This window comes from Burkholderia cenocepacia (genome assembly GCF_014211915.1).
In the GTDB taxonomy this organism is placed as follows: Bacteria; Pseudomonadota; Gammaproteobacteria; order Burkholderiales; family Burkholderiaceae; genus Burkholderia; species Burkholderia orbicola.
In genome coordinates this window covers 1,831,734-1,885,806 of sequence record NZ_CP060039.1, presented here as the reverse complement: position 1 = coordinate 1,885,806, position 54,073 = coordinate 1,831,734, and the positions used below count along the sequence as shown (strand labels likewise).

The 54,073-nt window shown below is 66.1% G+C and carries 66 protein-coding genes (2 of these 66 only partly in view); 20 read left to right on the top strand and 46 right to left on the bottom strand.

The window, feature by feature from the left end; translation table 11 throughout:
* On the top strand, positions 1–417 hold the 3' portion of the coding sequence (locus SY91_RS08990) for an MFS transporter (protein WP_023477717.1). It extends 789 nt beyond the left edge of the window; 417 of the gene's 1,206 nt are visible here — the last part of the coding sequence; its start codon lies off the left edge, out of view; the stop codon is at positions 415–417.
* A gap of 102 nt (positions 418–519) precedes the next feature.
* Here the strand turns inward: SY91_RS08990 and SY91_RS08985 are convergent, their stop codons facing one another.
* From SY91_RS08985 to SY91_RS08975, 3 genes are read right to left on the bottom strand one after another with little or no spacing between them, the layout of a single operon-like run.
* On the bottom strand, positions 520–1,542 hold the full coding sequence (locus SY91_RS08985; RefSeq protein WP_043888543.1) for a histone deacetylase family protein: 1,023 nt from the start codon (positions 1,540–1,542) through the stop codon (positions 520–522).
* Positions 1,543–1,566: 24 nt separating this feature from the next.
* The gene (locus SY91_RS08980; protein WP_043888544.1) at positions 1,567–2,838 is read right to left on the bottom strand and encodes a Zn-dependent hydrolase; all 1,272 of its coding nucleotides are present in this window, start codon (positions 2,836–2,838) and stop codon (positions 1,567–1,569) included.
* 31 nt (positions 2,839–2,869) lie between these two features.
* Positions 2,870–4,180 (bottom strand): MFS transporter, encoded by a 1,311-nt coding sequence (locus SY91_RS08975; RefSeq protein WP_023477718.1) that lies wholly within the window; start codon positions 4,178–4,180, stop codon positions 2,870–2,872.
* A gap of 188 nt (positions 4,181–4,368) precedes the next feature.
* On the opposite strand from SY91_RS08975, the gene SY91_RS08970 reads away from it, so the two are divergent.
* Entirely contained in the window at positions 4,369–5,325 is a 957-nt protein-coding gene (locus tag SY91_RS08970) for a LysR family transcriptional regulator (protein ID WP_006476381.1), read from the top strand.
* Between the two features lie 67 nt (positions 5,326–5,392).
* On the opposite strand, the gene SY91_RS08965 is transcribed toward SY91_RS08970, so the two are convergent.
* The 4 genes from SY91_RS08965 to speB form a co-directional block, all read right to left on the bottom strand.
* Positions 5,393–6,463, bottom strand: coding sequence for a porin (locus SY91_RS08965; protein ID WP_011545046.1), 1,071 nt, complete (start codon positions 6,461–6,463; stop codon positions 5,393–5,395).
* Positions 6,464–6,621: 158 nt separating this feature from the next.
* Entirely contained in the window at positions 6,622–8,052 is a 1,431-nt protein-coding gene (locus SY91_RS08960) for a purine-cytosine permease family protein (protein WP_023477719.1), read from the bottom strand.
* Positions 8,053–8,509: 457 nt separating this feature from the next.
* Entirely contained in the window at positions 8,510–8,974 is a 465-nt protein-coding gene (locus tag SY91_RS08955; RefSeq protein WP_023477720.1) for a GNAT family N-acetyltransferase, read from the bottom strand.
* Positions 8,967–9,935, bottom strand: a complete 969-nt coding sequence (gene speB, locus SY91_RS08950; protein ID WP_023477721.1) for an agmatinase — start codon at positions 9,933–9,935, stop codon at positions 8,967–8,969. Before speB ends, SY91_RS08955 begins: the two co-directional genes overlap by 8 nt.
* Positions 9,936–10,063: 128 nt before the next feature.
* Between speB and SY91_RS08945 the strand changes: the two genes are divergently transcribed.
* Positions 10,064–10,981, top strand: a complete 918-nt coding sequence (locus SY91_RS08945; protein ID WP_043888546.1) for a LysR family transcriptional regulator — start codon at positions 10,064–10,066, stop codon at positions 10,979–10,981.
* A 27-nt stretch (positions 10,982–11,008) separates the two neighbouring features.
* Here the strand turns inward: SY91_RS08945 and SY91_RS08940 are convergent, their stop codons facing one another.
* From SY91_RS08940 to SY91_RS08750, 39 genes are all read right to left on the bottom strand, one after another.
* On the bottom strand, positions 11,009–11,638 hold the full coding sequence (locus tag SY91_RS08940; RefSeq protein ID WP_023477723.1) for an NAD(P)H-binding protein: 630 nt from the start codon (positions 11,636–11,638) through the stop codon (positions 11,009–11,011).
* A 345-nt stretch (positions 11,639–11,983) separates the two neighbouring features.
* Positions 11,984–13,375: a dihydrolipoyl dehydrogenase gene (gene lpdA, locus SY91_RS08935; RefSeq protein ID WP_023477724.1), complete on the bottom strand. Its 1,392-nt coding sequence runs from the start codon at positions 13,373–13,375 to the stop codon at positions 11,984–11,986.
* A gap of 4 nt (positions 13,376–13,379) precedes the next feature.
* Entirely contained in the window at positions 13,380–14,693 is a 1,314-nt protein-coding gene (locus tag SY91_RS08930) for a dihydrolipoamide acetyltransferase family protein (RefSeq protein ID WP_185920861.1), read from the bottom strand.
* Between the two features lies 1 nt (position 14,694).
* On the bottom strand, positions 14,695–15,735 hold the full coding sequence (locus tag SY91_RS08925) for an alpha-ketoacid dehydrogenase subunit beta (RefSeq protein ID WP_027807525.1): 1,041 nt from the start codon (positions 15,733–15,735) through the stop codon (positions 14,695–14,697).
* Between the two features lie 2 nt (positions 15,736–15,737).
* The gene (locus SY91_RS08920) at positions 15,738–16,970 is read right to left on the bottom strand and encodes a 3-methyl-2-oxobutanoate dehydrogenase (2-methylpropanoyl-transferring) subunit alpha (protein WP_023478099.1); all 1,233 of its coding nucleotides are present in this window, start codon (positions 16,968–16,970) and stop codon (positions 15,738–15,740) included.
* 417 nt (positions 16,971–17,387) lie between these two features.
* Positions 17,388–18,014 (bottom strand): flavin reductase family protein, encoded by a 627-nt coding sequence (locus SY91_RS08915; protein ID WP_023478098.1) that lies wholly within the window; start codon positions 18,012–18,014, stop codon positions 17,388–17,390.
* Between the two features lie 378 nt (positions 18,015–18,392).
* Entirely contained in the window at positions 18,393–18,869 is a 477-nt protein-coding gene (locus SY91_RS08910) for a DUF2514 family protein (protein ID WP_185920860.1), read from the bottom strand.
* Complete coding sequence (locus tag SY91_RS08905) at positions 18,866–19,360, bottom strand: glycoside hydrolase family protein (protein ID WP_185920859.1); 495 nt, start codon at positions 19,358–19,360, stop codon at positions 18,866–18,868. The genes SY91_RS08910 and SY91_RS08905 overlap by 4 nt, the downstream gene beginning before the upstream one ends.
* Positions 19,347–19,622 carry a holin gene (locus tag SY91_RS08900; protein WP_260632399.1) on the bottom strand — a complete coding sequence of 92 codons (276 nt, stop codon included), beginning with the start codon at positions 19,620–19,622 and terminating at the stop codon, positions 19,347–19,349. The genes SY91_RS08905 and SY91_RS08900 overlap by 14 nt, the downstream gene beginning before the upstream one ends.
* Positions 19,622–19,957, bottom strand: coding sequence for a holin (locus tag SY91_RS08895; protein ID WP_124609602.1), 336 nt, complete (start codon positions 19,955–19,957; stop codon positions 19,622–19,624). The genes SY91_RS08900 and SY91_RS08895 overlap by 1 nt, the downstream gene beginning before the upstream one ends.
* 207 nt (positions 19,958–20,164) lie before the next feature.
* Complete coding sequence (locus tag SY91_RS08890; RefSeq protein WP_185920857.1) at positions 20,165–21,121, bottom strand: hypothetical protein; 957 nt, start codon at positions 21,119–21,121, stop codon at positions 20,165–20,167.
* A gap of 77 nt (positions 21,122–21,198) precedes the next feature.
* Positions 21,199–22,335, bottom strand: a complete 1,137-nt coding sequence (locus tag SY91_RS08885; protein WP_185920856.1) for a hypothetical protein — start codon at positions 22,333–22,335, stop codon at positions 21,199–21,201.
* A 61-nt stretch (positions 22,336–22,396) separates the two neighbouring features.
* Positions 22,397–24,040 (bottom strand): phage terminase large subunit, encoded by a 1,644-nt coding sequence (gene terL, locus SY91_RS08880; protein WP_185920855.1) that lies wholly within the window; start codon positions 24,038–24,040, stop codon positions 22,397–22,399.
* Positions 24,027–24,413: a hypothetical protein gene (locus SY91_RS08875; RefSeq protein ID WP_185920854.1), complete on the bottom strand. Its 387-nt coding sequence runs from the start codon at positions 24,411–24,413 to the stop codon at positions 24,027–24,029. Before SY91_RS08875 ends, terL begins: the two co-directional genes overlap by 14 nt.
* Positions 24,373–27,009 carry a hypothetical protein gene (locus SY91_RS08870; RefSeq protein WP_185920853.1) on the bottom strand — a complete coding sequence of 879 codons (2,637 nt, stop codon included), beginning with the start codon at positions 27,007–27,009 and terminating at the stop codon, positions 24,373–24,375. Before SY91_RS08870 ends, SY91_RS08875 begins: the two co-directional genes overlap by 41 nt.
* Positions 27,010–27,012: 3 nt before the next feature.
* On the bottom strand, positions 27,013–29,334 hold the full coding sequence (locus tag SY91_RS08865; protein WP_185920852.1) for a lytic transglycosylase domain-containing protein: 2,322 nt from the start codon (positions 29,332–29,334) through the stop codon (positions 27,013–27,015).
* Between the two features lies 1 nt (position 29,335).
* Positions 29,336–31,432, bottom strand: coding sequence for a hypothetical protein (locus tag SY91_RS08860; protein WP_185920851.1), 2,097 nt, complete (start codon positions 31,430–31,432; stop codon positions 29,336–29,338).
* 12 nt (positions 31,433–31,444) lie between these two features.
* Positions 31,445–31,915: a hypothetical protein gene (locus SY91_RS08855; RefSeq protein ID WP_185920850.1), complete on the bottom strand. Its 471-nt coding sequence runs from the start codon at positions 31,913–31,915 to the stop codon at positions 31,445–31,447.
* Positions 31,908–32,333 (bottom strand): GNAT family N-acetyltransferase, encoded by a 426-nt coding sequence (locus SY91_RS08850; RefSeq protein ID WP_185920849.1) that lies wholly within the window; start codon positions 32,331–32,333, stop codon positions 31,908–31,910. Before SY91_RS08850 ends, SY91_RS08855 begins: the two co-directional genes overlap by 8 nt.
* A gap of 29 nt (positions 32,334–32,362) precedes the next feature.
* Positions 32,363–34,762: a hypothetical protein gene (locus SY91_RS34985; protein ID WP_260632397.1), complete on the bottom strand. Its 2,400-nt coding sequence runs from the start codon at positions 34,760–34,762 to the stop codon at positions 32,363–32,365.
* Between the two features lie 3 nt (positions 34,763–34,765).
* Positions 34,766–35,368 carry a hypothetical protein gene (locus SY91_RS08840; protein WP_185920848.1) on the bottom strand — a complete coding sequence of 201 codons (603 nt, stop codon included), beginning with the start codon at positions 35,366–35,368 and terminating at the stop codon, positions 34,766–34,768.
* 76 nt (positions 35,369–35,444) lie between these two features.
* Positions 35,445–35,903 (bottom strand): hypothetical protein, encoded by a 459-nt coding sequence (locus tag SY91_RS08835; RefSeq protein WP_260632396.1) that lies wholly within the window; start codon positions 35,901–35,903, stop codon positions 35,445–35,447.
* A 66-nt stretch (positions 35,904–35,969) separates the two neighbouring features.
* On the bottom strand, positions 35,970–36,857 hold the full coding sequence (locus SY91_RS08830; RefSeq protein ID WP_185920847.1) for a phage capsid protein: 888 nt from the start codon (positions 36,855–36,857) through the stop codon (positions 35,970–35,972).
* Between the two features lie 239 nt (positions 36,858–37,096).
* Positions 37,097–37,768 (bottom strand): hypothetical protein, encoded by a 672-nt coding sequence (locus SY91_RS08825; RefSeq protein WP_185920846.1) that lies wholly within the window; start codon positions 37,766–37,768, stop codon positions 37,097–37,099.
* Entirely contained in the window at positions 37,765–37,983 is a 219-nt protein-coding gene (locus tag SY91_RS08820; RefSeq protein ID WP_185920845.1) for a hypothetical protein, read from the bottom strand. Before SY91_RS08820 ends, SY91_RS08825 begins: the two co-directional genes overlap by 4 nt.
* A gap of 38 nt (positions 37,984–38,021) precedes the next feature.
* The gene (locus SY91_RS34980) at positions 38,022–38,447 is read right to left on the bottom strand and encodes a hypothetical protein (RefSeq protein WP_260632395.1); all 426 of its coding nucleotides are present in this window, start codon (positions 38,445–38,447) and stop codon (positions 38,022–38,024) included.
* Between the two features lies 1 nt (position 38,448).
* The gene (locus tag SY91_RS08810) at positions 38,449–38,700 is read right to left on the bottom strand and encodes a hypothetical protein (protein ID WP_260632394.1); all 252 of its coding nucleotides are present in this window, start codon (positions 38,698–38,700) and stop codon (positions 38,449–38,451) included.
* Positions 38,697–40,316: a portal protein gene (locus SY91_RS08805; protein ID WP_185920844.1), complete on the bottom strand. Its 1,620-nt coding sequence runs from the start codon at positions 40,314–40,316 to the stop codon at positions 38,697–38,699. The genes SY91_RS08810 and SY91_RS08805 overlap by 4 nt, the downstream gene beginning before the upstream one ends.
* A gap of 3 nt (positions 40,317–40,319) precedes the next feature.
* Positions 40,320–40,580: a hypothetical protein gene (locus tag SY91_RS08800; protein ID WP_185920843.1), complete on the bottom strand. Its 261-nt coding sequence runs from the start codon at positions 40,578–40,580 to the stop codon at positions 40,320–40,322.
* Between the two features lie 12 nt (positions 40,581–40,592).
* Positions 40,593–41,093, bottom strand: coding sequence for a hypothetical protein (locus tag SY91_RS08795; RefSeq protein WP_185920842.1), 501 nt, complete (start codon positions 41,091–41,093; stop codon positions 40,593–40,595).
* Positions 41,094–41,153: 60 nt separating this feature from the next.
* Complete coding sequence (locus SY91_RS08790; RefSeq protein ID WP_185921161.1) at positions 41,154–41,417, bottom strand: hypothetical protein; 264 nt, start codon at positions 41,415–41,417, stop codon at positions 41,154–41,156.
* A 3-nt stretch (positions 41,418–41,420) separates the two neighbouring features.
* Positions 41,421–42,143, bottom strand: coding sequence for a hypothetical protein (locus SY91_RS08785; protein ID WP_185920841.1), 723 nt, complete (start codon positions 42,141–42,143; stop codon positions 41,421–41,423).
* Positions 42,140–42,391 (bottom strand): hypothetical protein, encoded by a 252-nt coding sequence (locus SY91_RS08780; RefSeq protein WP_185920840.1) that lies wholly within the window; start codon positions 42,389–42,391, stop codon positions 42,140–42,142. Before SY91_RS08780 ends, SY91_RS08785 begins: the two co-directional genes overlap by 4 nt.
* Positions 42,392–42,399: 8 nt before the next feature.
* A complete protein-coding gene (locus tag SY91_RS08775; RefSeq protein WP_185920839.1) occupies positions 42,400–42,891 on the bottom strand; it encodes a hypothetical protein in 492 nt (163 codons plus the stop codon).
* Positions 42,892–42,937: 46 nt separating this feature from the next.
* Entirely contained in the window at positions 42,938–43,891 is a 954-nt protein-coding gene (locus tag SY91_RS08770) for an AAA family ATPase (protein ID WP_313771529.1), read from the bottom strand.
* Complete coding sequence (locus SY91_RS08765; protein ID WP_260632393.1) at positions 43,888–44,379, bottom strand: histidine ammonia-lyase; 492 nt, start codon at positions 44,377–44,379, stop codon at positions 43,888–43,890. Before SY91_RS08765 ends, SY91_RS08770 begins: the two co-directional genes overlap by 4 nt.
* 5 nt (positions 44,380–44,384) lie before the next feature.
* Positions 44,385–45,215, bottom strand: coding sequence for a hypothetical protein (locus SY91_RS08760; protein ID WP_185920836.1), 831 nt, complete (start codon positions 45,213–45,215; stop codon positions 44,385–44,387).
* Between the two features lie 39 nt (positions 45,216–45,254).
* Positions 45,255–45,584, bottom strand: coding sequence for a MarR family transcriptional regulator (locus SY91_RS08755; protein ID WP_185920835.1), 330 nt, complete (start codon positions 45,582–45,584; stop codon positions 45,255–45,257).
* Positions 45,581–45,835 (bottom strand): YdaS family helix-turn-helix protein, encoded by a 255-nt coding sequence (locus SY91_RS08750; RefSeq protein ID WP_185920834.1) that lies wholly within the window; start codon positions 45,833–45,835, stop codon positions 45,581–45,583. The genes SY91_RS08755 and SY91_RS08750 overlap by 4 nt, the downstream gene beginning before the upstream one ends.
* A 77-nt stretch (positions 45,836–45,912) precedes the next feature.
* On the opposite strand from SY91_RS08750, the gene SY91_RS08745 reads away from it, so the two are divergent.
* The 17 genes from SY91_RS08745 to SY91_RS08670 all read left to right on the top strand — a co-directional run.
* Positions 45,913–46,176, top strand: a complete 264-nt coding sequence (locus SY91_RS08745; RefSeq protein ID WP_185920833.1) for a helix-turn-helix domain-containing protein — start codon at positions 45,913–45,915, stop codon at positions 46,174–46,176.
* Positions 46,167–46,565: a LexA family transcriptional regulator gene (locus tag SY91_RS08740; RefSeq protein WP_185920832.1), complete on the top strand. Its 399-nt coding sequence runs from the start codon at positions 46,167–46,169 to the stop codon at positions 46,563–46,565. Before SY91_RS08745 ends, SY91_RS08740 begins: the two co-directional genes overlap by 10 nt.
* Before the next feature lie 20 nt (positions 46,566–46,585).
* The gene (locus SY91_RS08735) at positions 46,586–46,999 is read left to right on the top strand and encodes a surface-adhesin E family protein (protein ID WP_185920831.1); all 414 of its coding nucleotides are present in this window, start codon (positions 46,586–46,588) and stop codon (positions 46,997–46,999) included.
* Between the two features lie 146 nt (positions 47,000–47,145).
* Positions 47,146–47,334, top strand: a complete 189-nt coding sequence (locus SY91_RS08730) for a hypothetical protein (RefSeq protein ID WP_185920830.1) — start codon at positions 47,146–47,148, stop codon at positions 47,332–47,334.
* Position 47,335: 1 nt separating this feature from the next.
* Entirely contained in the window at positions 47,336–47,644 is a 309-nt protein-coding gene (locus SY91_RS08725) for a hypothetical protein (RefSeq protein WP_185920829.1), read from the top strand.
* A gap of 142 nt (positions 47,645–47,786) precedes the next feature.
* Complete coding sequence (locus SY91_RS08720) at positions 47,787–47,951, top strand: hypothetical protein (RefSeq protein ID WP_185920828.1); 165 nt, start codon at positions 47,787–47,789, stop codon at positions 47,949–47,951.
* 53 nt (positions 47,952–48,004) lie between these two features.
* Entirely contained in the window at positions 48,005–48,277 is a 273-nt protein-coding gene (locus tag SY91_RS08715) for a hypothetical protein (RefSeq protein ID WP_185920827.1), read from the top strand.
* 26 nt (positions 48,278–48,303) lie between these two features.
* Positions 48,304–48,639, top strand: a complete 336-nt coding sequence (locus tag SY91_RS08710) for a hypothetical protein (protein ID WP_185920826.1) — start codon at positions 48,304–48,306, stop codon at positions 48,637–48,639.
* Positions 48,636–49,031 (top strand): hypothetical protein, encoded by a 396-nt coding sequence (locus tag SY91_RS08705; RefSeq protein WP_185920825.1) that lies wholly within the window; start codon positions 48,636–48,638, stop codon positions 49,029–49,031. The genes SY91_RS08710 and SY91_RS08705 overlap by 4 nt, the downstream gene beginning before the upstream one ends.
* Positions 49,028–49,150, top strand: coding sequence for a hypothetical protein (locus tag SY91_RS34975; protein WP_260632392.1), 123 nt, complete (start codon positions 49,028–49,030; stop codon positions 49,148–49,150). The genes SY91_RS08705 and SY91_RS34975 overlap by 4 nt, the downstream gene beginning before the upstream one ends.
* Complete coding sequence (locus SY91_RS08700; protein WP_185920824.1) at positions 49,147–50,049, top strand: hypothetical protein; 903 nt, start codon at positions 49,147–49,149, stop codon at positions 50,047–50,049. The genes SY91_RS34975 and SY91_RS08700 overlap by 4 nt, the downstream gene beginning before the upstream one ends.
* Positions 50,046–50,207, top strand: coding sequence for a hypothetical protein (locus tag SY91_RS08695; protein WP_185920823.1), 162 nt, complete (start codon positions 50,046–50,048; stop codon positions 50,205–50,207). Before SY91_RS08700 ends, SY91_RS08695 begins: the two co-directional genes overlap by 4 nt.
* Positions 50,207–51,013: a PD-(D/E)XK nuclease-like domain-containing protein gene (locus tag SY91_RS08690; RefSeq protein WP_185920822.1), complete on the top strand. Its 807-nt coding sequence runs from the start codon at positions 50,207–50,209 to the stop codon at positions 51,011–51,013. Before SY91_RS08695 ends, SY91_RS08690 begins: the two co-directional genes overlap by 1 nt.
* 3 nt (positions 51,014–51,016) lie before the next feature.
* Positions 51,017–52,066: a hypothetical protein gene (locus tag SY91_RS08685; RefSeq protein ID WP_185920821.1), complete on the top strand. Its 1,050-nt coding sequence runs from the start codon at positions 51,017–51,019 to the stop codon at positions 52,064–52,066.
* 27 nt (positions 52,067–52,093) lie between these two features.
* Complete coding sequence (locus SY91_RS08680; protein ID WP_185920820.1) at positions 52,094–52,693, top strand: hypothetical protein; 600 nt, start codon at positions 52,094–52,096, stop codon at positions 52,691–52,693.
* Positions 52,694–52,965: 272 nt separating this feature from the next.
* A complete protein-coding gene (locus tag SY91_RS08675) occupies positions 52,966–53,484 on the top strand; it encodes a hypothetical protein (RefSeq protein ID WP_260632391.1) in 519 nt (172 codons plus the stop codon).
* Positions 53,485–53,496: 12 nt separating this feature from the next.
* Positions 53,497–54,073 carry the 5' end (the start) of a hypothetical protein gene (locus SY91_RS08670; protein ID WP_185920818.1) on the top strand. The gene runs 746 nt beyond the window's last position, so the window shows 577 of its 1,323 coding nt (coding positions 1–577); it begins with the start codon at positions 53,497–53,499; the stop codon falls past the right edge of the window.

The following is a 54,073-nucleotide window of genomic DNA, read 5'->3' as shown; positions in this document are numbered from 1 at the left end:
ATCGGCAACATCGCGGGCGGGCGCCTCGCCGACCGCTCGCTCGACGGCACGCTGATCGGCTTCCTGTTGCTGCTGATCGCGACCATGGCCGCGTTCCCGCTGCTCGCCACCACCCATGCGGGCGCCGGCGTCACGCTGCTGGTCTGGGGGATCGCGACGTTCGCGGTCGTGCCGCCGCTGCAGATGCGCGTGATGCGCGCGGCCCATGAAGCGCCGGGCCTTGCATCGGCCGTCAACATCGGCGCGTTCAACCTCGGCAACGCGGTGGGCGCCGCCGCCGGCGGCGCGGCGATCTCGGCGGGGTTCGGCTACGCGGCGGTGCCGCTCGTCGGTGCGCTGATCGCCGCTGCCGGGCTCGCACTCGTGATGCTGCAGGTCACGCAGCGCCGCCGCGCGCCGGCCGCCGCGAACTCTTAAAGGGCAACGCCCGGACGGCCGGGAACCTGCCGCACGCATTCTTACGGCCGCGCCATGCGGCCGTTGTCATTTCCGGCGTGTGCCTCGGTTCTGACGGCTCGGTCAGCGCCCGGCGGCAAACCCGCCGAAAAACGCGCGCGCGTTCGCCTCGAGACTCGCGAGGTGATAACCGCCCTCCTGCACGATCACCGTCGGCAACCCGAGCGCGCCGATCGCGCCGCCGAGCCGCCCGAACCCGTCGGTCGTGACGGCAACCTGCGATTGCGGATCGTCCTTGTAGATGTCGAAACCGAGCGCGAGCACGAGCGCATCGGGCTGAAACCGCGCGAGTGCACGCAACGCGTCGTCGAGCCGCTCGAAGAATGCCGACTCCGGCGCGCCGTGCGGCATCGGCAGGTTGAGGTTGAAGCCGTCGCCGGCGCCCGCCCCCGTCTCTTCCTCGTAGCCCGCGACGACCGGGTAGAAGTTGGTCGGGTCGCCGTGAATCGACACGTACAGCACATCGTCGCGGCCGTAGAAAATCTCCTGCACGCCCTGCCCGTGATGCATGTCGGTATCGAGGATCGCGACGCGGCGATGGCGGCCCAGCAGCGCCTGCGCGGCGATCGCCGCATTGTTCAGGTAGCAGAAGCCGCCGGCCGCATCGCGCCGCGCATGATGGCCGGGCGGGCGGCACAGCGCATAGGCTTCGCGGGCGCCGTCGTTGACGTCGGCCGCGGCCGCCAGCGCGCCCTGCGCGGACCAGTACGCCGCGCGCCACGTGTTCGCGCCCACCGGACAACTGCCATCGGCGAGATAGCGCGCGGCTTTCGCGAGCACGCCGCGCAGCGGATTCGGGTCGCGCACGAACACGTTCGACATCACTTCGTCACCCCAGTCGTCGGGCATCTGCTTCCAGTCGCGGTGCGCGTCCTCGAGAAAGCGCAGGTAGTTCATGTCGTGCACGGCCGCGAGCGGTGCGGTGCCGCGATCGGCCGGCTCGCGCACGTCGAAGTCGAGCGACCGGACGGCCGCGACGAGCCGTGCCGCGCGTTCGGGCACCTCCTGCGGTTCGCGCATCTGGCCGCGCGACAGGTAGCTGCGCGGATGGTGCAGCAGTTGTTCGGGATGGAAATAGGTTTTCATGATGGTCCTCGTCGATTCGCCGGATCAGGCGCCGTGCGCGACAGCCGCCGCGTCGACGCGCGCCGCGATGCCCGCGCGCGCCAGCACCGCATGGAGCAGCACGTTCGTGCCGCGCGTCACGTCGTCGGGCAACGCATCCTCGGCTTCGTTGTGCGACAGGCCGTCGACGCACGGAATGAACACCATCGCGGTCGGGAAACGGCGCGCGAGCAGGATCGCATCGTGGCCGGCGCCGCTCACGATCCGCTCGTGCGTATAGCCGAACACGGCGGCCGCCCGCGCGACCAGCGCGACGCAATCGCGGTCGAACGGCGTCGCCGGGCTGCGCCAGCAGGTGTCGATCGCCACCTGCACGCCGCGCGCGGCGGCGATGCGTGCGCAGGCGTCGCGCAGGTCGCGCTCCATCGCATCGACTTCGGCATCGTCGTGATGACGCAGGTCGACCGTGAACGTCAGGTCGCCGGCAATCGTGTTGCGCGACGCGTTGCGAATGCCGACCTGCCCGATCGTCGCGAGCCCGCGCGGCGCGTAGCCGGCGACGATTCGTTCGAGTTCGAGCGCGATCCGCGCGCTCGCGAAATACGCGTCCTTGCGATACGGCATCGGCGTCGTGCCCGCATGCGCGGCCACGCCGGTCACCGTCACGTCGAGCCAGCGGATCGCCTGGCCGCCCGTGACGATGCCGATCGTCGTGCCGTTCGCCTCGAGCACCGGCCCCTGTTCGATATGCGCCTCGAAATACGCGTCGACCGCGCCGCCCATTGCTCGCGTGCCGCGATAGCCGCACGCGTCGAGCGCCGCGCCGAGTGTGACGCCGTCGGCGTCCTGCTTCGCGAGCGCGTCGTCGAGCGGCAACGCGCCCGTGAACACGGCCGAGCCGAGCATCGCCGGCGCGAAGCGTGCACCCTCCTCGTTGGTCCAGGACACGATCTCGAGCGGTTTGTCGGTCGCGATGCCCGCGTCGTTCAGCGTGCGCACGAGTTCGAGCGCGGCGAGCACGCCGTAGACGCCGTCGAAGCGGCCGCCTTCGGGCTGCGTGTCGAGATGGCTGCCGATCAGCACGGGCGCTGCCTGCGCATCGGCGCCGCCGCGCCGCGCGAACAGGTTGCCGACCGCATCGGCGCTCACCGTCATTCCCGCGTCGCGGCACCATTGCGCGAACAGGTCGCGCCCGCGCCGGTCGTCATCGGTGAGCGCGAGGCGCCGCACGCCGCCGCGCGGGGTCGCGCCGACGCGCGCCATGTCGGTCAGGCTCTGCCACAGGCGGGCGCCGTCGATTTCCAGCAGGTCTTTCATATGCATTCCGGATCGAGTCGTTCGTTGAAGGTCAGTGCGAGCCGAGCGCTTCGGCGGCGGCCGGCCGCGCGGCGCGGCGTGCATCGAGCGCGACGATGCAGAGCAGCGAAATACCGGCGAGACACGTGTAGAACACCGCGAGCGGCCACCACTGGCCCGTGAAGCGATGCGCGAGCCACGTGCCGACGAGCGGCGTCAGGCCGCCCGCGATCGCGCCGCAAATCTGGTAAGCGAGCGAGATCGCCGAATAGCGCACGTGCGCGGGGAACACGTCGCTGACGAAGCCCGCGATCACCGAATAGAAGCCGGCCATGCACACCACGGCGAGCGCGATGCCCGCGATCAGCGACGCGGACGTGCTGCCCTGCACGAGCATGAACATCGGATACGGCGACAGCATCGCGAGCAGCGCCGCGAGCTTGAGGAAGCGCGCGCCGCCGATACGTTCGGCGATCCAGGCGGCGAGCGGCTGCGCGAAAAACTGGATGATCGCGACCGCGAACAGGCTGTCGAGGATCAGCGAGCGCGAGACGCCGACGTACTGCGTCGTGTACGCGATCATGAACGTGTTCGTGAAATAAACGCCCGCGATGCCGATCGTGTTCGCGCCGATACAGAGCAGCACGAGCCCCGACGCCGAACGGAACACTTCCGCGACCGGCAGCTTCACCGTGCGGTTGGCTTCCTTCACCCGCGCGAATTCCGGCGACTCGTTCACGCCGAGCCGGATCAGGATGCCGACCACGAGCAGCACCGCACTCGCGAGAAACGGCAGGCGCCAGCCCCACGCGAGGAAATCGGCCTTGTCCATCGACGTGACCGCGCGGAACGCGATCAGCGACAGGATCAGCCCGGCCGGGCTGCCGAGCTGCGCGAACGACGCGAAAAACGTGCGGCGCCCCTGCGGCGCATGCTCGCCCGCCATCAGCACCGCGCCGCCCCATTCGCCGCCCACCGCGATGCCCTGCACGATGCGCAGCGCGACGAGCAGCACCGGCGCGAGGATGCCGACCTTCGAATAAGCGGGCAGCAGCCCGACGCACACGGTCGCGACGCCCATCATCATCAACGTCGTCATCAGCGCCTTCTTGCGGCCGATGCGGTCACCGAGATGGCCGAAGATCACGCCACCGAGCGGACGCGCGAAGAAGCCGACCGCGAACGTCGCGAACGACGCCATCGTGCTGACGAACGGGTCATGCGACGGGAAATAGAGTTCGCCGAACACGAGCGCGGCGGCGGTCGCGTAGATGTAGAAGTCGTACCACTCGATCATCGTGCCGATGAACGCGGCCGTCGCGGCGCGTGCCGGCTGGCGGGCGGAAGGAAGGGACTGAGTCATGCGGGCTCCTGACGCGCGCCGCGGCGGGGCAGCACGCAATATCGTGACGGCGGCCGTCTGTCGCGGCCTCGCGCCGCACGCTGCGGCGCCCCTCCTTTATCGGTGGCCGCAAATCATTAGTCAAATTTCAAGTTATTATTCACGATATAAATTCAACTAATGTCTGATCACTGCTGCCCGGATACCCGATGCGCCCCGACCTCGCCCCGTTCCTGAACGACCGCCTCGACTGGAATCTGCTCCGCACCTATCTGGTGATCATGCAGGAACGCAGCGTGAGCCGCGCGGCCGCCCGCCTGCACGTCACGCAGCCGGCCGTGAGCCAGGCATTGCGGCGGCTCGAGGAGACGCTCGAGCGCCGGCTGATCGAGCGGCGCGGCGCGCACTTCGCGCCGACGCCGGCCGGCGAAGCCGTGTACCGGATCGCGAGCGACATCTACGGCGGTATCTCGCGCCTCGAAACCGAAATCGACGACAGCACGGCCGACCTGACCGGCTCGATCCGGCTGCTGACGGTGAGCCGCATCGAATCGCCCGTCTACGACGAGTTCCTCGCGGATTTCCACCGCGCATATCCGCGTATCGATCTGCAGATCGAAGTGATGCGCTCGTCCGACATCCTCTCCTCGCTGCTGCAGAAAACGGCCACGGCCGGGCTCGGCCTGTGCCGCACGCCGCACGACAAGCTGGAAATGCGCTGCTTCCTGCGCCAACGCTATGCGATCTACTGCGGCCGCCATCACCGGCTGTTCGGGCAAACGCAGTTGCGGATGGACGATCTGCTCGCGGAGAATTTCGTGTCGTTCACGAGCGACCAGATCGGCGACAGCCTGTCGCCGCTCACCGTGTTTCGCGACCAGAAGGGCTTCACGGGACGCATCGTCGCGTCGTCGCCGAGCCTCGAGGAGGTGCGGCGGCTGATCTTCGCAGGCTACGGGATCGGCTGCCTGCCCGAGCACATCGTGCGCGACGACATCGCGCAGCAACGGCTGTGGCGGCTGCCGCCCGACGACGGGCTCGTCGATGTCGACGTATTCCTGCTGTGGCATCGCGACCGCAAGATGAACGCGGCCGAGCTGGCGTTTCTCGACGCGATGGAGCGCTGCATGCAACGCTATTCGCTGGCGGAGCGGTTGGGGAAATGACGGCGCGCATGCGCTCGGAGAAAACGCCGGGCGCATACGGCCCGGCGCGTCGCTCCGTGCGCATGCATCAGAAGCGATGCACGATGCCGAGTTGCACGCCGCGCGCATTCGCGCCCGGATACGCGAGCGGCAGGCCGGGGTTCGCCGCGCCGGCGAGCGTGTAGCCGGCCTGGTTGCGGTTACGCAGGTACGACAGCGCGCCGTAGAAGCTCGTGCGCTTCGACAGGTCGTATTCGTACATCAGCCCGAGTTGATCTGCGTGGTTGCCTTGCGACGACTGGTCGTGCAGGTATGCGTAACCGAGCGCGACATAGTTGGCCGGGTTGAACTGGTACTTGACCGACAGCCCGTACACACGCGAATCGATTCCGAGGTCGGCCCACTTCACCGCGGAAAAGCCGCCATACACGGTGGCCTTGCCGATCGCATATGATGCACCTGCCATGATCGTGCGATCCGTCGTGGTCGCCACGGCGTTCTTCAACCACTGGCCCGCGACGAATGCGCCGAACGGGCCGTGTTCGTAGGTCAGGTCGAACTGCTGGCTGGAGCCGGCCGAGCGCACGCCACCCGCATCGCCGAATCCGAAGTACAGCCCGCCCTGGAAACCGGCGATCTCCGGGCTCTGGTACGACAGCGTGTTGCTCGTGCGGAACGCGAACACGGTCAGGTTGTCCATGCCGGATGCCTGCGTGACTCCGCCGAATGCATCCTGCCCGCCCTGATCGTTGAATAGCGGCGAATTCTGCCGGCCCGCGCGCACCTTGCCCCACTGCCCCGCGATGCCGACCCACGCCTGCCGATTGAACAGGCTGCCGGCACTCGCGAGCGAGCCGTCATTTGGATTGAAGCCGTTTTCCAGTGCGAACTCGATCTTCTGGCCGCCGCCGATATCCTCGCCGCCCTTCAATCCGAACCGGCTACCCCACTGGCCGCCCGAGTTGATCGCGGCCGTATAGCCGTTGCCCGTGTTCACGACCTGCGCGAATTCGTCGATCACGCCGTACAGCGTGACGCCGTCCTGCGCGGACGCAGTGCCCGAACCGGCGACGCAGGCAAGCGCCACCGTGAGACGAAAACCGGCGTGCACCGGCCGCACCCGGCAATCGATGCCGCGCGTTTCAATATGCTTGGTCATACTATTCGATAGTTCGAGATTGAAACGACACCGGGCACGGCGTGAACGCCGCACCGGTATCGCGGGATATCGGAATGTGTTGATGGAGCCGAACGCAGGCTACGTCCGACTCGGCGCTCAGGCCGGCGGCGTGCCGGCCCGATGCGCGAGACGCGTGGTCAGTGGTGAACTTCGCCGCGTTCGAGCGGCAGGATCAGGCGCTCGGGAATGCTGCGTCGCGACGCGCGCGCGCCGACGTAATACAGCACGGCCGGCACGACGAGGCCGAGAATCCACGAGATATCGGTGCCGCCGAGCGCATCGACGAGCGGCCCCGTGTAGAGGTGCGTCGACATGAACGGCAGTTGCACGAGGATGCCGACCACGTAGATCGCGATCGCCATCACGTTCCAGCGGCCGTAGCGGCCATCCGGATCGGACAACGCCGGCACGTCGTAGCGCGAACGCGTGAAGCAGTAGTAATCGACCAGGTTGATCGCGCTCCACGGCGTGAAGAACGCGAGCAGGAACAGGATGAACGCGGTGAATTCCTTCAGGAACGAATGACGGCCCGCGAGCGCGATCAGCGTCGACACGCAGATCATCCCGAAGATGTACACGAGGCGGCTCTTCGACGATACCGCGCCCTTGCCGCGAAAGCCGCTGACGATCGTCGCCATCGACATGAAGCTGCCGTACGCGTTGAGCGCCGTCACCGTCACCTTGCCGAACGCGATGCTGAAATACAGCAGCGCGGCCACGGCGCCCGTCGAGCCCAGGCCGACGATGTACGACACTTCGTGGTGCGCGAACTGGCTGCCGGCCAGCGCGGCCGCGAACACGCCGAACACCATCGCCGCCTGCGCGCCGATCACCGAGCCGAGGCCGACCGCGAGAAACGTCGCGACCGACGACGTCGAGCGCGGCAGGTAGCGCGAATAGTCGGCCACGTACGGGCCGAATGCGATCTGCCACGACGCGGACAACGACATCGCGAGCAGGAAGCTCGCCAGCGAGAAATGCCGGTTCGCGAGCAGCGCGCCGATGTCGTGGTTCGCGAACAATTGCGCGAACATGTAGACGAACGCGACGATACCGACCACGCTCGCGATCCGGCCGACGAAGTGGATCGCGCGATAGCCGAACACGGTCAGCACGACGATCACGGCCGCGAACAGCAGGATGCCGGCCGCGTCGTCGACGTGCAGCAGTTGCGCGACGGCCTGCCCGGCCAGCACCGAGCCGCTCGCGGAAAAGCCGATGTACATCAGGCACACCAGCACGATCGGGATCATCGCGCCGTACACGCCGAACTGCACGCGGCTCGAGATCATCTGCGGCAACCCGAGCTGCGGCCCCTGCGCGCCGTGCAGCGCCATCACCGCGCCGCCGACGAGCTGACCGAGCAGCAGCGCGACCAGCGACCAGAACACGTCGCCGCCGAGCACGACCGCGAGCGCGCCCGTGACGATGGCCGTGATCTGCATGTTGGCCGACAGCCACAGCGTGAACTGGCTCAGCAGGCCGCCGTGGCGCTCGGCGTCGGGAATGAAGTCGATCGAGCGTACCTCGATCAGTCCGCCGGCTTTTCCACTGGAATTCGTTGACACGGGTCAATCTCCAAAATACTCAGGACCACACATGGTTTGAACGGGACAGGAAACTGCGAGCCGCCCTTTCGGCGCTGCGGATGCGGGGCGCCGTGGATCGCCGGCATGCGCCACGCACGCACGGTCTGCACGCTGGCGCGCAACCGGCACGACGTGTGCCGACATTGCCAGCGGATGATGTTGTATATACAACTTGGGAGATATCGGTGATTACCCGGTATCGATCGGTTTTCGAAATCGTCCGAGCAATCGCGGCACGCTCGCGCAGCTTTGCCTCGAGCCGGATGTAGGAAAAATGAAAGTTAGGTCGGTGGGGGCCGAGCAGGCGCGACCGTCATGGGGTCGGCGGGAGGAAGTTCAGCAGCTGTCGCGCGGCCTCGAGTCGTGTCCGTGCAGCCAGTCGTCGGCGTTGTCGCGACGCAGAGCCACGACGTCGTACCCCGGACCCCACATGCGATCAACCGCGCGGCCCGACCTGAAACGTGAGAATTTCGTCTCCCTCCTCGTCCAGCTTCCCGGTCGGCGTCCAGCCGAGGTGACGATAGAACCCGTACGAGCGCGACGCGGGATCGGTCGAGCAGCCGAGAAACAGCGACGTGACGCCGTGCGCCGCGAAATCGTCGATCACGCACCGCAGCAGCCGCTTGCCGATCCCCGTCCCTTCGTACTCGGGCAAAATCGCGAGCACGACGATTTCGCCCGAACCGGTGTCGCCGAAGCAGTAGCCGACCATGTGTGCGGGTGCACAGCAGACATGGCCTGCGAACACGCCGTCGCGGATACCGCCGTCCCAGCTTTCAACGGTGATGCCGAGCGCGCGCAACTGCGCTTCGGTGAACGCGTTTTCGCGTGTGCGCGCACGCAGTGCGATGCAGTCGGCCGCGTCGCCGGGAACGGCCTTGCGCCAGATCAGTTCATCCATCGATCGGGTGTTCCTTTTTCTGCCGCCGGCGCGACGCATACAGGCAGATCAGTTCCAGTGCGATCGTCGCACCGGCCAGCGACGTGATTTCCGCGTGATCGTACGGCGGCGACACTTCGACCACGTCCATGCCGACCAGGTTGATCCCGTCGAGGTGGCGCAGGATCTCGAACGCCTGATGGCTCGACAGTCCGCCCGACACCGGCGTCCCGGTGCCCGGCGCGAACGCCGGATCGAGACAGTCGATGTCGAACGTCAGGTATACCGGATGATCGCCGACTCGCTCGCGAATGCGCGCGGCGACCGCGGCGGGCGTCGACGCATGCACCTGACGCGCATCCTGGATGTCGAAGCCCATCGGTTCGTCGTTGGTCGTGCGGATGCCGATCTGGGCCGATCGTCCGGGCACGACCCACCCTTCCCGCGCCGCGTGATAGAACATCGTCCCGTGATCGATGCGCTTCACGTCGCGGTCGGGCCACGTGTCGGTATGCGCGTCGAAATGCACGAGCGACAGCGGCCCGTGCACCTTCGCATGCGCCTTCAGCAGCGGATACGTGATGAAATGATCGCCGCCGAGCGTCAGCATCGCGCAGCCGCGCGCGAGGATCGCATCGGCATGCCGCTCGATCGCGCCCGGCACCGATTCGGGCTGCCCGAGATCGAACGCGCAGTCGCCGTAATCGACCGCCGCCAGCACGTCGAACGGATCGAACGACCACGGCCACGGACGCGCCCACGCGATGCCCGTCGACGCGGTCCGCAACCCGCGCGGGCCGAAGCGCGTGCCGGGCCGGTGCGACGCGGCGGAATCGAACGGCACGCCGGTGATCGCGAGGTCGACGCCGTCCAGATCGCGGCTGAAACGCCGGCGCATGAAGCTCGTCGCGCCCGCGAAACTGGGTTCGGCCTGGGTGCCGTAGAGGCTGTCGCGGGTGAACGCGAAATCGTTCTGGCTCATCGTCGGAGTCCGGTCTGAAGGGGGCACGGCCGCGCGGCTGGCGACCTCGAGCCCGATTCTGCCGCGCCCGCATGCAACGAAAAATATGAACTAACATAAGCCGACTTCACAAAATGCGATGTATCGCCATGCTGACCCGACTCAGAGACATGGATTTGCAGTTGCTGCGGCTCTTTCTGACGATCGTCGAAAGCGGCGGCTTCAGTGCCGCGCAAGGCACGCTCGGCATGGCGCCGTCGACGATCAGCACGCAGATGGCCAAGCTCGAGACGCGGCTCGGGTTCCGGCTGTGCGATCGCGGCAAAGGCGGGTTCCGGCTGACGCCGAAGGGCGAACGCGTGCTGCAGTCGACGCGCCGCCTGCTGCACGCGATGGACGTGTTCACGCGCGACACGCAGCACATCTCGGGCACGTTGCTTGGCGAATTGCGCATCGGCCTGTCCGAGCGGATCTCGCCCGACGTCGTCGAATCGATCGCGGCGGCCGTCGGCCGCTTTCGCGAGCGCGCGCCGGATGTGCTGATCGAAATGATCGCGGTGCCGCCCGACGAGCTGGAGCGCCGGCTGCTGAAAGGCGAACTGCAGCTCGCGATCGGCTATTTCTCCGGCCACCAGGCCGGCCTGCACTACGCGCCGCTGTTCGTCGAGCACCAGTCGCTGCATTGCGGCGCCCGCCATCCGCTGTTCGCGAAGAAAGCCGTGTCGGTCGACGACATCTCACGCGCGAGCAACGTCGCGCGGCTCTACAAGACGAACACGTCGGGAGCGGCGCTGCGCAATGCACGGCCGACCGCGTTTTCGGAAAACGTCGATGCCGACGTGATCTTCATCCTGTCGGGCGCGCATGTCGGCTTCCTGCCCGACCACGTCGCGGCACCGTGGATCGCCGCCGGGAAGATGCGCCGGCTGCTCGCGAGCAAGCTGAGCCACACGGTGGCATTCCAGCTCGCGACACCGAGGAATTCCGACGGCAGCGAAGCGCTGGATGCGTTCACGGCCGCGCTCGCCGAGCAGTTCGGCGCGCTCGTCGGAAACGCAGACGAATAGTCGGCCGGGCGCGCCGCCCGCGCCGCGTCAGACGAGCCGGTCGGATGCGACGACCTGCACGCCCGGCCGTGCGTCGATCGCCGCGTCGAGCAACGCGCGCGCAATCCGCGGCGCGGGATTCACGCGCCACTTCGCCGGGAGCACCGGCGCGACGGCGCTCAGCGCGAATATGAACAGCCGCTCGCCGAACCGGAACTCGTCGCGGCTGCCGCCGATCAGGCCCGGTCGCACGTACGTGAGCGAATCGAAGCCGACGCCGGCGAGCGCCTGCTCGACTTCGCCCTTCACGCGGTTGTAAAAGATGCGCGACCCGGCATCGGCGCCGAGCGCGGAATTCAGCACGTAGGTCGGCGTGCCGTGCCGGTGCGCGAGCCGCGCGACCGCAAGCGGATAGTCGTGATCGACGCGCCGGAAGGCCGCCTGCGAACCGGCGGCCCGCATCGTGGTGCCGAGCGTGCAGATCACCGCATCCGCGTGCCACCAATCGGCCGTGTCGGGCAGATGGTCGAAATCGACTTCCAGCGCGCGCATCTTCGGATGCGGCGACAACGGCCGGCGCGCGAGGACGATCACCTGATCGACCCGCGCGTCGGCGAGCGCAACTTCGAGGACGTGGCGCCCGACGAGTCCGGTCGCGCCGACGAGCAGCAGTTTCATGTCCGGTTGTTCCGTGTGAAGCCTGCGTTGGCGGGCCGAGGCAGCCCGGTTTCCGGCTATCGACATGATCGTCGGCCGACGTGGCGGCGGCAACCCTCCCCTCGTCTCGAAAAATTACGGGCCTGTCAGGTGCGGTCCCGGGCGATTGAACCCGTCCCGGCCAGCGCTGCTGCTGCGCGCGTTCCCGACCCGGCGCGCGGGCTCGGGCACTGGCAATCCGATCAGGTTGGCTTCGGGACCGGCACGAACGGATACCGGATGAACAACATGAAATCCATCAGACGCCGCAAGCGCTGCCGATGCATGCGTGACGCACCGGCAGCAGCGCTCCGTCAAGCCCGCACGTCAGACATGCAGCGCGTGTCCGAGCGCACGCAACGCCGCCTCCTGAAGCGCTTCGCCGAGCGTCGGATGCGCGTGGATCGTGCCGCCGATGTCTTCCAGCCGCGCGCCCATCTCCAGCGACTGCGAGAACGCCGCGGCCAGCTCCGACACCCCGCGCCCGACCGCCTGCCAGCCGACGATCAGATGATTGTCGCGCCGCGCGACGACGCGCACGAATCCGTCGGTCGCCTGCAACGTCATCGCCCGCCCGTTCGCGGCGAACGGAAACGACGCGCTCAGGCAATCGACGCCGGCCGCATGTGCATCGTCCGGCGACCAGCCGGCCGTCACGATCTCGGGATCGGTGAAGCACACGGCTGGAATCGACGCGGGCGTGAACTGGCGACGCCGGCCGGCGATCAGCTCGGCCACCATCTCGCCTTGCGCCATCGCGCGATGCGCGAGCATCGGCTCGCCCGCGACGTCGCCGATCGCCCACACGTTGCGCATCGACGTCCGGCAGGCGTCGTCGATCCGCAGCGCGCGGCCATTGCGATCGAGCATCAGCGTCTCGAGCCCGAATCCGTCGATACGCGGCCTGCGGCCGACGGCAACCAGCACGCGATCGGCCGGCAGCGTCTGCTCGGCGCCGTCAGCCGCCCGCACGCGCACCGCGCCGTGCTCGTCCAGCCCGAGCACGGTGTGGCCGAGCCACAGCCGCACGCCGAGGCGCGCGAGCGAATCGGCCACCGGCCGCACGAGTTCGGCATCGTACGCAGGCAGCACGCGCTCGGCCGCCTCGACGACGCTGACGTCGACGCCGAGCTTGCGATAGACGATCCCGAGTTCGAGCCCGATATAGCCGGCCCCGACGACGACCAGCCGCTTCGGCAGCGTCGCGGGCGACAGCGCGTCGGTGGACGACACGACGTGCCCGCCGAACGGCATCGACGGCAGTTCGACCGGCTCGGAACCGGTTGCGAGCAACAGGTGCTCGCAACCGATCCGCACCGCATGGCCGCCGCTGACGACCTCGACGGTCTTGCCGTCGATCACGCGCGCTTCGCCGTGCAGCACGCGCGCGCCGTTCTTCTTGAGCAGCGCGCCGACGCCGCGCGTCAGCCGGTCGACGATGCCGTCCTTCCACGCGACGCTTTTCGCGATGTCGATCTCCGGCGTGCGCACGCGGATGCCGAGCGCCGCTTCGCCGGCATGGCCGCACGCCTGCTCGAACGCGTCGGCCACGTGGATCAGCGCCTTCGACGGAATGCAGCCGATGTTCAGGCAGGTGCCGCCGAGCCGGTCGCGTTCGACGAGCACGGTCGGAATGCCGAGCTGGCCGGCCCGGATCGCGGCGACGTAGCCGCCCGGGCCGCCGCCGATGACGAGCAGTGTGGTGTGTTCGTTCTTCATCGGCTCACTCCACGAACAGCAGTGCCGGGCGTTCGAGCACAGCGCGCACGGCCTGGATGAATTCGGCCGCGTCCGCGCCGTCGACGACGCGATGGTCGAACGACGACGACAGGTTCATCATCTTGCGCGCGACGACCGCGCCGTCGCGGATCATCGGCCGCTCGACGATCCGGTTCACGCCGACGATGCCGACCTCCGGATGATTGATCACCGGCGTCGACACGATGCCGCCGAGGGCGCCGAGGCTCGAGATCGTGATCGTCGAGCCGCTCAGCTCGTCGCGCTGCGCGCGGTTCGCACGCACCGCATCGGCGAGCCGCGCGATTTCCGCCGAGATCGACCACACGTCGCGCGCTTCCGCATGACGCAGCACGGGCACCGTGAGGCCGCCGTCCGTCTGCGTCGCGACGCCCATGTGCACCGCGCCGTAACGCGTGACGACGCCCGCTTCGTCGTCGAAACGCGCGTTGATCTGCGGGAAGTCGCGCAGCGCGATCACCATCGCGCGGATCAGCAGCGGCAGCGGCGTGAGCTTGCCGCGCGTGTCGCCGTGACGGCGGTTCAGTTCCGTGCGCAACGATTCGAGCTCGGTGACGTCGATTTCCTCGACGTAGCTGAAGTGCGGGATGCGGCGCTTCGCTTCCTGCATCTTGCGCGCGATCGCGCGCCGCAGGCCGATCACCGGCACCTCGGTTTCGTCGTGGCGCTCGTCGTAGCCGCGCGGCTGCGATGCGTGCGACGTGCTGCCGCCGGTCCGCGCATACGCATCGAGATCCGCATGCAAGATCCTCCCTGCTTCGCCGGTGCCGCGCACATAGCGCAACTCGATACCCATGTCCCACGCGCGCTGACGCACGGCAGGCGACGCGAGCGGCCGCTCGCCCGGCGCGAGCGCCGCGCGCGGCGGCGCGGCCGGTTCCTCGCGACGCGGTTTCGCCGGTGCCCGGGGCGCCGCGGGCTGCGCTGGCGGCTCGACCGATGTGTCGGCCGCCGGCTTCGACGGCGCCGCCGCCTCGACCGGTGCGGTTGCTACCTTCGTTTCCTGCACCGGTGCCGCGGCCTTCAGGTTGCCGTCGCCTTCGACTTCCAGCCGAATCAGCTCGCTGCCCACCGCCATCATCTCGCCGATCCGGCCGCCCAGCTCGATCACCTTGCCCGTCACCGGCGACGGAATCTCGACCGCCGCCTTGTCGGTCATCACGTCGGCGAGCGGCTGGTCTTCCTTGATCGTCTGCCCGACTTCCACATGCCAGGCCACCAGCTCGACCTCGGCGATCCCTTCGCCGATATCCGGCATCTTGATGACATGAATCCCCATCTCACGCCTCCATCACGCGTCGCAACGCTTCACCGACCCGGGTCGGCCCCGGAAAGTACGCCCATTCCTGCGCATGCGGATACGGGGTGTCCCAACCCGTCGTGCGCTCGACCGGCGCTTCGAGGTGGTAGAAGCAGTGTTCCTGCACCAGCGACACGAGCTCCGCGCCATAGCCGCAGGTGCGCGTCGCCTCGTGCACCACGACGCAGCGCCCGGTCTTGCGCACCGACGCGACGATCGTGTCGAGATCGAGCGGCCACAGCGTGCGCAGGTCGATCACTTCCGCGTCGATGCCCGTCTCCTCGGCGGCGGCCAGCGACACGTGCACCGTCGTGCCATATGTGAGCACCGTCACGTCGTTGCCGGGCCGCACGACGGCGGCCGTATCGAGCGGCACCGTGTAGTAGCCTTCCGGCACCGCGCTCGCCGGATGCTTGAGCCACGACGTGACGGGTCGTTCGTGATGGCCGTCGAACGGCCCGTTGTACAGCCGTTTCGGTTCGAGGAAGATCACCGGATCGTCGTTCTCGATCGACGCGATCAGGAGCCCTTTCGCGTCGTACGGATTCGACGGCATCACCGTGCGCAGCCCGCACACCTGCGTGAACATCGCCTCCGGGCTCTGGCTGTGCGTCTGCCCGCCGTAGATGCCGCCGCCGCACGGCATCCGGATCGTCATCGGCGCGGTGAACTGGCCGGCCGAGCGGTAGCGCAGCCGCGCGCCTTCCGACACGATCTGGTCGGATGCCGGATAGAAATAGTCGGCGAACTGGATCTCGCACACGGGCCGCAACCCGTAGGCGCCCATCCCGACCGCCGCACCGACGATCCCGCCTTCCGAGATCGGCGCATCGAACACGCGCGACTTGCCGTACTTGTTCTGCAGTCCTTCGGTACAGCGGAACACGCCGCCGAAATAGCCGACGTCCTGCCCGAACACGACTACGTCGCTGTCGCGCCCGAGCATCACGTCCATCGCGGAGCGCAACGCCTGGATCATCGTCATCGGCTGCGTCGCCGTCTCTGTCTCGTGTTGCGCCATGATCACGCTCCCAGTTCCTGGCGCTGACGGCGCAGGTGCGCGGGCAGCTCCTTGTACACGTCGTCGAACATCGAGGCCGGCGACGGAATCCGGTCGTCGGCCAGCGTCCCGTACTTCTCCGCTTCCTTCTGCGCGGCGATCACCTCGGTCTCGAGCTCGGCCGTCAATGCGTCGTGCGCGCTGTCCGACCAGATGCCCTTCACGATCAGGTGGCGCTTGAAGCGCTCGATCGGGTCGCCCAGCGGGAAGTGGGACCAGTCGTCGCTCGGCCGGTACTTGGTCGGATCGTCCGACGTCGAATGCGCACCCGCGCGGTAGGTCACCCACTCGATCAGCGTCGGGCCGAGATTGCGGCGCGCACGCTCGGCCGCCCAGCTCGACGCCGCGTAGATCGCGAGGAAATCGTTGCCGTCGACGCGCAGCGACGCGATCCCGCAACCGACGCCGCGCCCGGCGAAGGTCGTGCCCTCGCCGCCCGCGATCGCCTGGAACGTCGAGATCGCCCACTGGTTGTTGACCACGTTCAGCACGACCGGTGCGCGGTACACGTGCGCGAACGTCAGCGCGGTGTGGAAATCGGCTTCGGCCGTCGCGCCGTCGCCGATCCATGCGGATGCGATCTTCGTGTCGCCCTTGATCGCCGACGCCATCGCCCAGCCGACCGCCTGGATGAACTGCGTCGCGAGGTTGCCGGAAATCGAGAAGAAGCCGGCTTCGCGGTCCGAGTACATCACCGGGAGTTGGCGGCCCTTCAGCGGATCGCCTTCGTTCGACATCAGCTGGCAGATCATCCGCTCGAGCGGCACGTCGCGCGCGATCAGGATGCTCTGCTGCCGGTAGGTCGGAAAGCACATGTCGCCGTCGCGCAGCGCCATCGCGTGCGCGGTGCCGATCGCCTCTTCGCCGAGGCTCAACATGTAGAAGGAGATTTTCTTCTGACGCTGCGCGATCATCATGCGCGCGTCGAAAATGCGGGTCTTGAGCATCGCGCGCAGCCCGGCGATCAGCCGCGCATCGTCGAGATCGGGGGCCCACGGGCCGACGGCCTTGCCGTTGTCGTCGAGCACGCGCACGAGGCTGCGGGCGAGATCGGCGGTGTCCGCCGCGGCAACGTCGATCGGTGGGCGGCGCACGGCGCCGGCCGGCGATAGATGCAGATAGGAAAAGTCCGTCTTGCAGCCCGGGCGCCCGGTGGGCTCCGGCACATGCAGACGCAATGGCTCTGACAGGCTCATCGTGTCGTCTCCACGCTCGATTGTGTCTCACGCTGTTTGGGAACGCGCGGGCCGGTTGCCGGCCTGCGCGCGAGCTGACGCGCGGATAAGCACGTCAACCTTGGAAATTTATGCCTCGCAGCGGCGGGCGTCGATGCCCAAGCCGCTCGTTCGTGATGAGCAGATTTGCCATGGTGGATCGCGGCGGCGGCACGTGCGTGCGGCGGTCGGCTTTAGCGACGGACGGGTTTGCTGCAGCGCATCGTCGTTGGGCGGGCGGCAGCGAGCGGGCATCAAGGAACGGACGGATCGGCGTCGTCCCGATCATGTGAGGGTACGAAGCAAAAGACCCCGTGAAATCCTGGATTTCAGCGGGGTCTTTCGTCGGGTGCGGGCGCTCGTGCGCCTGCTTGCCGGCTTACTGCGGCGCTCGATCGATCACGCGTCGGGACGGAACAGGTCGAAGCGGCTGTCGGGCGTCACGTGCACATAGGCCGACGGGCCGCCCGCACGAAGAATGATGCCCGCGCCGAACGTGTCGAAAATGCCGTCCTTCAGCAGGTCATGGCGGATATGGACCGCGATGACCTCGCCCAGCACCAGCGTGGCCGGCGTCTCGACGCCGTGATGATCGCGCAGCCGGATCACGTCGGTTACCTTGCATTCGAAGTTCACACCGCTTTCCGCGACGCGCGGCACGTCGACGAGGCGCGACGACACGGCGGTCAAGCCGCCGAGTTCGAATTCGTTCACGTCGTACGGCACGGCGGCGCAGGTCTGGTTCATCCGCTCGGCGAGATCGCGCGTCGCGAGGTTCCACACGAACTCGCCGGTTTCCTGCACGTTGCGCAGGCTGTCCTTCGCGGCGGTGCTCGAAAAGCCGATGATCGGCGGGCGATAGTTGAACGCGTTGAAGAAGCTGTACGGCGCGAGGTTCAGCGTGCCGTCGCTGCCGCGGGATGAAATCCAGCCGATCGGGCGCGGGCCGATGATCGCGTTCAACGGGTCGTGCGGCAGGCCGTGGCCTTGCGACGGTTCGTAATAGTGATGGGTCGAGTCGGTCATGACGGGTGGTCTTGCGACAGGCAAACGATGAGGGAAGCGGTCGGCGGGACGCGTTCGCCGGTGGCGACGCAGGCGTCCGGTGCGACGTGCGTGCCAGTATCACATGGCGCCGTTTTCGGTGCAGGGAAGCGCATCTCGAGTCGCGCTGGCGTGCCGCTTCATGTACCCGCGCCAAACAAAAAACCCGCGAGCGCTGCATTTCTCGCGGGTTTTTCACACCTTCATCGAATCGAATCGCATCAACGCAATCGATGGTGCCGGGGACCGGAAGCTAGACGCGCGCAGAATCAATTACTTGCGGAAACGCGGTGCAGATTTGTAGCAGGAAGGCGGAAGTGCGCGCCGGGCCCGATGCGGAATCGAACCGGCGCGCCGAAGCTATTTTACGGCCGTCAGCGCGTCGTAGTCGCGCTCGCACTGCTGGCCGGCGATGCGGGCCTGGTCAGCATACTCTGCCAGTTCGCCCGCGCGCTGGTCAGCGCGGCCGAGCACGTCGGCAAGCAGATCGAGGGCGTCGCCGGCTGCCGGGCTTCCGGCGGCAGCGGCGGGATGACGGGCGGCGGCGACGAGCTGATCGACGCGCTGTTGCAAGCTGCCAGCGGCAGCACGAGCAGCAAAAGCATCCCCGAGCGCGGCCGTACGTTGTTTGTTCGCATCGTTGGCAATCTCCGATTGGGCCGCAGTGCGGCGTTGTTCTTCGGCACGCGCAGCGGTCACGGCCGCGAGCTGCGCCTTCTGCGCCGCGACGGTCGTTGCGCGCACGCCGTCGGCATGCCCCTTGAAGTAGCAGCCGCCCGCCGTGATCGCGAGCGCGACGATGAAGGCAAGCCAGAGGCGCGGGTCGAGGATCGTCATGCTGCGACCTCCCCGCCCGCCGACCGGTACTCAACGAGCAGCCGCTCGATGTCGTTCTCGTGCTGCCCGTAGCCGGCGCCCGGCAGGCTGGCCCACACGTTCGACACCTTCGCGACGGCCTCGCGGAAGCGGCCGGCATCGATCAGCGCCAGCGCGCCATGCTCGCGCAGCTGCTGCAGCGCATATCGATCCTGCGAGACTGGGCCGAAGTCTGGCAGTTTCATCTGTGCCTGGTAGATCCGCCACCACCGAAACAGGATCTGGTAGCGGCCGGCCGCTGTCGACGGGACCGGGATCTGTCGATTCAGCACGTTCGGGTGTGCCGCGTAGCTGGAGAAAAGCAGCGGCCGCGCCGGCGTCGAGCCGACGAGCACGTTGTAACCGTCATCGGACTTCGCGAGCAGCGCGGCGCCGATCTCGCTCACCGCGATCGTGTCGAGGAAGGCTACGCGGTTCTGGCCGCCGGCCGCGGTAGCGTCAATGCGTGCCATGCTTGTGCTCCTTCGTCCACCAGTACGCCTTGCGCCCCATCACCCACAGGCACACGATCGCCGTGCCGACCGTCATCATGGTCTCGGGCAGGTCGATCACCGGCAGCATGCGGATCGGCTTCAGCACGTTGACGGCGGCCGAGATGCCGACGATCGAGAAGCCGACCGTGCCCCACCAGCCTGTCGCGATTGCGTCGGTGACGGCGATCCAGATGCAGAAAGCAAGGACGATGAGGTTTGCGAGAACGAAAATCGTGACCATCACGGACCTCCGAAGATGCGTCGTTTCAGGGCCCCGATGAAGTCTGCGTTGTTGATTTCTTTGAAAAGCTCTTTCGTGACCGCCAGGCCGAACAGCCCGACGAGAAAGCCGATAGCCTGCTGCGCGCCGCTGTCCGTGATCGCGAACCACGACACGGCAGCCGGGCCGCCGTAGTACGCGATCGCGGCGCCAGACAGGAACGACACGGCTTTCTGCCGCCCGGTCAGGCCGTCGCCGATGAAGCGGAGAGCGATCAGCGAGCCGACGGCGCCCGGAACGATCTTCACGAGCAGCGCGCCGGCCGCGGCCGCGAGGCTGGTTGTCGGTTCAGCCATCGCTTCTCCTTTTGCTATCGAAGTGCGCGCGCAAGCGCTGCTCGTATGAGGGGCGCCGCTTCTGCGCCTCGATGGCGCGCTGGTGATCTTCACGGCGCTTCTTCGCTTCTGCGATTGCCTCGGGACTGTACGGGGAACGGTATTGCGCACCATTCCACCACCAGTCCACGTAGCTCGACAGAACCGTCATTGGCAGGCTGCGCATGGTCAGGCCGTCACGAAGTCGTACATGCCGACGCCAGACAGAACCGCCCCATCGAATGCAGGGAACGATCCGTCATAGTTGACCATCGTTGCGTACGTGTTCCCGGCCAGCACGTCGAGCGATGCCCCTTTACCGACAGTGCGTTCCTTGCCCGATCCGACGAAGTTGTCAGCCGACGGCACGATCGGCGGCAACGAGATGCGCATGCCGCCCGCGGCGGTGCCACGCGTCGTAATGTTCGCAGTGAACGTGAACGTGACCGTGTTGTTGAACTGCTTGTACTTCGCGATCACGACGCCGACCGCCCCGAACGAACCAGACGATGCAGTGATGTTCGCCACATAGGAGCGCCAGTCGTCGACGCTCACGGTTCCATTCTCAGCGTAGCGCTTGCCTGGACCGCCTGCGCCGCCGATGTCTGGCCAGCCACTGATGAATACGCGGTTGCCGGTCGTGCAGTCGATGGCTGGCGTCCCGGTCGCATCCTGATCGTAGAGCTGCGCGCGCACCTCGCCGATGCGCAGCGTGTTGTTCGAGCCTTCAACGCGAACCGCGCTCGTGCCGGTGAGGATGGAACTGAGTTTGCCGATCTCGATCTGCGCGCCGTTCGCCTGCACATAGATCGCCTTCGATCCGGGGATGGCCGGCGTCGAGCTCTGGAACTCCATGTTTCCGATTTGCGCGCTCGCGCCCGAGACGGTCGAATCCCACCAGATGCCATACTTCGACAGGTCGACCGTGATGTTGCCGATCTGCATTTTCGACGTGGTGCCGTACGCACTCTGTGCGACTCGGATGCCGGAATAGCAGTTGATCGCGAAGTAGCTCTCGATGATCGGGCTGTCGACGCGATAGAGGCGCATGCCGTCGAGGTTCGCGCGGCAATAGGCCCAGAGGATCGGATCGTCGTGCCAGTACGACCACCAGTGCACGTCGTTGACGCGCATCACGTCGTACATCTGGTCGACCTGAATCCCGACCTTGAACGGCATTCCGCGAACGCGCTCGAAGTCGACGCGGCCGTTGTTCGTCCGGTTCACGTAGATGCCCTGCGTTGGATTGAGTAGCAGCACGTCGCGATAGAAAATGTCGTCGACGCGTTCCGAGTAGAAATCGAAATCGTTGTTGTTCGGCGCCCACCCTGGCGCAATCGCCGGCTGATTTCGAATCGTGCCGAGCTGCTCGATATGGACGCCCTTGAAGTCGCCCCCGAGTTGATCGTCGAAATGCCCTTGCCCGTGTGATCGTAGTAGAGCCACGAGCCGCCACCGATCGCGTTTTCGCCGACGTTCTTCGGCGCGACCGACGTACCCGACAGCATGTACGGTGCAGACGGGAGCATGGTGCGCGTCAGCCGGTGCACGCCCGGCGACGCGATCAACTTATATGCGCGGTTGTGATCGCATACCCATTGCAGCGCGTTCGCGAACGCGTTCGAGTCGTCGGTTCCGGTGCTGTTGATACCGGTCGAATCGCGACGGGCGCCGAACTGACCGGTTGTGACGTACAGCAAGACCTGCAGTTTCACGCGCGTGCCGTCGTTCGCGACGATCACGGTCGCGTCATTGTCGTTGCTGGAGTCGTCGCCATAGTCCGGGAAGTACTGGCCGCCGCCATCGTCGCCCGGTGTCGTATGCCCGAGCGCAAAAGCAGAAAACGTCGTCGACCAGTCGATCATGCGCAGCATCGCAACGTTCGAGACGACCGGCGCGGCGATCGAGCCGACTTTCAGGTCGATCATGAACGGGTCGCCATTCGCGTCGAAGCCGAGCGCCTTGTTCGCGCGCAGCGCCGAACCGGGAAGCGTCATGCTCGGATTGACGTCGGATCGCGGCACACGCACGGCCCGCGTCAGGCCGAAGCCGCCATCCTGAATCGCCATCCAGATCCGGTCGAAATCGCCGTTCAGTGTCTTCGCGAGCAGGTCACCGTTGTCCTGATAGTCGTCCTCGCGCTCGATCGCCACTTCGCGATAGAGCGTAATCCGCGCGCCGAGCAGTGGCGCAGCGACGAACGATACGGTGCCGCCTTGCTGGTCGCCGATACCGTCGATCGTGAACTGGATGCCGACGGCTTGCGGCACGTCATCGAGCAGCACAACCAGATCGTCACTCTTCAGGATCGTGAACGGAAAGGCAAAGTCCTTCGATACACCATTTCCGGTGTAGGACACATTGGGATCTTGAATCGGAACAGTCACGCGGCTTCCCCTAAGGTGCGCCGCGGAGGCGACGCTACACTTCGAGCGTCACCTCATGGACGCCCACCGATGGACGCCAATCGTGCCCCTCTGCGGCTGTCGGATTCCCGACTATCCGGCCAATGCGCACGGGGCTTTCGAGGATCGCCGAAGCGCCCGAGTCGATGAAATCGTCAGGCTGCCGCTTCACTAACGGGTTGAAGGACTGCATCTGGTCCCACACCGGGCTATCGAGCACATCGACGTGCGCCCACAGAACACCCGATTTAAGCGGCGGCTCGATGCCCGCGAGGATCTTCTCGTTCTTGTTGACGGTCGCCGCAATGTCCTTCACGCCGCACACGAGCTTGCGCTGGCGAAGGGCCTTGCGCAGCAGCTGTGGCACGAACGAGCCGACGCCGTTCGTTTCGACGTAGATCAGCGGGATTGCGAAGCGCTCGACCAGATCGCACACCTGCATGACCTGGCCGCCCGTGATCTTCGAATTCTCGCCGCTCGAAAATTCAGCGAACTCGCCGAGCATCGCCTGTGCGACGTGCCAGTAATAGTTGCCGGCCGCATCGTCGAGCACCAGAGAAAACGCCGAGTCGTCGCTGCCGACCTTGCCCGTCGCGCAATCCCAGTACGCGCGCGCGCTGACGATGCGCGTGCCACCGAGCATCATGCGCATTTCGCGGTTCGCCCGCTCGACGATCGGGTGCACGTTGTACGGCCGAAGCTTTTCGGGATCGAGCCGGACCTCGGTGAGCGGCTTCGCTTCAAGCTGATACTGCGAATCCCAGTAGTTCAGCGTACGGCACTTCTTGCGGCGCTTCTCGATGTCGTCGCGCGTGAAGCGATCGGGCCATGCGCAGTGCGCGTAGATGTCGATCACCGTGCCCGGCGGCCGAGAGAATACGACCTCACGCCCCTCGACGCGATAATCGACGCCCTCGCGCAGCAGCCGCGCGTGCTTGAAGATGCCGGCCATCACGTACAGGCCGTCGTCGCCGGGCGTGAAGTCGAACCGGTAGCGCGTCTCCGATGACGTATCCTCGTACCGCACGCCGGCCTCGAACAGCGGAATCTTCAGCGACGCCGCGCCGGCCGCGATCAGCTCGGGATAGATCGAATCGTGCGTGTGCGGCGTGCCGATGTACGTTTCCTGGCCGCCGGGCACGAGGATGAAGGTCGCCTCTTGGATCTTCAGGCGCAGGTTCTCGCGCGCCTCGGGCGTGCGGATGTTCTTCGGCACCTCGACGTCGTCGTAATCGATGCTGTCGGCGCGGGCGGACGTCACGTTCTGGTCGACGCCAACGGCCGTCATGCTGGCGTTACGCGGGTCGTTCGCGCCGTTCACCCAGAACATTTGCGCACCGGGCTTCGTCGGCAGGATGCCCGCGCACAGCGGGTGCCGGCGCAGCACGTTGATGACGTCCCGGGTGAGCTTCTTCGACAGCGGGCCGTCGGCGGACCAGATCAGCGAGCGCAGATTCGGATCGCAATACAGGCACCACGCCTTGAACACTGCGTAGATCGTCGACTTCGCCGCGCCGCGGAACACCTGCAGCACGCGCACGGGGTCGTCGCAGGTCTCCAGCCAATGACAGACCCGGACGTGCAGCAGCGGCACCTTCCAACCCTGCTGCTTCGCCCACATCAGGAAGAAGGCGAGGAACCCGACCTTACGATTTTCCATGTGCGCGCTTGTCGAACTCGGCCTTTCGCGCTCGCTGCTGCACCTCGTCGAGCAGCCGCTCGGCCTCCTTCTCGGCAGCAGCGACCTCTGCGTCGAGCTCGGCCTCGGTCTCGCTCACACCGCCGGCAGCCGCGCCTTCGCCGCCTTTGCTCGCGAGCTGGATCACGCTCACCAGCGAGTGCACGCGGCCGATCAGCATCACCGTCGCGGCCGCATTCTTCTTCGACCAGTAGCGGTCGCCGCGCGTCGCCTTGTCCATCGTGGCGAGCGCGATCCCCGCGCCCGGCCAGCGCTCCGGGTCCGCTTCGTCGAGAAACACGTCGGTCAGCTTCTCAGACAGCGCCTGAAGACGCTCGTATTGATCGATGCGCATCACCCCCCTGGAATGCGTTGCTGAGATCCGGCGCGCGCTGCGGCGCGCTCGTGCCCGGTTCCCAGAAGTAGTCATTGTGGTATTGCTGGCGCGACTTCGCCACGTTTCGCGACGTCACGCCGGGCGACAGGTTCTCGGCGATGTTGTCCCAGATCAGCCGGTTCCACACCGTTTTCCAGAACCAGAGATTCACGAGCGGCATATTCGACTGCGCGACCTTCAACAGGTCAGCGCCGACGTGCGTATCCTTGCCCTGCGCTGCGTCCTGCACGTTCGTCGACAGCGCGCGCAGCGGTTGGAACAGCGTCGACAGCACCGGGCCGCCGACCGCGCTGCTCAACAGCGAGCCGTAGTCGGCGCTCTGGAAAGCTGCGGTGAGCATGTCACCAGCGAAGCCGGCGCCACCGCCGACCGAGAATGCGCGCGTCCAGAAGCCGGCTGCGTGCTTCACGTTGTCGGCCATCGGCTCGGGATCTTTGCCGGCGAGCAGGTTTTTCAGCTGCGTCGACAGCGCGCCGATCAGCGTCGTGCTGACGACAAGCGCTGCTGCGTACGCCATCGGGCTCGCGAGTGTCGGCGCGCCCTCGACGCGGTAGTCGCCCGAGCGCCGCATTTCACCGATGCGCCCCCAGTGCCGCGAGATCATTGCGATCGGGAACGACTTGAACTGCATGAACGTCTTTTGCAGCTCGCCCTGCCACGTACCGGGCGTCGCCGCGGCGAGCACCTTCGTGCGCAGGTCAGGGTTCAGCACGGCGAACTCGCCTTCGTCGCGGATCATGCCGAGCAGCTTCGGCACGACATCGGCTGCCCGCGCGTCTCCGGTGCCGTAGAGCGCGTCCGGCGTCAGGTACTTCGCGCCGTTGTACTCACCTGGCGTTGCGCGGTTCACGAGCGCCCAGTCGTCCGCCGTGATGCCCGAGCGCGTCAGCGAGCGACGGTCCCACTCGGTGAGCTGGCCCCACTCGGTGCCCCCGATCTCGGCGAGGCCGCGCATCATCTGCGCCTGGAACGCCGTTCGCAGCGCGTCGGTCCAGCCGGTGACGCCGCCCAATTTCATCGTCTGCGCCGACAGCCATTTCGCCCACGTCGTCGCGAGGTGGTCGGTGCCCCACCGGTTGAGGCCGTGTTCCAGCGTTTCGGCGATCAGTCCCTGCGACGTGAGCCAGCTGCGGTAATCCTTCGAGCCTGGTGCCATCAGGCGCGTGGCCGTGCCGAGCGTCTTGAAGAACGGCACGCGGTTGTAACCGGCCGTGACGAACATCGTGCCGACGTCGCCGAGCGCGGCAAGGATCGTGCCCTGCAGCTTGATCGCGCTGACCGTCGTGCGCAGCGTCTCGAAGCGCCGCGCGAGCGCCGGATTGACGGGCGTGTTGGTCGCGCCCGTCACGTAGTTCCAGTAGGCGCCGACCGACGTCATGCCGCCTTCGAGCGTGCGCATTTCCGTGTTGTCGTGCAGCGCCGTCAGCTGCATCTGCGTACGCATGTTGCGTGTCGGGTTCGGGCCGTAGCGCTCGACGAGCGCGATATTCTTCGACATGCCGCCGACGTGGTCGATCAGCGCGTTCAGCAGCGAACCCTCGCCGTACGCGCGGTTGTACTCGATGTGCGCGTCGGCGTTCTGGAAGTGCAGGACGCGATGCTGCGAACCGGCGTTCGCACGCGCGGCGCCGCCAGTCGTCTCGCCGGGCACGATCTTGTTGACGCCGCCGTATGCGATCGTGTCCCAGACACCCTGCTTGCGCGGCTCGACACCCATGCCGCGCGCGGCGATGTTGCGGGCCTCCCATGCCTCGCGATCCTCGCCGGTCAGCACGCGGCGCAGCGCAGCGTCGTCGAGCGGGTTGCCGGCGTCGTCCAGGTACTGCGAGCGGTCGAGGCGCGGCAGCACAAAGTCGGCCCACGCGTGCCGCGCGGCGTCCGATCCGTTGCCGAGGATCTTCGCTTGCGAGTGGCGGATCGGCACGTAGCCGTAATCGAGCTGGCCGACGTTGCCGCCCGCCCGGTTGAAGCGCTCGCGCATCGCGTTCGACGTCGCGCTGATCTGCTCGGCGGCTGCCTTCGCCACCTCGTTGCCCGTCGAGCCGTCGGCGCCGCGGTAGATCTCGCGGATGATGTCGCGCTCCATCGCCGGATTGTCCACGTCGAACGCGCGCGCGAGGAAGTTCTGCCCCTCCTTCATCGACTCGATCGCGCCCATCGTCTGCCGCATGTAGTCGGCCTTGATGCCGCCCGCCAGCTCGTAGGTGCGCTCGATGTCCGATTTCACCGCCTTCTCGCGGGCACGCTTCGCATGCGCGCGCTCAGGGTCAGCGTACAGCGCCTCCTGAATCCGGTCGGTCGTCTCGATCTGCTTCGCGATCTGCAGCTGCTTTCGGGCCTTGTCGAGGTTCGCCTCGCCCTCCAGCTGCTGCCGCGCCCAGTCGGCGCCGGCCTGCACGCGCTCGGCTTCGGTCATCGAGTTCCACGCGGCGCGGTCCTGCCGCGACACGGCGCGCATGCCGGCGCGCACGCGGTTCTCGATGCCGTCGAGTTCGGCTTTCGTCAGGTCTCGGCCGGCCGCCTGAGCGACTGCCGCTGCGCATTTTGCGTGCATGGATTACCCCAGAGTGGTGATAAAGCAGTTCGCCGCGACTTCCATCAGACGGGCGTCAGCCATCGTCGCAGCGTGCTCGGCGTCGATCGTATCGAGCGCGTCGCGCAGCGAGCCGCGGAATTCTCCTGCCGTGGCGTCGAATTCGACCTGTGCGTCGGGCGTCGCCGCCGCAGCCTCGCGCAGGTTCGACTCGACGGCGGACGTCGGCCGCGCGGCGGGCTCGCCCGCGCCGGTCAGGTCGCGCACCGCAGCGGCCAGAATGTCGGCGCTCGACGGCGCGCGCGCGGCGGCCGCTCCGCTTGTGACATCGGGCGTCTGCTCGACGGCCGCCGCGGTCAAATCGGCGTTACGCTGCGCCGCCTCGGCGCGGCGCACGGCCGGTGCGCGGTCTGCCTCGCGCTGCGCACGGGCGATGCTGGCGACGAAATCGGCGATCTGCGTGCGGCGCGTGGCCGGTACGTCGATGCCAGCGCGCGCGGTGCGCATCTGCTCGATCTGCGAGTCGAGCGTCGGCAGTTGATCGCTCGCGCGCTGCGCCTCGGCGTTCTGCCGAATCATGCCCTCCAGCCGCGCGACCTGCGCCTCGTGGTCGGCCTGCGCGGCGTCGATACGGCGCTGCGCCTCGGCCGCCGCGGCCCTGTACTTCGTGCCCTGGGCCTGCAGTTGGCGCGTCAGTTCCTTGACGCCGTCGGGTGACGTGTCCGGTGCGTTCGCGCGCAGCTGGTCGAGTTCCGCGCGCGCCTGCGCGACGGCGCCCGGATCGGCCAGGTTCGAGGCCGTCGACGCAAGGTCGCCGCGGTACGACTCGGCGTCGGCGATCAGCCCTTCGAGCGCGTTCGCGCGCGTCACGTCGTCCGGCGTGAAGTATCGCGAGACGTCCGGATAGCTGCCGTCGTCCATCTGGCGCGCGGCAAGCTCGAACGCGTCCTGATGCGCGGCCATGCCGTTCACGTCGTCCGGCGTGCCGAACACGTACGCGTCGTCGACGATGCGCTGTCCGCGCGCCATCAGCGCGGCGTCGACTTCCTGCGGGGATGGGTTGAAGCGCAGATCGTCGCCGACGCGGTTCGTCAGGTAGTCGTTCACGCGGTCGATGTAAGCAGCAGTCTCCGCAGCCGGCGGCCGCTCGCCGCGGAGCACCGCGGCAGCCTGGCGCGGGCCGCCGTTATAGTCGGCGATCATCGCCTGCACGTTGCCGCCGTACTGCTCCTGCGTGGCCTTCAGGTAGCGTGCCATGCCGTCGATCGACTGTACCGGGTCGGTCGGATCGGTCACGCCGAACTTCTTCAGGTTCTCCGGCATCATCTGCGCGACGCCCGCCGCGCCCTTCGGCGAGACCTGCCCGCTGTTCGATTTCTCGCCCGCGTGGATCAGCGCCAGCATCAGGTCCGGCGGCACGCCTTCGCGCTGCGCGGCCGTCGTGATGTACGAGGAAAGGATCGGCGAGTCGTACGGCAGTTGCTTGCGCACGGCGACGTCGAGCGTCGGCAACGGCGTAGCCGGATCGGCGGCGCGCGCGGCGCGCGCGGTCATCGCCATGCCGCCGACATGCGCTGCACCGAAGACGCTGGAGAGCGCGAGCGACGCGGCTAGATTCGTCGGGTCGAGCGGGTCAATCTGATCGGCGAGGTGGTCATAGCCTGCATTTCTCAATATCGACTTCTCGGCGACTGCCTGCGCTACTGCCATACCGGGACCGCCAACCGCGACGAGTGTCGCTGTGCGGCCGAGCGTTGTACCTGCGACGGGCAATCTCGCCCCGAGGGCCGCTACGGTTGCCTCGGCACCACCAACGAGGGTTCGCGTCCCGACGTCAACCCCTTCTCGTTGCAATTGCTCGGCACGCGCCATACCGATCGAGGCTGCGCCAAGGTACGGCGCCGCGGGACCGAAGATAGGGGCACTGCCGACTATCTGACCAATACCGCTCACCGCCCCTTGCACGATCTGATCTGTCTGAGTTGTCGTGGTCGGGTTGGGCCGGAAAGTCGCAGCAAGATCGTAGAACGTTCCACCAACGGGTGATTCGAAAAGATGCCCAGACTTTGCCCGCCTGATATTTTCCTGCTGGTCCGAAGCAAGAAGTGCGACAGGGTCAAACGTCAGGGATTCAGGATCGTTCGTGAGCTGACCAACGGCCGCGCTCGAATTCGCATAGAACGCTCCGAGATTCGCGCCGGCTTCGCCAAGCCCGCGCCCTACTGCGCGTGTTAGCGATCCGATGCCGGTAGACGGTTGCGGCTTCGGCTCGGGCGGCAGCTGAACATTGCCCTGCCCGGTCAGGTAGGCGCTCGTCGTGTCTTCGTAGAGGGGATCGATTGGCATATCAGCGCTTCGGTACGGGCTTCGTGAGGTGGATGAGCAGCGGCGCGCCGCTCGCGTCGGTGACAGGCCGTGCGCCGGTCAGCACCGTGTATGTGCCACCGATGCCCACGCGCTGCAGGCGGTAGCTGGCGAACTTCTCCATGAACTGATCGACGGGAATTTTCATGCCGTTGGCGATCACGCTGTCGACGGGTCGGCCGCCCGGCTGGTTCTCGATGTTTCCGATCGACGCCTGCTTGACGCCACCGTCGAAATCGTCGTCGGACCATCCCCACGGCTTCGCCGCCATGTATCGGTCGCCGCGCGGATCGACGCCGCCGGTCTTCGACAGGCCGCCGGTCGCGACATTGACGCCCGTCAGGATGTCGGTCGAGTTCGGCACGTCGCGGCCGTTCTTTCGGGCGCTCGCCACTGCGGCGAAATACGCCGTCTCGCGGGCGTCGCCGAGCTGCTGCGGCGGCAGCGCGTCGCCGATCTGCTTCGCGATCGTGGCCTGCATGCCGGTCGCGGCCGCCGGATCGACCTTCACCAGCTTGTTCGCCAGCGCGTCCTGTCCGTCGAGGATGTACTGCGCGACGGGCATGCCGCTCTGCATCATCAGCGGGCCGCCGGACGGATCGGCCGCGCCGGCCTTCATCGCGAGTGCAGCGGCCGGGCTCTTGTCCTTCCACTGCTCGGCCAGGTCATTGATGCGCGCCGCGTTCCCCATCGATCGGCCGATCAGCGCGAGCGCCTGCGCCTTCGTGTTCGTCGGCAGCGCGTCGACCGTCTGCAGCACGCCGCGCGCCTCGTCGGGCGTCAGCAGCGACACGCGGCGGCCGGCCTTGTCCTCGACGACTGGCGCGAGCTGCGCGCGGGCCGCGAGCGACGACGCGAGCTGCGTGAGGCCCGACGTGTCGATCGCGGGCACGCCAGCGATCGCGCCGCGTTCGAGCGCTGCGTTCCACGGGTCGGATTTGTACGCCTGATCGGTCGCCGTCAGGATCTGCTTCTGCTGCTTGATCGCGGCCGCCTCGACGGGGTCCGTGCCCACGGTGATCTGCCGCCCTTCGTTCGCCTGCACCGCTGCGCGCATCTCCGGCAGGGACAGCGTCGAGAAGCCGGCGCCGGCCGCCGCGCGCGCGATCAGCTGTTGCGTCTGGCCTTCCAGTTCCGTGCCGCGCGTAGCCGCCGTGAGCTGCTGGATGTATTCCGGGCTGAAGCGCTTGCCCTGCGTCATCAGGTCGGTGCCCTGGTTGAACGCGGTCACAGCTTCTCGCTCGCGCGCCTGCTGTTCGCTGTTCATCTGGTTTTCCAGCGACAGCCGGTTCGAGACGACCGATGCGAGCACCTGATTGCGCTTGCTCGCGTCGAGCTTGCCCGCGTAGTAGCCGTCCGGCGACGTCAGATCCTTCTCCAGCTGCGTGAGTGCCCCGAGGTCGCCCGTGCCGCGCGCCGCGATCGCCGCAGACTGCGCGTGCGCCGCGTACTGGCTGTCGGACCAGTCCTGAACTACCTGCGCCGCGCGCGGCTGCGGAATGCCGGCGGACGCCGCCGCACTCAGGTACGCCTGCTTCGTGCTCGCCACAGTACCGTCAATGCTGGCCGGGTTCGTCGCGATGCTCTTGCCGGCGGTGTCGAGCAGCGTCGCCGCGTTCGTCGCGATCAGCTGCTGCGTGTTCTTCGTCAGCGCCTCCTGCATGCCGAGCGCGACCGTGCGATCGAGGCCGGCCGACTGGGTCGTCGCGATGTTCTTGTAGTGGCCGCCCGGCAGCGCGCCGATCGTCGAGTCGAACGACTGCTTCTGCGCGTCGGCCAGCTGTTGCTGGTAGGTCGGCTGGTCAATCGCGCCGCTCGCGAGCTGCTCGCCAGCCGTCTTCATCGCCGACTGCACGTTAGTCGCGTGCGACTGGTACGCGACCGCCGCGTTGGTGCGCGCGAGGTCTTCGTCGAGCTTCTGTTTCTGCTGGAACAGGCCGGCCGCGATCTGCGTGCCGGCGTCGCCGATGCCTTGCAGTGCGCGCCCCGTTGACGCGCCGAACGCGTTCGGGTCAGCCTGAACAGCCGGCGCGGGCTGCGCAACCGCACTTGCCGGATCGCCGAGGGGGATTCGTGCCATGTGTCCTCCGGATTACGAGCTGGCGAGAGACTTCCAGCCGGTGATGAATTTCGACGCGCCCGACAGTACCGAGCCGAGCGCGCCCATGTTGCCGGCGCGCTGCTGTTGTTGCCCGGCGGCCTGCGTCATCTGCGCCTGCCCGCGCAGCGACGTCGCCTTGTTGTCAGCGCTCAGGATGGTGTTCAGCGCGTCGGTTTCGGTGTTCTGCTCGATGTGCTGCCGCACGTCGTTGGACGTGCCCGTGCCGACGTTCACGCCCGATGCAGCAAGCGCCGCGGTCGCCTGACCGGTCGTCGTTTGCCCCTGCTCGCGGATGCGCTTCGCCTGTTGGTAGCCCATCGCCTGTGTGGAATCGGCCTGCATTAGCTGCTGCTGCGCCTCGAAATTCGCGGTGTCCCGTTGCGCATTGCCCTGCTGCACAGAACCGGCTGCGGACATCAGCGTGCCGCCGATGGAAAGTGCGGCGGTAAGCGGATCACACATGCGGCACCTCGAAAGTGATTGAAGCCTCGATGAGGCCGAGCGTTTTGTAGAAGCGTGCCGTCTGTTCGACGTGAACGCCAGTGGAAATGCCGAGGAACGTATCGATCGCGCCGCGCTCGCGCGCCCACTGACGATACGTGCGCACGAACCGTGCGGCGAGCATGCCGCCGCGGTGCTCCGGATCGATGAACAGGCCGAAGTCGCACGCGATCCTATCCTCGGACATCCAGTGCTCCATGACGGTCGCGGCCATGACTCCGATCGGCGCGCCGTCGCGCTCGGCCATCATCAGGAAGCCGTCCTCGCTCGCGATCAGACGCTCGAACAGCGCGGCCAGTTTCTGCGCCGAGAACCGATACCGCCGGTAGCGCGGCGACTCGGCGGCCATCAGCGCGCCGAGGTCGACCAGCACGGGCACGTCGTCAGGGGTAGCGTTGCGGATCATGGTCAGCCCGTGTTGACGGTGAACTGGCGCAGGAGCGCGAGCACGTACCAGTCGTACGGCTGGTCCTGCGAGATCGTGATTTCTGACGACGCGCCCCATCCGAATTCGGTGAGGTCCTTGTCGCCCGTGAAAGGCTGCGGCGCCTGGTCGAGTACATGCTCGCCGAACTCGCGGAATGCCATCGGCTGCCCGTTCACCAGGCAACGGATCGTATCGAGCAAACGCAGAATCACGCGGCCCGTGCGCTGCTGGTTGCCCTGAGACGTACCGAGACCGCCTGACAGGTTCGGCGTCAGCGCGACGATCGTGCTGTCGTAGTGCAGCCCGATCTCGAATTTCTTCGCGGGGCGCGGCAGCGTGATCTGTCCGCCTGCAACAGTGAACTGCCCCATGTACACGCCGTCCGCCTTCACGTCGCACACCTTTCCTTCGAGCGATCCGAGGCCCGTCCATACGGTGCCGCCTGCGTCGCTCGTGCCAACGATCGCAGCATCGGTCTGGATCGTCGGGTCGAAGCGCTCGACGTACTGCACCGTGTTGCCATTCACGACGCGCTGAATCACGGCGAACAGCACGTCTCCGTCCGGCCCGGGAATGCAGCACACCGCCTTGAACAAACCATCCGTCGTGTGGCGGGCAAAACCGCAGACGCCTTCATCACGATCGTAGGTCATCGAAACGAGCACGCCATCACTGCGCACCATCCACACAACGGGCGTGGGCTCAGCCTGAAAAGCCACGTCGACGATGCCCGGGCCGGTCGCGTGCGCAGCGATGCGCGTCAGGTTCTGCGAGCGGAACGAATCGGTATTGAAGTCGTACGCCATCGAGCGGACTTTCTTCGCCGCGCGTTGTGCGAAGATCAGTTCGTTCCCGACCCGCACGGGACGCGCCTGCGCGCTTCCGTAGATCGACTGGCTTCGCACGTTGATGTTCGTCGGGGTGATCGCGCCTGCGGAGCCACCGTCGACCGTGAATTCCTCGCCCTGCGTCAGCACAGTCAGGATGCGCGAAGACGCAAGGTGCATGATCTGGTTGACCTGATCGGACGACACCTCGTACGAGAACGCATCCGAATCGTTCGTGCCGGGTGTGAAGTCGAAGTAGAGACCCGTGCCGCTCGCCCAGAGACGTTCAGGGTAGGCAATCGAGCCAGCCGCATATAGGCGTTGCTGATATAGGCTGACCGCGGCGGGATATCCGTCGATCGCGTTCCACATGAACGACTTCATCGACCACGCGTTGGACGGGGCCGTCAGCGGCGCGGATAGCTCTTTGACGATGATCCCGTACATACGCGACGGGCTTTCGTAGCTCACGAGGCGAATCAGGCCGCCGTTCATCGTGATATAGCTGCCGACGTCGATCGGTCGGAACGCCTGGCCGCCGCCCCACAGGTACACCGCGCCCATGCTGCCGCCGGGCACGAGCGTGCCGTTAAACGTGAAGGTGAACGTCGTCGGGCTCGGCACCGTCGCCACGGTGTACAGGCCATCGATGCCGCTGCCCTGAAAGCCCGACAGTACGATACGGTCGCCCACGTTGTATCCGTGAGGACCGTTCGAGGTCATCGTCATGGTGCTGCCGGTCAACGAGTAGGTGCTGATCGTCACGGGATCGCCGTCAGCCGTCAACGCGACCGGCGCATCGCTCGGGCCGCTATTCGACGGCGAGATCGCGACGAACGGTGATTGATCGAGGCGCCATGCGTTCGCCGCATACGACGACTGCGAGAACGATGCCTGAATCGTCACTGTCGCGCTCGTCGTGCTCGCGACCGCCGTCACCTCGGCAATGCCTGAGCCCGCGACGATGTTGCGGCCGACGTCGCTCGGCAGGAAGCCGTCAGCGGAAAGCGTAGCGGTCGCGGTACCAGGCGTCGTCGCGGAAAGGTTCAACGTCGCGGCTGGCCTCACGCCAATCTCATCGATCGGGCCCGGGTCGAACGGCGCATCGCCGAGAAACCACGACGTCTGCAGCGTCCGCACGAGCCGCTTGATAGGCGTCGACGGATGCGCGATGAACATGGTGTCGCTGCCCTGCGCGTATTCCAGCTGGAACAGCTGATCCGAGGTCCATGGCGTGGCAATCTCGATCGGCGTGCCGTCCTGCTGGATCTGGCCGTCGATCGAGTAGAACCGCGCGTACTGGTTGCCGAGTTCGACGAAGTACGCCTGTGACTTGTTGAATACGAACGGGATGAGCCGCGTCGTGCCGAGCGTCTTCGTCGACGAAATCTGCCGCGTGCCGCTGCGCCGACGAGCGCCGCCCTCGATCTGCGGCACCGCGTTCAGCATCGTCTTCACGCCGTTCGAGTAGCGGTCGAGATCGATGTGGCCTTCGAGCGGCGGCGACAGCTCGCCCGCGTTGAAATTCGACTGGATCGTGGTGACCTTGGCCATGTTCTATCGCCCCGGCGCGCGGCCCGGCGCAGTCGTGTAACTGGAAAAGCGCGACTCCAGTAGCGGAAAATCGCCGATCGTCTCGGTGTCGTCGTCCTGCCCGTTAATCGCCTTGGCCTGCTTCATGATCAGCACGTACTCGGCCTGCGCCGTTTGTGCCATCGCCGCCGACTGAGTGATCGGGTATGCCAGAACGGATTTCATTGCCTTCGTCATCACGTCGATGAGCGTCGACTCCCACGTCGATTCGATCTCGTTGCGGAAGATATAGACGAAGGGAAGCGCTTGCTCGAACGAGAGGATGCGCTGCCCCTCCGCCGTGAAATTGAGCGAGCGCCCAGCGGACCCGACCTGCAGCGTTTTCAGCCAGTCGGACGGCAGCTGGAACTGATACGGATAGTCGAATGCCGGTTTCTCGGCAAGCGGCGCTAGCACTGTGCGCTTCGTGCACGAGTTCCACGGGTGCGCGCGAAGCACTGCGTCGCGCACTTCCGGATACAGGTTCGAGCACACCATTGCGCGGTGCGTAGGCTCGGTAAACGAGGCGATCGGGCTGTCGCCGAGCTGCAGCAGTGCGTTTGAGCAGATCGAAATGCTACTGGTCATGGTCGGGCCTCAAACAAAAAAGCCGGGAGCAAGCGCCCCCGGCATACGTCCTACACCGCGCCGGGAATGGCGCGGATCAGTCGTTCACGTAGTGAGCCGTGACCGAGATCAGCTGACCCGGCGAGGCCGGCGTCGCGGCGCCCGCGATCGTGCCGTAGACGTCGACTTCGTACGGCGTCACGTACGTCTGACCGGCGTTCACGAGCGAGCCGGTCAGCGCCGACACGCCCTGCGCCGCGTTGATCGCGGTCGCCGCCGACAGCCCGGCCGGAACCGCGCCCGACTTGTCGCTGGTCTTGCGCACGCCGATCGAGAGCGTGGACGACGCCGTGCCCGCTGCGTTGTTGATCGTCACCGCCGTGATGCGCGAGCCGCCCGGAATGCGACCGAAGTAAATCGTGTCGCCGATCGCGCCCGCGATGGACGTGACCTGGCCGAACATGATCCGCGAGCGGCCGCCGGTTTCGTTCGGCTGCAGCTTCGCGTTCGGCGCGCCGAGCACCTTCGCCATCTGTACCGAGTTGGTTTCTGCCATGATGTGCTCCTGTTTCGTGTCGAGATCGATGGGGAGCGGCGCGCTGCGCCGCCCGTCACATCACGCTCAGAACTGGTAGTCGATCGTGACGACCTTCTTCTCGTCGGTGCGCACGGCACCGTACGATTCGCCGATATAGATCTGGATCGCGTTGCGCTTGTCGCGGCGCGGGCCGATGTCGATGTCGCGGTTCAGACCGACACCGAACTGCGTCGACGACTTCGCGTACGCGCACGTGGTCTTCACCGTGCCGCTCGTCGCGAGTGCTTCGTACGGCACCCACGTGAAGCCGAGCCAGTGGCCCGACAGCTTGCCGTCCTGCAGCATCTGCACGGCCATGAAGTCGGCCGACGTGAGCGTCGTATCGCTCAGGATGTCCTCCAGCATTTCGGCGTCGTACAGCATGTACAGGTCTTCGCCGTTCTGCTCGTCGGCCTCGTTCTTGCGGAACAGCTTCTTCGCCGTGATCAGCTTCGCCTTCGTCATGCCGACGCCGCCGTCGAGGATCTTCTGCGAGGACGGCAGCGCGATCGAGCCGTACGGCAGCGCTTCACCCGCACGCGTGATCGACGTGCCGATCAGCGACTGGTAGATCACGGCATCCTTTTTGCGGTTGAGCGCGGCCAAGCCGTTCTGCATGTACGTGCCCTGCGGGTTCGCCTTCAGCTTCGGCAGGTCGTACTTGTCGATCGGGGTCGACCAGTCCTTGTCCTGCATCAGCGCGACGCGCGTGTCGTTCGGGTTGTCGTTCCAGACGGTGTCCGACAGGCGCGACGTGACGTCGTTCGCCTCGGTCGCGCCCATGTTGTTCGCAGTGAAGCTGGAGCCCGTGACGTCGCCGTAGTTGCTGACGGTTGCCTGCAGGCGCGACTCCTTCTGCTGCGCAGCCATGATGTAGCCGTCGGCGAACTGCTGCACGAAGGCTTGCGTGATCGTTTCGTTGTTCGTGCTCATGGTGAGAGAACTCCCAAAGGTTTGGATTTGTCTTCTCGCCTTCAGGGTGTCCGTTGCCGGGCCTGTGTTACGTGCTCGCGTCGGCGAACTTGAGCGTCGGGCTTGTCGGGTATCCGCGCGCCACCGCGGGCCGAATGCGTTGCATATTCGGCCGACGTGCCTGTCGGAATCCCGACCAAATCGAGCACGCAAAAAAAAGCCCCGCCGAAGCGGGGCAAGCTGGCTGCTGCTGTTTGTCGTCAGACGATCGGCGTATCGCCGTATTTGCGGTTGTAGTACGCGTCGATCCGCGCCCGCGTCGCCTTGTGGTCGGGGTGTTTCGGGTTCGTGTTCGCCTCGGAGATCATCAGCTTCTTCACGTCGTCCTCGGACATGAAGCCGCCGCCGCTGCCGTTGCTCGACGTGTCCTCTGCGAACTCGGGGCCGAGCGCGGCCATGATCCGGATGAATGTCGGGTTGTTCGCGAGACCGGCCTTTTCGAGATCGTCGAACGACATGCTCGCGGCCTTCGCCACTGCCGTGCTCGCGCGGAACGCGAGACCCACGTTCTTCTGGAAGCTCGCGTCGTCGCTCCAGGTCTTGCGCAGGTCTGCCGTTGCCGACTCGCTGCTGTACTGCTGACCGCCGGCCACGAGGCCCGGCACGACGGAGAAGTACTTCGCCATCACGCCGTCGAACTGCTTCTGCGACAGGCCGAGCGCGTGCATGTCCGCGCGGAACTCGGTGAACAGCTTGTCGTTATTCAGGTCGCCGACCGCGTCCTTGAACTGGTCCGGCACGCTGACCTGATACTCGGCAGCAGTGGCCGGCGGTGCGCCGCCGTCGCCCATGCGCTTCGACAGTTCGCCGTAGCCGCCGGCCAGCTTCTGCGCCGACGCGCTCAGATCGACCGCACCGTCGGCACCATTCACGCGGTACTTCTCGGGCAGCCAATCGAAGTTGCCGGCGCCGCTCGCGGCAGCGCCACCAGCAGCGGCGCCGCCTTCACCACCGGCACCAGCGCCAGCAGCGAGCGCGGACCCGCCGCCGGAAGCTGCGGCACCTGCGCCTCCGCCACCGTCACCGCCACCGCCACCGACTGCTGCACCACCACCGCCAGCACTACCGCCATCGCCAGCCGCGCCATCCATCAGCACGAATTTCCTGAAGAACATGAGACCTCCGTTATGCCGCGGCCTTCACGGCGGTGAGCGCGCCGGCGGCGACGATCGCCGTGGCCGGGCTGTTGAGGGTTGCGTTGCCGCTCGACGTCGTGCCGTCCGACTTCTGCAGCGTCATCGTGTTTCCGTTCGCGACGATCGCGTCGGTAGCGGCCAGCGTCACGACGCCGTTCGTCGCGGTCAGGTTGCGCGTCACGGTGCCCGCCGAGTTCTGCACGGTCACGGCGCCGCTCGGCGCAAGCGCGGCCCACGCGCCGGCCGTCTTCTTGTAGACGGTCAGCGTCACGGGATCGATCGTCACGTCGCCGTTCTCGCCGACTTGGTCCTGCGGCTTGCCGCTGTAGTACGGCACGCCGTACGGTTTGTCATCGGTGCGCGGCGCGCCGTAGGCGATCCAGCCGCTGCCGGTAAGTTGCGAGGTGCCGGACATGTCACTCTCCTTCGGGTTCTGCGCCGTTGGCGCGGTTGATCATTCGCAAAATGTGCTCGACGGTCTCGCGACGGCCGAGGCGGAATGTGGTCTCGCGCTCGCCGTCCTGACCGCCCGAGACGAACACGGCACCAGTGAAGCGCCGCACGAGGTCGTCGAGCACGAGCGCGCCAACCGGGCTCTCGAACACGACGCGGTAGTCGTCCGGCGTCGCGCGCTGCTCGACGGGCGCGCCTTCGATATGCGCTTTCACTGGTTCGCCACCATGCGGCCAGCGGCCGCGCTACCCATCGATTTCATGACGTCGCCCTGCACTTCCATTCCCATCTGCTGCTGCGCCTGCTGCGCGGCGGCGGCCTGCTTCTGCTGGCGATAGGCGGCGACGTCCTTGACCGGCCGCATGATCGCGTCCGGCACGCCGAGGTTCTTCGCGGTCTGCCGCACGGCTTCGTCGGTGTCGACGTTGTCGATGGCGGTCTGGTCGACCTGCGCAATTACGGTCAGGTCGCCCATCAGGCGCTCGATCGCGGAGACTTCCTCCAGCTTCTGCGCGCGCGCGAGCGGCGACTGGTACTGGACGGCGAAGTTCTGGCCGCCCAGCGAATCGGGCGGCGGCGGAAACACGCCTGCGCGATACGCGAGACCGAAGCAGCGCGCGATCAGGGGCTGCAGGTACTCGGCCTGCAGGCGACCGTAGATCGGGCCGAGCAGCTGACGAATCAGGTCAACGCGCACGTGGACCTCGGTCGCGGTCATAGCCGGGCCGTCCTGCGGCTGCAGCTGGTCGGCCATCAGCGTCTTGCGGATCTGCCCCTGCAGCTTCTCGATGCGCGTCTCGGCAAGCTGGAAGTTCGACGACGGCTGCAGCGGCTTCATGCTGTCGACGCTGTTCGCGACAATCACCTTGCGCGGCCCGACCTTCACCGTGCGCGGGTTCAGCACGCCATCGTCCTCGGCGATCCACATGCCTGACACGGCAAGGTCGAGGTTCGCGTATTCGAGCTTGACGATGTCATTGAGCGTGCGGATGTCGGGCAGCGCGTCGAGCAGCGGTCCGACGCCGTAGACGCTGTTCGGGATCTTCTTCCAGCGCGCGACGATCACTGGCATTTCGTGATAGCCCGACTCGCGGATGACGTACTTGTGGTTGCACGCGAACGTCACCGATGCGATCGGCATGTTCTTCGCGCGCAGCGCACCGACGATGTACACGTCGCGCGGGTAGATCGCCTGGCACAGATCGATCAGCTCGTCGGGCTTCGTCTTCGCCTTGTCGATGATCTCGGGCGGCAGCGAGTCGCCGCGCTGCTTGAAGTCGGTCACGCACTGCTCGGCGGTCAGCTGGTAGCAGCGGAACACGATGTCGACCGGGCCGCCCTGCTTCGATGCTGCGCAGTACACGCCGGCCATCGGCCAGTGCTCGAAGTACAAGCCGCCGGTGTCGCGGTTCTCGTCGACGTACAGCGCGAACCAGCCGGCCATGCAGTCGGCGATACCATCGGCTGCCTCGCTGTCGAAATTCGCGCTGTGGATGTTCTGCCACAGCACCTCGCTTGCCTCGTCGAGCCAGCGCTCGCCCTCGTCGTCGGTGCCGTTCACCGTCATGGTGAACCAGAGCGAGTTGGCCGGTGTCATGCCGGACATGATCGACGCCTCCAGCGTGCGCTTTGCATCGGTCGCGGTCGAGTCGAAGATGAGCGAAACCGCCTGCGCGATCTGGTTCGCGTCCATCATCGGGCCGTCGAGACCCGACGCGCGCACCGGATCGGTGAGCATGAAGCAGTTGCGCCACACGAGCTCGTGCACCTGGCGTTTCGACTTCAGGGTTTCGAGACGCTTCGCGAGGGTTTCGCCGAGGCTGTCGGTCATGGCTTATTGCCCGAGGGAAGATTTCGCGCTGGCGAGCACCGACGACGTCGACGTGCCCATTCCGGAAGTGTTGCCGGCGCCAGTGGCGAGCAGGCTCGACGCCGCGCGGCGTTTGCGATCAGCAGCGCCAGCTGCCTGCGCTGCTTGGGCTGCCTGCGCGTCGCCGACGCTGCCTGCCGATGTGGTCGTCGTCGTAACCGGGGCAGCCGATACGCCCTTGCCGCCGCCGAAGAAACTGCCGATTGCACCGAGAACGTCGCACATCGCTGCCCCCGATTACTTGAAGTTGCGCGGCAGTTCGCGCGGCGCCGACGGCACGATCCAGCCCTGCTGCGTGAGCACGGGCCCGGCGATCTCCATCGGGTCGACCTCGTCGCGATGCGGCAGCTTGCGCTCATGCTGCGCGCCGGTCTTTGCCGTGCCGTCGGCGATCGCAGCGCGGGATGCGCGGCGTGCGTTGACGGCGGCGACTGCGGCCTCGCGCGCGGCAGCCTGCGACGGCAGTTCGCCTGCGCCCGCGAGCGATTGCTCCAGTTCCTTGCGCTTCTTGCCGACGAGGTCGTCGCGCACCTGCGGATCGACGGCAGCCCATTCCTCGGCCGACATGCCGCTCGTCTCGAAGGCGCCGATCACGATCTCGGCGAGCGGCACCTCGCGGCCGGCGATGGTCAGCACCGCGTCGGTGTCGGCTCCGACGATCGACGCGGGGCCATCGTCGGTCGGCGTGACTGCGGCCGCTCCGGGCACCTGCGTTGCGTAGGTTCGTTTGCTGGACATTCCTGCACCTCCATGGATGGTGCAGGCGAGTATCGGGCGCGGAGGGTGTCGGATTCCCGTCTATCGCAGGGATTCGGAGACGGATGGCATGCGCTGCACGGTGGGCGCGTCGTCGGGCTGGCGGCCGGTGACCTGGGCCCAGAGCTTCAGGAGCGTGACGCCCGCGTAGTGCTTCGGCTCGGCGCCGAGGTTGCGGTAACCGAGCAGCGTCGTGCGCGGGATCTGCGTGTACTGCGCGATCTCCGCGAGGGTATAGTCGGCCCGCCGCACGTCCTCCAGGACGCGGAACCAATCGACGGCGCGGGCGGGCTCGACTCGGGTCATGCGTTACAGGGCATCCACGAAGGCGCGCAGGCGCGACTGCAAGTCGCCCAGCACGATCGCCTCGCCGGCTTCGAGCTTCTGAAGCAACGACGTGGCGTGCGGCTTTGCAGCCGTCGCAGCGTTCAGCTGCTGCTCAAGCGCGGCGATCCGCACATGGGCGGCACCGAGTTCAGCGCGCAAGGCATCCGCCGCGGTGTCGCCGCCTTGCGATGCATCCTGCGCACACGATGCAGTGTCGCTTGCGGATTGGCCGGCCGCAGGCGACACACCGGCGTTTCCCGCGTCAGCCTCGCCGGCCTGCAGGGCATCCGCAGCGCTGCTCACCTGCTGGCGTTGCGACGACTCCGGAGCCGAGGCATTCGCATCCGAAGTCGCCGAGGCCTCCCCCGGCGCCGCGACCGCCGGCGCGTCAGTCGTCCCGCTCGTCGTATCCGTGGTCGAAGTGGTATTCGCGGCCGTCGCGCCAGCATCCAAGCCGTTCGTCGTACCATCGTTCCCGAGGGTCGATGTATCGATGGGTGTGAGGCTCGCGCTCTGCACAGATCCTGCATCGCCAGTGCTCGCGGTCGGCGTCAGGACGGTACCCGCGTTCAGCGAGCCGGCCGGCGACTCCCCCAACGTGGCCGTGCCAGCCTCCTGCGCGCGCGTCTGCACTTCGGTCGCGTTGACGTTGTCGCCGGCCGCGGCCGGCTCGGTGCTGCTCGGTGCTGCGTTGATGTCGCTCATGCTGCTCTCCGTTGGTGCTGCTGGTTGTCGCGCCAGTCGAGGAACGGCCGGCGCAGGAAGTGGTTGAAGCGGTCGGCCGCGTGCGCGTCGGTCGCGAGCTCGCGGCGCGACTCGACCTTGCAGACGATGCGCACGAAGCGAGCGGCCTCATCGACGGTGACCGGATCGCCGTTGACGAAGCCGCCGACCCATTCGCGGAACTGCGGGTCGCGCGGGAGAATGCCGGCGAGTTGGACGATGGTCGCCATGGCTCGCCTCACGTCAGATGTCGCTGCGCCCACCGCGCGATCAGGATCGCGTCGGCGCGGCCGTCGTGCTTCTGCAACGGGCAGAACTCGGTGCCGTACAGCTCGCGCGCGATGCGCAGGCTCTGGCGCTTCGTGTCCTCGGTCGCCGTGCGCTTGATGCCGAAGAAGCCCTGCCACTTCTGCGGCGAGACGAGCTCGACTGGATGGCCGCACAGCTCGCACACGGTCGCGATCACGGCCTTCGTCGCTTCGAGCGACGCCATCGTCTGCACCGAACCACCAGCGAACGTGTTCAGCGCTTCCATGACGACGATCGCACTCTCGCCGGCCGGGATCAGCATGCGCAGCGAAAGACGCAGCGACGTCGGACACACCTCGTTGCGCACCTTGCCGTTGCCAGGCTTCGCGCGGGTCGGCATGTCCAGCACGCGCAGTTGGCCCGTGTGATCGAGCGCGGCCAGTGCGCCGGAAATGCCTGGGTCGATTCCGATAGTCAGCATGCGACCTCCTGCCCCAAATGCGCGCACGCGCGCGTACTGGCGGCGTTCAGCGGCTCCATTGCTGCCTCCATTGGGAAGTTTCGAGGTCGAGGAAGTGCGCCCCATCCGTCCGCTGATCGCGAAACTGCAGCGATGCAGGGTCGAACCAGAGCTTCAGATTCCCTTCCCACGTGTAGTGCCGCTGCTTGGCGCAGATCAGCACCGTGTCGGCCTGCGCTTCGAACGTCGCGCGCTTCTCGTCGTCGAGATCCTTGCGCAGCTCGGTTTCCTTGCGCTTGTTGCGATGCACGATCAGGAGGTTGTCGACGAGATCGGTAATTTCGCCGGCCCCCTTCAGGTCGAACTTGTCGGGGATGTCGGTTTCCCGCTCGCCCTTGCGGATGTGGTGCACGAGGTGGATGTGCAGCCCGGTATCGCGTGCCAGCGAGCAGAGCTGATCGACGAAATTCTTCTGGCCCGCGTAGTCGTCCGGCGCGATGCCGCACTTCATGAGGCTGTCGATGACCATGTGCGAGACGCCGAGCTCGTTGCGGCAGTACCGCGAGACGGCCAGCATCCGGTCACGCTGCACGGTGCCGATGTGGTTGTAGATCCAGAGCCGATCGTCAGTCCAGCGTTCGAGCGCACGCAGGTACGGAACGGCGGGAAGCTCCTGGCATGCAGCCTGCCGGGACATCCGCTCCATGGTCTTGTGCGGCGGCATTTCCATCGATGCGATACAGGCCCGCTCGCCTTGCGACATCACGTGCAGGATCACCTGCCCGAGCACGCCGGATTTGCCGTGACCGTTGATGCCTCCCCAGAGCGAAACTTCGCCCGGACGGAAGGCCAGATCGCGACCGAGCGTCGGCCATGGCGTCGAGACGCCGGTCTGCTGCTGCGCTTCGCCGTGGAACGCATCCACGACCATGTCGAAGAATTCGGACGCTCGACGGACGTCAGCACGACCGTCGTCCGCGTCGTTGACGTAGGCGTTCCAGTCGATCGAATCGGGGATCATGCGTGCCACTGCTGGGCCTCCTGTGCGGCTTTGATGACGAGCGTGCAAGCCTCGTCGTACGGGGTTGGAATGGACTTGCCGAGTTCAGCGAAGATGCGCAACGCGAGGGCGCGGGCGTCGTCCCAGCAGGGACCGCCGAGCGCCATCGGGCACCAGTCGAAAACGCGGAAGTCGGTGATCTGGCGCCACTCGCCCAGCTCGACGCGAGGGCCTTCGCGGAACGTCAGCACCATGCGCCGCGGTACAGCTGCGGCCATGTCGACCAGCGAGCGCAGCAGTGCCGGGAAAGCGATCGAAGCCGAAGCGAACGCCTCGATGTCCAAGGCCGCGATTGGCCGCCAGTCGTAACGCTCGTTGACGCTCGCGGTCAGCGTGACGTTCGACCACTGCAGCGGCCCAACGAACGAGACGAGCACCGATCCGGCCGGAGCCTGACGGCGACGGCGCATGGCGACGAGCGCTTCGGAGTTGGCGGGATAGCGGGCCATGGCGATCACGCGAACGGGTTGTCGGCCGAATGGCCGTTGAACGACGTCGACTGACCTGCGGGCATCGAAGCACCGCCGTCCTCCCAGCGCTTCCCGTTGAGCCAGGTAGACGCGTATGGGATGAAGCGGCCCTCGTCCTTGCACCACTGCTCCGAAGTCACGGCCCGCTGCACGCCTGCAAGGATCTTGGCGAGCAGCTGCTCGTTCGGAGCGATTTTCGTGAACGCCTTTTCGGCCTGGACCTTGCTGTCCTTGCGCGGATAGATCGACCAGAATTTCTCGAAGTCGACGTCACGCGATGTCGTGACGCGTGTATTAGCGTTCCTTTCCTTTCCTTTCCCTTCCCCTCGTGGGGCGTGCTTCTCGCGTCGTGACGCGTCGTCCACGCGTGCCATCGATAACGGCTCAGGCAATACTGACGGGGTTTCCCGGTTATTGATCTGTTGGTGTCGAGAAAATTTCGGGATGTATGCGAGCGTATCGAGAGATTTATCGATATTTCTCGATTTCTTCTCGATTTCGTTATCGAACAGGTCGGAACCGTTATCGGAATGGCTGTTTTTGTCGTTATCGGTGCCGTTATCGATGATCTCGGAGCCGTTCTCTCGATAAAGCACGACGAGCCCTTGATCGACGATTTCTTGGCACAGATCGCGGATATTCACGTCGTCCGCCGGCAGGTATCGCATCTTGAACGTGGCGGGTTTCCACGCAAAACGCCCCTCACGATCGGCCTCGCACCAGAGCGCGATATACAGCAGGCGCGCGAAGGGTGTGAGCGCAACGATGTCCTCGCTCGTGAAGAATTCCGGCTTGATGGTGCGGATGCGGGCCATGTCAGCACCCCGCTTCGGTGAGGTAATTCGGGAGTTCGTTCACGGCCGGTCGTCCTGAATGCGCTGCTGCCGACGCGTCTCCAGATACTTAAGCGCCATGCTCTCCAGCGCCGTGAGCTCGTGCGGGTCGACGACCATCGACCCCATCGGCACAACCTGCAACCTCAGGCCAGCGAGTACGCGATGCCACTCGGCCTCTCGCATCTTGTCGAGGTTGCGGCTCATGCTGCTCGTCGACATCCCATTGGCGGCAGCCGCTCGTGCCTGCGTGACGCGCTCAATCGCGCGGGACAGCTCGCAATCGTTCGTTGCAGCCAGCGCCCGTGTCATTTCAAGTTGGTCAGACGAAACTGTTTCGGCGGTGCTCATGCGGCCACCTGGGCGGGTTGAAGCGACAGCGGCATGCCGTCGCGCTCGTTCGGGTACAGCCTCGAATCGAGCATGTGCGGGGTGTATTCCCAGTCGGTCAGGCTAGAGACCGGAATCACGCGGTCGGCGGGCAGCTTCTGTTTCTTCAGCCACTCGCCCACCGAGACCGGAGAAATGCCGAAGGCACGCGCAACCGCCGCTGCGCCGCCGGCACGCTTGATGGCCTGTTCGAGGATCGGTGCGTCGTCCATATTTCACCAAAATTGAGGTTATGCCTTAGCGGAGTATATCAGGCGTTGCCTTAGTTGCAAGTGTTAGGCTATTCCTTATGACCTTGGGATCTCGAATCAAAGAAAAGCGGAAGGCTCGCGGCCTGACTCAGAAACACGTCGCGGACCATTTCGGCATCACGGGCGTTTCGGTATCGGAATGGGAGCGCGACGTCTCCCGACCTGATTCGGCGAAGCTCGATGACCTCGCGCGTCTGCTGCGCACGAGCGTCGACTACCTGCTGTCCGGCCGCGAAGCGAAAGGCGCGGCCCGCGAGTCGTCTGTCGAACCAGGTCCAGCTATTCGGGGACGGTGCCGTTGATTTCGTGGGTGCAGGCCGGCCAGTGGGCCGAGATTTCGAAGAATTTTGACGAGTGCGACGCCGAGGACTGGATTCCGTGCCCGGCCGGACACAGCAAGGACACGTTCTGTCTCCGCGTGCGCGGGCAGAGCATGTTCAACCCGAACGGCGCGCCGTCGTTCAACGAAGGCGAGATCATCTTCGTTGATCCCGACCGCGGCGCCGATCACCGCAGCTGCGTCATCGTGCGGCTCGACGACGAGCGTGAAGCGACGTTCAAGCAACTCATCATCGAGGGTGATAAAAAGCTACTGCACCCGCTCAATCCGAGCTGGCCCGAGCAGTGGATCTACATCAATGGCAATGCGACCATCATGGGAACCGTGATCGGAAAATGGGTGCCGGTATAAGGCAAAACGGGGGAATATCGATGCGAACAACAATTGCTATTGCGCTACTTGCCACACTTTCAGCGTCTGTGTTTGCGGAACAGGATCGATGGGTGCGGCTCGACAATGGACCGAGCGACATCGCTTACTACATGGATGCCAAAACGGTAAAGGTTGAAGGCGATTATCGAAAAGCCTGGTTTATGGTTTCTTTTAAGAGGCCGCAAAAAGGCGTGCAGTGGACACAGTTCAAGCCATTCAAGTCGATGGTCGCTGAGCAGTATATTCAATGTTCGAAGCACCAATTAGCTCCATTGCGAGTGGTCTATTATGAGGGTGAGCAGGCTTCAGGAGATTCGCTCGGAACCCAACGCTATCCAACGCAAGAATTCGAAGATGCAATCCCTGGCTCTGCTGGCGAAGTAATGATTACCGCCCCGTGCCTGTTCCAATGACTGAATAGAATCGCGCTCGCGATCAAGAGCCCGGCCTAGAGCCGGGCTTTTTTTCGCCCCGAAGAAAAACTAAGGCAACACCTTGACAAAGAACTAAGGCATGCCCTAACCTTGCAACTAAGGCGAAACCTTAGCGAGAGGCAACCATGCTCCACCCCACCGAAACCCTGATCCGCTGGATCGACAGCCATTACACGGCGGCGCCGACGATCGACAACGGCGACGGCACGCTGACTGTATCGACGGTCAGCGTGGACCGTGAAGGTCGCGTGTTCACCGAGCGCGACACGATTCCCGCGACGCTGAGCGCGGCTCGCGACCTGATGGGGTACTGAAATGCTGCGCCATCACGCATTCACCCCTGCACGTATCCCCGCCTCGTACGAGGCTCAGGAGGACGTCGTGCGTGCCCGCGCCGAAGCGCGCGATGCGGCATACGAGGCCGGTCACGAAATGGGCATGGCCGAAGCTGAAGCTGAGCTCGTGCGCTTCGCCAAGAAGTTTGTCGACGATCCGGCTGAGACGACGGACGAGCGCTGCCGCCGTTTCCTCGCCGACTTCATCGGTCGTCTCGACTGCAGCTACGGAGACCTGTCGGCCGCTCTGGCCGAAGCAGCTGGTCTGTTCCAAGACGACGAGTCCTGACATGACCACCACCCGCCTCCTGATCGGCGCGATCGCGCTGCTGATCCTCGCCGCTGTCGTGATCTGGCGCTCGATCGGGCGCATCGGCGACGACGAGCACCACCGGCACTGACCCAACCGCTCCCGCTACAGGAGAAAGACGATGGAATACGAAGTGTTCTACACGTGCAAATCGCTCGAAGGCGTCCAGATCTTCGAGTGCGACGCGGACTGCGCATTTGATGCCGAAAACCAGTTCGACGGGTTCGCAGAAGCGCACTGCGTTGCGGTGACGCAGGTGCAGGCGATTGTTCCTGCGCACGCCTGACCACCCGTTCCCGCCCTGCGGGCAATCACACCACACCTCTGTTGGAGACCACCATGCAACTGAAATCGCTGACCATCCGCCGCCGCGAATCCTACGAATCGAACAGCGGCACGCTCGCAGCCGAAGCAATGTTCGAGGGCCCGGGCGGGAAGATCGAACTCGAACTCGCGCCGGGCTTCATTGTCCGCGTGCTCGCACTGATCGAAGAAGACGCCGCGCAGCGCGCGAAACGTCTCTGCGCGTCCGTCGAAACGGCGATGGTCGATGCGGTCGATACCGCACGCCTGATCGAGTCGGACAAGAAGCCGCTCGAAATCCCATTCTGAGCCGCACACCACACCGAGGATAGACCATGAGCGAGATCACCACTGGGCCCGAGCTCGAAGCGTGCGGCTGGTACGTGCGCACGAAGCGAACCGATGTCGACGCGGCCGGCTGGCTCGTCGCCGACTGCTCGACCAGCCCGCACGGGAAGGAATACGCGCGGCTGTTCGCAGCGGCGCCGAAGATGCTCGACCTGCTTATCAAGGCACGCCGCTACGTCGGAATGGTGACCGACCTTGCTGGCGAAGATCCGATCTTCGACGTGATGGACGAGATTGATGCGGTGATCGTTGCAGCGACGACGGCGCTCGAGGCTGCGCCGGAGCCGGTGCGGGTCGTGACGATCGCGGGGGTGGATCGATGAGCGCGATCAAGAACGGTGGCGCGGGCGAAATCCAGCGCGTTCCCGAGAACACGACGGGCGACGCGTTCGAGAACGCGATTCGCACGTTCGGCGTCGTCGCTGCCTGCGAATGGTTCGGTCACGCACCGGACAGCGAGTTCACGCGGGACACGATCTCGACGCTGATGGAGCGCACGGCAGCCGCGCGGGAATCCTATCTTCTCGCCGCGCTCCAGAAGGCCGAGCGCGCACTCACGAAGCTTGCCACGATCGATTGTGGATGCTCGCCCTGCACTGGTTCTTGTAGGACTGGACGAGGTGCCGAGATCGAACTGGAGGGCCGCATGGATGCCGCGAATTCAGCGGCGATCGACGCCCGCGTGGCGATCGGGAACTCGATGGCAGGTCGATGATGCGCGCCCCTCTCAACAGCCTTCCCGACTGGTTCCCGCTCGCGGTTCTCGGCGCGCTGTACCTGATCGCGTGCGGCGTCGCGCCGGCCTATGAACTTCTCTCCGGAATCGCAAAATGAATCCCGTCATCGTTCTCCAGCACAACGGCTGGTCGTACATCAAGCATGGATACCAGCTGTCGTACACGGCCGCGCCCGCACTGATCATCAACGGACAGGCCGGCGTCGCGGTGGAATGCCCTGGCACCAGAGGCTACTCGATGTTCGAAGGTGAGCTGCTCACGCTGGCGATCCCGCAAGCACCCACGTCGAACCTGATCGGCTACAAGATCCGCGACGAGTATCGCGACACGACGACGTTCCCGCGCACGCTTGAGGCAGACGCGTTCGAGTTCGATGACGATCAGGACGAGTACGTGCCGCGCGATGGCGCCGCGTACAAGCGCGAGTTCTACGACGAGGTGCGCGAAACCGTCGAGCGCGAGTCGCTGCTGATCGATTTCATTATCGTTGACCGCGACTGCGCACCGGTCGAGCGGCCGGGCGACATCACGATCGACTTCCCCGCCGACCTGCGTGAGCACCCGGAGACGTGGCACAAGCACCCTGTCTCGATCAGCGGGAAGGCGCTGTTCCTGCGCGCCACGGCCATGCTCCGCGCCGAAGTGCAGGCCCATCCGAACGAGTTCGCGATGACCGATTACGCGAGCATCGGCACGTTCACGCTGATGCGCGTCGTCACGCACAAGCCGATGCCGTACAGCTATTCGATCGGCAAGCGCACGAAGCGGTCGACGAAAACGCAGTCGACGGTAGAGCTGATGAAGATCTCCGCGCCGGACAGCAGCTATCGCGATGGCGCGATCGTTCCGGGCGCACTGCGCGGTGCGAACTGGGCCGAACTCGAACCGCAGATCGAGCGCTTCCTCGACACCATTCGCGCATTCGTCGCTCCTGGTGCCGTTCGAATCTGCCCGCACTGCGACGGCGACGGCTTTCTCGTCGAGGCCCGCGCATGAACCCGATCACCTACCTGTGCGGAGCGCTCGACCGGCTGTTCGAGCGCCGGCCCGTCACTGCGATCCTCGTTGCCTCGGCGATCGCGTTCGCATGTGCGATCGGCATCGCGTATCTCGGCACGACGCCGGAAGCGCCGCGCGGCGTGTGGGGTGCGTGATGCTGATCGAGCACCTCGACATCGACGAGTACCACGCGCGGCCCCAGGTCTCGAAGTCGCAGCTCGACACGATCAACGTGTCGCCCGCGCACTTCTGGGCGCTGCATCGCGATCCGCGGCGTCCGGCGCCGACGATGCGCGGCGGCCAACTCGAAGGCCAGCTCGCGCACTGCGCGATCTTGGAGCCGAATGAGTTTGTGATGCGATACGTCGTCGGCCCGACCGTGAATCGCAACACGAAGGTCTGGAAGGACTTCGTCGAGGCGAATCCGGACCGCATCGCGATCCAGAAGGACCAGTACGACACCGCCTGGCGCCAGTCGGACGCCGTGCGCGCGCTGCCGGAAATCCGCGAAGCGCTGTCGCGCGGCCGCGCCGAAGTGTCCGCGTTCTGGACCGATCCGGCGACGGGCGTCGCGTGCCGCTGCCGGCCTGACTTCGTGAGCGACGTCGCGGAATCGGCGGTGATCCTGCTCGACGTGAAGACGTTCAGCAGCGCCGCGCCGGACGAGTTCCGCCGGCAGGCCGCGCGCAAGCGTTATCACCTGCAGGATGCGTTTTACAGCGACGGGTACTCGATCGCGGCGGACGTCGACGTGCTGGCCTTCGTGTTCGTCGCGGTCGAATCCGACTACCCGCACGCCGCGCACGCGCTGATGCTCGACGAACCGTCGCGCGCGCAGGGCCGCGCCGACTATGCCCGCAACCTTGCCACGTACGCGCGCTGCGAAGCGTCCGGCGAGTGGCCCGGTTACCCGTCCGCAATCTCCCTCATCACTTTGCCCGCATGGGCCTTTCAGGACTGAACCATGAACGAACTCGTCGCATCCCCGTTTGGCAATCGCAGCACGGCCGTCGCCGACACTGCCGGCGCTCGGCAGGACCAGAGCCGCGAGCTCGCGGAAACGCAGGTCAAGTACCTGATGGCGCAGCAGTTCCCGCGCGACGTCATCGCGAACACCGACAAGATCCTGAACGCGTTCACGCGCCCGACGCTGGCCGAGCAATCGCAGTACCAGTTCTCGCGCGGTGGTAGCGACATCAGCGGCCCGAGCATCCGTGCGGCCGAGGCGATGGCGCAGCAGTGGGGGAACATCGAACAGGGCTTCCGCGAGCGCTCGCGCGGCGTCGATGCCAAGGGCGTGCCGTTCTCGGAAGTCGAAGCGTTCTGCGTCGATCTGGAAAGCCGCACGACGAAGCGCCTGCAGTTCATCGTGCGCCACTGGCGCGACACGCGGCAAGGCGGCTACCAGATCAAGGATGAGCGCGACATCTACGAGCTGATCGCCAACCAGGCGCAGCGCCGCGTGCGCGCGTGCATCCTCGCGCTGATCCCCGGCGACGTCGTCGACGCTGCCATGCAGCAGGCGGCCGTGACGCTGAACGCTAAGGCCGACACGTCGCCGGAAGCCGTGCAGAAGATCATCGCCGCGTTCGATGGCTTCGGCGTGACGAAAGAGCACATCGAGAAGCGTATCCAGCGCCGCCTGGACGCGATCACGCCCGCGCAGGTCGTCACCCTCAAGCGCATCTATGCGAGCCTGCGCGACGGCATGAGCGGCCCGGAAGAATGGTTCGAGATGGGCGAACCCGCGGCGACGGCCGGCGAGACGACGACGCTGAAGGACATCGCAGCGCGCGGCGCAGCGCGCAAACCGAAGAAGCCGGCCGACGAAGCACCGCCGCCGGCTGACGGCCCGATCGTCGACGAGGCCGAAATGCTGCGCCGGATCGAGTCGTGCACCGACGTCGACGTGCTCGACCTCTGCGGCGACGAAGTTCGCGACTACCCCGAAGACGTCCGCGCGCGCCTGACCGAGGCATACAACCAGCGCCGCGAAACGCTGCTCGGCGCGTAACACCCTCCCTCACCACCCGGAGCAACCATGTTCGAAATCAAAGACAGCACCCTCGCGAAGATCGTCAGCTGCACGAACGTTTCCGAGAAGCACGGCGCCGAGCGCGTTCCAGCGATTTCGGTCGGCCTCTACATCGTCGGCGGCGGCGATCTGCTCGACATGTTCGACCCGGCGCTGCGCGGCATGCTCTACCGCCGTCCTCTGCCGAAGCCGGGCGAGCTCGAAATGGAGCACGACGGACTGACCGAGCTGCGCTTCCCGTTCATGCGCAACCTCGTGTGGGACCGGAACTACGAGGGATACCTGCTGCGCTTCCACATCGGCGCGAGCGGCGCCGAGGACGTGCTGCTCGCCGAGTGCGGCCTGAAGGACATCCGCTTCACCACGCAGGAAGGCGGCTCCGTCGGCGTGCACTTCAAGATCACCGCGCACCCGAAGGACGACGAGGATCACGGCAAGATCGCGCGCCGCGTGCAGCAGGAGATCGGCATCACGTTGACGCCGCCGGATGGGTACGTCGATCCCGATCTGTTCGGCCGGCCCGACAGCAATGCGAGCGACGAGCACCGCCCCTTCGCGGGATCGGACCTCGACACGCACCCGGACGAGGAAGTCGAGGAAGAGTGAACCACCAGCCGCGCGGCACCCGTCGCGCGGCAACCCGGCCTCAACGTCGGCGACATGGGCGATGGGTGGGCGCCGTCACGCCGGCAATTTCATGCCAACGCTGCCATATGCGAGCCGTGTCGCCGCCATTGAGGCTTGATCTACTGATTTAGAGGATGACGATGGTACCGACCGCGATTTTCCTGTTCGACCGCACGGGCAACATGGCACGGCCATGGGCGGACGCTGGCTATCGCTGCATCTGCTACGACATCCAGCACGTCGGCCGCACGGTGCGCGACGGGATCGTCTTCCAGCAATGGGACGCGCTGCTCGGCGCGCCGGCAATTCCCGCGGACTCGACCGTCATGTTCGGCTTCGCGTTTCCGCCCTGCACGGACCTCGCCGTCAGCGGCGCTCGCTGGTTCAAGGAAAAGGGCCTGCGCCGGCTCGCCCAGGCGATCGAGATGGTTGCGGTCGCCGACGAGTTCCTGCTTTCGCTTGGGGTGCCATACGGCATCGAGAATCCGGTGAGCGTGATCTCGTCGCACTGGCGCAAGCCGGACTACACGTTCCACCCATACGAGTTCACCGGTTTCGAGCTTTCGGACAATTACAGCAAAAAGACCTGCATCTGGGCCGGCGGCGGATTCGAGATGCCGGCGCCGAACCGCGCCGAAGGGCTTGGCGCGCCGGACAACCGCATCCACGCTGCCCCCCCATCCGATGACCGCGGTGACATCCGCTCGGCTACGCCGATGGGATTCGCGCGCGCAGTATTCGCGGCGAACGCGAAGCAGCTCACTACCTGAGGACCAAACACCATGACCACCGAAAATAGCCGCGCTGATGCGCTGACGGACGAGCAACGAATTGGCCTTGAAAAAGCAATGGCATGGTGCCCGCACGGATCATCCGAAGCCAACACCATTCGTGAGCTTCTCGCCGCATCCCCTGTCGAGCAGCCCACAGCAGCGCCGGTCGACGAGCATCGTAGAAGAATCGAGCGCGCTGCCTCCGAAATTGAAACCCTCTGGGCGATGTTGGGGAAAGACAGAAACCCCAACCCGCGCGCTGTTGAACTGCGAGAATTGCTTTCCACGCAGCCCGCAGCAGCGCCGGTCGACGAGCCCGACGTGAACCAGCTTCTCGAAGCCGCAGCGCTCGGGCTGGAGCGCGCCGGAATGCTCGACAGCATGCGCATCGTGCGCGGCATGAAGCCCGGCTATCCCAAGACCGCACCCTCGCCGGCGGACGAGCGGGCGGCGTTCGAGGCGTGGGCGATTGAGAAGGGAAATTTTAGCGGCAGCGAGTTCAAGCCCGTACTGCACAAGTACGCAGACGGGAGCTACTACTGGGGCGGCGTTCGCGACGCTTGGGCAGGCTGGCAAGCCCACGCCG

What these genes read in the sequence shown, in the direction of transcription:
- SY91_RS08870 (WP_185920853.1), bottom strand. Translation starts at nt 27,009, where the DNA reads ATGCACGCAAAATGCGCAGCGGCAGTCGCTCAGGCGGCCGGCCGAGAC.
- SY91_RS08955 (WP_023477720.1), bottom strand. Translation starts at nt 8,974, where the DNA reads ATGGATGAACTGATCTGGCGCAAGGCCGTTCCCGGCGACGCGGCCGAC.
- SY91_RS08855 (WP_185920850.1), bottom strand. Translation starts at nt 31,915, where the DNA reads ATGTGTGATCCGCTTACCGCCGCACTTTCCATCGGCGGCACGCTGATG.
- SY91_RS34975 (WP_260632392.1), top strand. Translation starts at nt 49,028, where the DNA reads ATGATGCGCGCCCCTCTCAACAGCCTTCCCGACTGGTTCCCGCTCGCG.
- speB (WP_023477721.1), bottom strand. Translation starts at nt 9,935, where the DNA reads ATGAGCCAGAACGATTTCGCGTTCACCCGCGACAGCCTCTACGGCACC.
- SY91_RS08905 (WP_185920859.1), bottom strand. Translation starts at nt 19,360, where the DNA reads ATGGCACGCATTGACGCTACCGCGGCCGGCGGCCAGAACCGCGTAGCC.
- SY91_RS08970 (WP_006476381.1), top strand. Translation starts at nt 4,369, where the DNA reads ATGCGCCCCGACCTCGCCCCGTTCCTGAACGACCGCCTCGACTGGAAT.
- SY91_RS08715 (WP_185920827.1), top strand. Translation starts at nt 48,005, where the DNA reads ATGCAACTGAAATCGCTGACCATCCGCCGCCGCGAATCCTACGAATCG.
- SY91_RS08730 (WP_185920830.1), top strand. Translation starts at nt 47,146, where the DNA reads ATGCTCCACCCCACCGAAACCCTGATCCGCTGGATCGACAGCCATTAC.
- SY91_RS08760 (WP_185920836.1), bottom strand. Translation starts at nt 45,215, where the DNA reads ATGGCCCGCATCCGCACCATCAAGCCGGAATTCTTCACGAGCGAGGAC.
- SY91_RS08920 (WP_023478099.1), bottom strand. Translation starts at nt 16,970, where the DNA reads ATGAGCCTGTCAGAGCCATTGCGTCTGCATGTGCCGGAGCCCACCGGG.
- SY91_RS08750 (WP_185920834.1), bottom strand. Translation starts at nt 45,835, where the DNA reads ATGGACGACGCACCGATCCTCGAACAGGCCATCAAGCGTGCCGGCGGC.
- SY91_RS08755 (WP_185920835.1), bottom strand. Translation starts at nt 45,584, where the DNA reads ATGAGCACCGCCGAAACAGTTTCGTCTGACCAACTTGAAATGACACGG.
- SY91_RS08940 (WP_023477723.1), bottom strand. Translation starts at nt 11,638, where the DNA reads ATGAAACTGCTGCTCGTCGGCGCGACCGGACTCGTCGGGCGCCACGTC.
- SY91_RS08745 (WP_185920833.1), top strand. Translation starts at nt 45,913, where the DNA reads ATGACCTTGGGATCTCGAATCAAAGAAAAGCGGAAGGCTCGCGGCCTG.
- SY91_RS08865 (WP_185920852.1), bottom strand. Translation starts at nt 29,334, where the DNA reads ATGCCAATCGATCCCCTCTACGAAGACACGACGAGCGCCTACCTGACC.
- SY91_RS08770 (WP_313771529.1), bottom strand. Translation starts at nt 43,891, where the DNA reads ATGATCCCCGATTCGATCGACTGGAACGCCTACGTCAACGACGCGGAC.
- SY91_RS08725 (WP_185920829.1), top strand. Translation starts at nt 47,336, where the DNA reads ATGCTGCGCCATCACGCATTCACCCCTGCACGTATCCCCGCCTCGTAC.
- SY91_RS08765 (WP_260632393.1), bottom strand. Translation starts at nt 44,379, where the DNA reads ATGGCCCGCTATCCCGCCAACTCCGAAGCGCTCGTCGCCATGCGCCGT.
- SY91_RS34985 (WP_260632397.1), bottom strand. Translation starts at nt 34,762, where the DNA reads ATGGCCAAGGTCACCACGATCCAGTCGAATTTCAACGCGGGCGAGCTG.
- SY91_RS08925 (WP_027807525.1), bottom strand. Translation starts at nt 15,735, where the DNA reads ATGGCGCAACACGAGACAGAGACGGCGACGCAGCCGATGACGATGATC.
- SY91_RS08685 (WP_185920821.1), top strand. Translation starts at nt 51,017, where the DNA reads ATGAACGAACTCGTCGCATCCCCGTTTGGCAATCGCAGCACGGCCGTC.
- SY91_RS08785 (WP_185920841.1), bottom strand. Translation starts at nt 42,143, where the DNA reads ATGAGCGACATCAACGCAGCACCGAGCAGCACCGAGCCGGCCGCGGCC.
- SY91_RS08690 (WP_185920822.1), top strand. Translation starts at nt 50,207, where the DNA reads ATGCTGATCGAGCACCTCGACATCGACGAGTACCACGCGCGGCCCCAG.
- SY91_RS08910 (WP_185920860.1), bottom strand. Translation starts at nt 18,869, where the DNA reads ATGACGATCCTCGACCCGCGCCTCTGGCTTGCCTTCATCGTCGCGCTC.
- SY91_RS08945 (WP_043888546.1), top strand. Translation starts at nt 10,064, where the DNA reads ATGCTGACCCGACTCAGAGACATGGATTTGCAGTTGCTGCGGCTCTTT.
- SY91_RS08705 (WP_185920825.1), top strand. Translation starts at nt 48,636, where the DNA reads ATGAGCGCGATCAAGAACGGTGGCGCGGGCGAAATCCAGCGCGTTCCC.
- SY91_RS08860 (WP_185920851.1), bottom strand. Translation starts at nt 31,432, where the DNA reads ATGGCACGAATCCCCCTCGGCGATCCGGCAAGTGCGGTTGCGCAGCCC.
- SY91_RS08775 (WP_185920839.1), bottom strand. Translation starts at nt 42,891, where the DNA reads ATGCTGACTATCGGAATCGACCCAGGCATTTCCGGCGCACTGGCCGCG.
- SY91_RS08840 (WP_185920848.1), bottom strand. Translation starts at nt 35,368, where the DNA reads ATGACCAGTAGCATTTCGATCTGCTCAAACGCACTGCTGCAGCTCGGC.
- SY91_RS08720 (WP_185920828.1), top strand. Translation starts at nt 47,787, where the DNA reads ATGGAATACGAAGTGTTCTACACGTGCAAATCGCTCGAAGGCGTCCAG.
- SY91_RS08930 (WP_185920861.1), bottom strand. Translation starts at nt 14,693, where the DNA reads ATGGGGATTCATGTCATCAAGATGCCGGATATCGGCGAAGGGATCGCC.
- SY91_RS08980 (WP_043888544.1), bottom strand. Translation starts at nt 2,838, where the DNA reads ATGAAAGACCTGCTGGAAATCGACGGCGCCCGCCTGTGGCAGAGCCTG.
- SY91_RS08985 (WP_043888543.1), bottom strand. Translation starts at nt 1,542, where the DNA reads ATGAAAACCTATTTCCATCCCGAACAACTGCTGCACCATCCGCGCAGC.
- lpdA (WP_023477724.1), bottom strand. Translation starts at nt 13,375, where the DNA reads ATGAAGAACGAACACACCACACTGCTCGTCATCGGCGGCGGCCCGGGC.
- SY91_RS08735 (WP_185920831.1), top strand. Translation starts at nt 46,586, where the DNA reads ATGCGAACAACAATTGCTATTGCGCTACTTGCCACACTTTCAGCGTCT.
- SY91_RS08820 (WP_185920845.1), bottom strand. Translation starts at nt 37,983, where the DNA reads ATGGCGCGGCTGGCGATGGCGGTAGTGCTGGCGGTGGTGGTGCAGCAG.
- SY91_RS08700 (WP_185920824.1), top strand. Translation starts at nt 49,147, where the DNA reads ATGAATCCCGTCATCGTTCTCCAGCACAACGGCTGGTCGTACATCAAG.
- SY91_RS34980 (WP_260632395.1), bottom strand. Translation starts at nt 38,447, where the DNA reads ATGTCCGGCACCTCGCAACTTACCGGCAGCGGCTGGATCGCCTACGGC.
- SY91_RS08805 (WP_185920844.1), bottom strand. Translation starts at nt 40,316, where the DNA reads ATGACCGACAGCCTCGGCGAAACCCTCGCGAAGCGTCTCGAAACCCTG.
- SY91_RS08835 (WP_260632396.1), bottom strand. Translation starts at nt 35,903, where the DNA reads ATGGCAGAAACCAACTCGGTACAGATGGCGAAGGTGCTCGGCGCGCCG.
- SY91_RS08875 (WP_185920854.1), bottom strand. Translation starts at nt 24,413, where the DNA reads ATGCGCATCGATCAATACGAGCGTCTTCAGGCGCTGTCTGAGAAGCTG.
- SY91_RS08915 (WP_023478098.1), bottom strand. Translation starts at nt 18,014, where the DNA reads ATGACCGACTCGACCCATCACTATTACGAACCGTCGCAAGGCCACGGC.
- SY91_RS08900 (WP_260632399.1), bottom strand. Translation starts at nt 19,622, where the DNA reads ATGGTCACGATTTTCGTTCTCGCAAACCTCATCGTCCTTGCTTTCTGC.
- SY91_RS08830 (WP_185920847.1), bottom strand. Translation starts at nt 36,857, where the DNA reads ATGAGCACGAACAACGAAACGATCACGCAAGCCTTCGTGCAGCAGTTC.
- terL (WP_185920855.1), bottom strand. Translation starts at nt 24,040, where the DNA reads ATGGAAAATCGTAAGGTCGGGTTCCTCGCCTTCTTCCTGATGTGGGCG.
- SY91_RS08795 (WP_185920842.1), bottom strand. Translation starts at nt 41,093, where the DNA reads ATGTCCAGCAAACGAACCTACGCAACGCAGGTGCCCGGAGCGGCCGCA.
- SY91_RS08680 (WP_185920820.1), top strand. Translation starts at nt 52,094, where the DNA reads ATGTTCGAAATCAAAGACAGCACCCTCGCGAAGATCGTCAGCTGCACG.
- SY91_RS08965 (WP_011545046.1), bottom strand. Translation starts at nt 6,463, where the DNA reads ATGACCAAGCATATTGAAACGCGCGGCATCGATTGCCGGGTGCGGCCG.
- SY91_RS08790 (WP_185921161.1), bottom strand. Translation starts at nt 41,417, where the DNA reads ATGACCCGAGTCGAGCCCGCCCGCGCCGTCGATTGGTTCCGCGTCCTG.
- SY91_RS08890 (WP_185920857.1), bottom strand. Translation starts at nt 21,121, where the DNA reads ATGTACGACGTGATGCGCGTCAACGACGTGCACTGGTGGTCGTACTGG.
- SY91_RS08895 (WP_124609602.1), bottom strand. Translation starts at nt 19,957, where the DNA reads ATGGCTGAACCGACAACCAGCCTCGCGGCCGCGGCCGGCGCGCTGCTC.
- SY91_RS08800 (WP_185920843.1), bottom strand. Translation starts at nt 40,580, where the DNA reads ATGTGCGACGTTCTCGGTGCAATCGGCAGTTTCTTCGGCGGCGGCAAG.
- SY91_RS08780 (WP_185920840.1), bottom strand. Translation starts at nt 42,391, where the DNA reads ATGGCGACCATCGTCCAACTCGCCGGCATTCTCCCGCGCGACCCGCAG.
- SY91_RS08695 (WP_185920823.1), top strand. Translation starts at nt 50,046, where the DNA reads ATGAACCCGATCACCTACCTGTGCGGAGCGCTCGACCGGCTGTTCGAG.
- SY91_RS08975 (WP_023477718.1), bottom strand. Translation starts at nt 4,180, where the DNA reads ATGACTCAGTCCCTTCCTTCCGCCCGCCAGCCGGCACGCGCCGCGACG.
- SY91_RS08710 (WP_185920826.1), top strand. Translation starts at nt 48,304, where the DNA reads ATGAGCGAGATCACCACTGGGCCCGAGCTCGAAGCGTGCGGCTGGTAC.